The sequence below is a fragment of the Kurthia zopfii genome (assembly GCF_003143955.1).
Classification (GTDB): Bacteria; Bacillota; Bacilli; order Bacillales_A; family Planococcaceae; genus Kurthia; species Kurthia zopfii.
This window is the reverse complement of sequence record NZ_QFVS01000004.1, coordinates 1-57671: the sequence shown is the minus strand read 5'-3', so window position 1 is coordinate 57671 and position 57671 is coordinate 1. Positions and strand designations below refer to the sequence as shown.

63 protein-coding genes, 1 pseudogene and 1 riboswitch (1 of these 65 running past the window's edge) are annotated in these 57671 nt (G+C 37.0%); of the genes and pseudogenes, 54 read left to right on the top strand and 10 right to left on the bottom strand.

The window, feature by feature from the left end; translation table 11 throughout:
• Nucleotides 1-1599: the 3' portion of a transketolase gene (gene tkt, locus DF281_RS02625; RefSeq protein ID WP_109348690.1), read on the top strand. The gene continues 399 nt to the left of window position 1, outside the view; the window shows 1599 of its 1998 coding nt (coding positions 400-1998); its start codon lies beyond the left edge, outside the window; it ends in the stop codon at nt 1597-1599.
• Nucleotides 1600-1770: 171 nt separating this feature from the next.
• Nucleotides 1771-2010, top strand: a complete 240-nt coding sequence (locus DF281_RS02620) for a YneF family protein (protein ID WP_109348689.1) — start codon at nt 1771-1773, stop codon at nt 2008-2010.
• Nucleotides 2011-2284: 274 nt separating this feature from the next.
• On the opposite strand, the gene DF281_RS02615 is transcribed toward DF281_RS02620, so the two are convergent.
• Complete coding sequence (locus DF281_RS02615; protein WP_109348688.1) at nt 2285-3256, bottom strand: alpha/beta hydrolase; 972 nt, start codon at nt 3254-3256, stop codon at nt 2285-2287.
• A gap of 123 nt (nt 3257-3379) precedes the next feature.
• Here DF281_RS02615 and DF281_RS02610 point away from each other — a divergent pair, with 123 nt between their 5' ends.
• Entirely contained in the window at nt 3380-3646 is a 267-nt protein-coding gene (locus DF281_RS02610; protein WP_109348687.1) for a YqkE family protein, read from the top strand.
• Between the two features lie 323 nt (nt 3647-3969).
• On the opposite strand, the gene DF281_RS02605 is transcribed toward DF281_RS02610, so the two are convergent.
• Entirely contained in the window at nt 3970-4866 is an 897-nt protein-coding gene (locus DF281_RS02605; protein WP_109348686.1) for an aldo/keto reductase, read from the bottom strand.
• 79 nt (nt 4867-4945) lie between these two features.
• Between DF281_RS02605 and DF281_RS02600 the strand changes: the two genes are divergently transcribed.
• The 7 genes from DF281_RS02600 to DF281_RS02570 all read left to right on the top strand — a co-directional run bounded on the left by DF281_RS02600 (nt 4946) and on the right by DF281_RS02570 (nt 11925).
• Nucleotides 4946-5503: an NUDIX domain-containing protein gene (locus DF281_RS02600; RefSeq protein WP_109348685.1), complete on the top strand. Its 558-nt coding sequence runs from the start codon at nt 4946-4948 to the stop codon at nt 5501-5503.
• A 194-nt stretch (nt 5504-5697) separates the two neighbouring features.
• Nucleotides 5698-6165: a ferric iron uptake transcriptional regulator gene (gene fur / locus DF281_RS02595; protein WP_109348684.1), complete on the top strand. Its 468-nt coding sequence runs from the start codon at nt 5698-5700 to the stop codon at nt 6163-6165.
• A 90-nt stretch (nt 6166-6255) separates the two neighbouring features.
• Nucleotides 6256-7161, top strand: coding sequence for a site-specific tyrosine recombinase XerD (gene xerD / locus DF281_RS02590; protein WP_109348683.1), 906 nt, complete (start codon nt 6256-6258; stop codon nt 7159-7161).
• 112 nt (nt 7162-7273) lie between these two features.
• Nucleotides 7274-8470, top strand: coding sequence for a phosphopentomutase (gene deoB / locus DF281_RS02585; RefSeq protein ID WP_109348682.1), 1197 nt, complete (start codon nt 7274-7276; stop codon nt 8468-8470).
• A gap of 80 nt (nt 8471-8550) precedes the next feature.
• Nucleotides 8551-9873: a thymidine phosphorylase gene (locus DF281_RS02580; RefSeq protein ID WP_109348681.1), complete on the top strand. Its 1323-nt coding sequence runs from the start codon at nt 8551-8553 to the stop codon at nt 9871-9873.
• Nucleotides 9874-10044: 171 nt separating this feature from the next.
• Entirely contained in the window at nt 10045-11361 is a 1317-nt protein-coding gene (lysA, locus tag DF281_RS02575; RefSeq protein WP_109348680.1) for a diaminopimelate decarboxylase, read from the top strand.
• 195 nt (nt 11362-11556) lie between these two features.
• Nucleotides 11557-11925 carry a GNAT family N-acetyltransferase gene (locus DF281_RS02570; RefSeq protein ID WP_109348679.1) on the top strand — a complete coding sequence of 123 codons (369 nt, stop codon included), beginning with the start codon at nt 11557-11559 and terminating at the stop codon, nt 11923-11925.
• Nucleotides 11926-12000: 75 nt separating this feature from the next.
• On the opposite strand, the gene DF281_RS02565 is transcribed toward DF281_RS02570, so the two are convergent.
• The gene (locus DF281_RS02565) at nt 12001-12525 is read right to left on the bottom strand and encodes a DUF309 domain-containing protein (protein ID WP_240605502.1); all 525 of its coding nucleotides are present in this window, start codon (nt 12523-12525) and stop codon (nt 12001-12003) included.
• A gap of 54 nt (nt 12526-12579) precedes the next feature.
• On the opposite strand from DF281_RS02565, the gene DF281_RS02560 reads away from it, so the two are divergent.
• From DF281_RS02560 to DF281_RS02520, 9 genes are all read left to right on the top strand, one after another.
• Nucleotides 12580-13359, top strand: coding sequence for a segregation/condensation protein A (locus tag DF281_RS02560; protein ID WP_109348678.1), 780 nt, complete (start codon nt 12580-12582; stop codon nt 13357-13359).
• Nucleotides 13331-13930: an SMC-Scp complex subunit ScpB gene (gene scpB / locus DF281_RS02555; protein WP_109348677.1), complete on the top strand. Its 600-nt coding sequence runs from the start codon at nt 13331-13333 to the stop codon at nt 13928-13930. Before DF281_RS02560 ends, scpB begins: the two co-directional genes overlap by 29 nt.
• A gap of 155 nt (nt 13931-14085) precedes the next feature.
• Nucleotides 14086-14817, top strand: a complete 732-nt coding sequence (locus DF281_RS02550; RefSeq protein ID WP_109348676.1) for a pseudouridine synthase — start codon at nt 14086-14088, stop codon at nt 14815-14817.
• A gap of 42 nt (nt 14818-14859) precedes the next feature.
• Nucleotides 14860-15393, top strand: coding sequence for a thiol-disulfide oxidoreductase ResA (gene resA, locus DF281_RS02545; RefSeq protein ID WP_109348675.1), 534 nt, complete (start codon nt 14860-14862; stop codon nt 15391-15393).
• 13 nt (nt 15394-15406) lie between these two features.
• The gene (resB, locus tag DF281_RS02540; protein ID WP_109348674.1) at nt 15407-17083 is read left to right on the top strand and encodes a cytochrome c biogenesis protein ResB; all 1677 of its coding nucleotides are present in this window, start codon (nt 15407-15409) and stop codon (nt 17081-17083) included.
• On the top strand, nt 17083-18270 hold the full coding sequence (gene ccsB, locus DF281_RS02535) for a c-type cytochrome biogenesis protein CcsB (RefSeq protein ID WP_109348673.1): 1188 nt from the start codon (nt 17083-17085) through the stop codon (nt 18268-18270). The genes resB and ccsB overlap by 1 nt, the downstream gene beginning before the upstream one ends.
• 173 nt (nt 18271-18443) lie before the next feature.
• Nucleotides 18444-19160, top strand: a complete 717-nt coding sequence (locus DF281_RS02530) for a response regulator transcription factor (protein ID WP_109348672.1) — start codon at nt 18444-18446, stop codon at nt 19158-19160.
• Nucleotides 19153-20937, top strand: a complete 1785-nt coding sequence (locus DF281_RS02525; protein ID WP_109348671.1) for an ATP-binding protein — start codon at nt 19153-19155, stop codon at nt 20935-20937. The genes DF281_RS02530 and DF281_RS02525 overlap by 8 nt, the downstream gene beginning before the upstream one ends.
• 98 nt (nt 20938-21035) lie before the next feature.
• A riboswitch (FMN riboswitch) is annotated at nt 21036-21167 on the top strand.
• A gap of 154 nt (nt 21168-21321) precedes the next feature.
• The gene (locus DF281_RS02520) at nt 21322-21903 is read left to right on the top strand and encodes an ECF transporter S component (RefSeq protein ID WP_109348670.1); all 582 of its coding nucleotides are present in this window, start codon (nt 21322-21324) and stop codon (nt 21901-21903) included.
• Between the two features lie 217 nt (nt 21904-22120).
• Here DF281_RS02520 and DF281_RS02515 read toward each other — a convergent pair whose 3' ends face one another.
• On the bottom strand, nt 22121-22675 hold the full coding sequence (locus DF281_RS02515; RefSeq protein WP_109348669.1) for a biotin transporter BioY: 555 nt from the start codon (nt 22673-22675) through the stop codon (nt 22121-22123).
• Nucleotides 22676-22999: 324 nt separating this feature from the next.
• On the opposite strand from DF281_RS02515, the gene DF281_RS02510 reads away from it, so the two are divergent.
• On the top strand, nt 23000-23407 hold the full coding sequence (locus tag DF281_RS02510) for a hypothetical protein (RefSeq protein WP_109348668.1): 408 nt from the start codon (nt 23000-23002) through the stop codon (nt 23405-23407).
• Nucleotides 23408-23656: 249 nt separating this feature from the next.
• A complete protein-coding gene (gene trhO / locus DF281_RS02505) occupies nt 23657-24622 on the top strand; it encodes an oxygen-dependent tRNA uridine(34) hydroxylase TrhO (RefSeq protein WP_109348667.1) in 966 nt (321 codons plus the stop codon).
• Nucleotides 24623-24667: 45 nt separating this feature from the next.
• Here trhO and DF281_RS02500 read toward each other — a convergent pair whose 3' ends face one another.
• Both DF281_RS02500 and DF281_RS02495 read right to left on the bottom strand, forming a co-directional pair.
• Nucleotides 24668-25558: a LysR family transcriptional regulator gene (locus DF281_RS02500; protein ID WP_109348666.1), complete on the bottom strand. Its 891-nt coding sequence runs from the start codon at nt 25556-25558 to the stop codon at nt 24668-24670.
• A 1-nt stretch (nt 25559) separates the two neighbouring features.
• A complete protein-coding gene (locus DF281_RS02495; RefSeq protein WP_109348665.1) occupies nt 25560-26141 on the bottom strand; it encodes a metallophosphoesterase family protein in 582 nt (193 codons plus the stop codon).
• A 454-nt stretch (nt 26142-26595) separates the two neighbouring features.
• Between DF281_RS02495 and DF281_RS02490 the strand changes: the two genes are divergently transcribed.
• Nucleotides 26596-27609 (top strand): NAD(P)H-dependent flavin oxidoreductase, encoded by a 1014-nt coding sequence (locus DF281_RS02490; RefSeq protein WP_109348664.1) that lies wholly within the window; start codon nt 26596-26598, stop codon nt 27607-27609.
• 82 nt (nt 27610-27691) lie between these two features.
• Here DF281_RS02490 and DF281_RS02485 read toward each other — a convergent pair whose 3' ends face one another.
• The 3 genes from DF281_RS02485 to DF281_RS02475 form a co-directional block, all read right to left on the bottom strand.
• The gene (locus tag DF281_RS02485) at nt 27692-28474 is read right to left on the bottom strand and encodes an enoyl-ACP reductase FabI (protein ID WP_109348663.1); all 783 of its coding nucleotides are present in this window, start codon (nt 28472-28474) and stop codon (nt 27692-27694) included.
• A 75-nt stretch (nt 28475-28549) separates the two neighbouring features.
• On the bottom strand, nt 28550-28753 hold the full coding sequence (locus tag DF281_RS02480) for a hypothetical protein (protein ID WP_109348662.1): 204 nt from the start codon (nt 28751-28753) through the stop codon (nt 28550-28552).
• A gap of 193 nt (nt 28754-28946) precedes the next feature.
• Nucleotides 28947-29195 carry a ferredoxin gene (locus DF281_RS02475; protein ID WP_109348661.1) on the bottom strand — a complete coding sequence of 83 codons (249 nt, stop codon included), beginning with the start codon at nt 29193-29195 and terminating at the stop codon, nt 28947-28949.
• 108 nt (nt 29196-29303) lie between these two features.
• Between DF281_RS02475 and DF281_RS02470 the strand changes: the two genes are divergently transcribed.
• The 4 genes from DF281_RS02470 to DF281_RS02455 all read left to right on the top strand — a co-directional run bounded on the left by DF281_RS02470 (nt 29304) and on the right by DF281_RS02455 (nt 33809).
• Entirely contained in the window at nt 29304-30326 is a 1023-nt protein-coding gene (locus tag DF281_RS02470) for a YpbB family protein (RefSeq protein WP_109348660.1), read from the top strand.
• Nucleotides 30319-31758, top strand: coding sequence for a RecQ family ATP-dependent DNA helicase (locus tag DF281_RS02465; protein ID WP_109348659.1), 1440 nt, complete (start codon nt 30319-30321; stop codon nt 31756-31758). Before DF281_RS02470 ends, DF281_RS02465 begins: the two co-directional genes overlap by 8 nt.
• Nucleotides 31759-31833: 75 nt before the next feature.
• Entirely contained in the window at nt 31834-32667 is an 834-nt protein-coding gene (locus DF281_RS02460; protein WP_109348658.1) for a LysM peptidoglycan-binding domain-containing protein, read from the top strand.
• 176 nt (nt 32668-32843) lie between these two features.
• Nucleotides 32844-33809 (top strand): YpdA family putative bacillithiol disulfide reductase, encoded by a 966-nt coding sequence (locus DF281_RS02455; protein ID WP_109348657.1) that lies wholly within the window; start codon nt 32844-32846, stop codon nt 33807-33809.
• 93 nt (nt 33810-33902) lie between these two features.
• On the opposite strand, the gene DF281_RS02450 is transcribed toward DF281_RS02455, so the two are convergent.
• A complete protein-coding gene (locus DF281_RS02450) occupies nt 33903-34880 on the bottom strand; it encodes an asparaginase (protein WP_109348656.1) in 978 nt (325 codons plus the stop codon).
• A gap of 65 nt (nt 34881-34945) precedes the next feature.
• Here DF281_RS02450 and prsW point away from each other — a divergent pair, with 65 nt between their 5' ends.
• From prsW to DF281_RS02315, 28 genes and pseudogenes are all read left to right on the top strand, one after another.
• Nucleotides 34946-35626, top strand: a complete 681-nt coding sequence (gene prsW, locus DF281_RS02445) for a glutamic-type intramembrane protease PrsW (RefSeq protein WP_109348655.1) — start codon at nt 34946-34948, stop codon at nt 35624-35626.
• Nucleotides 35627-35754: 128 nt separating this feature from the next.
• Nucleotides 35755-36411, top strand: coding sequence for a flagellar brake protein (locus DF281_RS02440; protein WP_109348654.1), 657 nt, complete (start codon nt 35755-35757; stop codon nt 36409-36411).
• Nucleotides 36412-36518: 107 nt separating this feature from the next.
• On the top strand, nt 36519-37193 hold the full coding sequence (cmk, locus tag DF281_RS02435; RefSeq protein WP_172461956.1) for a (d)CMP kinase: 675 nt from the start codon (nt 36519-36521) through the stop codon (nt 37191-37193).
• A 1-nt stretch (nt 37194) separates the two neighbouring features.
• Nucleotides 37195-37788: a lysophospholipid acyltransferase family protein gene (locus tag DF281_RS02430; protein ID WP_109348652.1), complete on the top strand. Its 594-nt coding sequence runs from the start codon at nt 37195-37197 to the stop codon at nt 37786-37788.
• A gap of 72 nt (nt 37789-37860) precedes the next feature.
• A complete protein-coding gene (gene rpsA, locus DF281_RS02425; protein ID WP_109348651.1) occupies nt 37861-39036 on the top strand; it encodes a 30S ribosomal protein S1 in 1176 nt (391 codons plus the stop codon).
• Nucleotides 39037-39419: 383 nt separating this feature from the next.
• Entirely contained in the window at nt 39420-40730 is a 1311-nt protein-coding gene (gene der, locus DF281_RS02420; RefSeq protein ID WP_109348650.1) for a ribosome biogenesis GTPase Der, read from the top strand.
• Between the two features lie 21 nt (nt 40731-40751).
• On the top strand, nt 40752-41765 hold the full coding sequence (locus tag DF281_RS02415; RefSeq protein WP_109348649.1) for an NAD(P)H-dependent glycerol-3-phosphate dehydrogenase: 1014 nt from the start codon (nt 40752-40754) through the stop codon (nt 41763-41765).
• Between the two features lie 348 nt (nt 41766-42113).
• Complete coding sequence (locus tag DF281_RS15040) at nt 42114-42233, top strand: transposase (RefSeq protein ID WP_109348648.1); 120 nt, start codon at nt 42114-42116, stop codon at nt 42231-42233.
• Between the two features lie 223 nt (nt 42234-42456).
• The gene (locus DF281_RS02405; RefSeq protein WP_232025795.1) at nt 42457-42672 is read left to right on the top strand and encodes a DUF2768 domain-containing protein; all 216 of its coding nucleotides are present in this window, start codon (nt 42457-42459) and stop codon (nt 42670-42672) included.
• A 25-nt stretch (nt 42673-42697) separates the two neighbouring features.
• Nucleotides 42698-43423 carry a hypothetical protein gene (locus DF281_RS02400; protein ID WP_109348647.1) on the top strand — a complete coding sequence of 242 codons (726 nt, stop codon included), beginning with the start codon at nt 42698-42700 and terminating at the stop codon, nt 43421-43423.
• An 894-nt stretch (nt 43424-44317) separates the two neighbouring features.
• Nucleotides 44318-44590 carry an HU family DNA-binding protein gene (locus DF281_RS02395; protein ID WP_109348646.1) on the top strand — a complete coding sequence of 91 codons (273 nt, stop codon included), beginning with the start codon at nt 44318-44320 and terminating at the stop codon, nt 44588-44590.
• A 172-nt stretch (nt 44591-44762) separates the two neighbouring features.
• Nucleotides 44763-45347 carry a GTP cyclohydrolase I FolE gene (gene folE / locus DF281_RS02390; protein WP_370447835.1) on the top strand — a complete coding sequence of 195 codons (585 nt, stop codon included), beginning with the start codon at nt 44763-44765 and terminating at the stop codon, nt 45345-45347.
• A gap of 61 nt (nt 45348-45408) precedes the next feature.
• Nucleotides 45409-45630: a trp RNA-binding attenuation protein MtrB gene (mtrB, locus tag DF281_RS02385; protein ID WP_109348644.1), complete on the top strand. Its 222-nt coding sequence runs from the start codon at nt 45409-45411 to the stop codon at nt 45628-45630.
• A gap of 55 nt (nt 45631-45685) precedes the next feature.
• Nucleotides 45686-46465: a heptaprenyl diphosphate synthase component 1 gene (locus DF281_RS02380; protein ID WP_109348643.1), complete on the top strand. Its 780-nt coding sequence runs from the start codon at nt 45686-45688 to the stop codon at nt 46463-46465.
• Nucleotides 46466-46469: 4 nt separating this feature from the next.
• A complete protein-coding gene (locus DF281_RS02375) occupies nt 46470-47174 on the top strand; it encodes a demethylmenaquinone methyltransferase (protein WP_109348642.1) in 705 nt (234 codons plus the stop codon).
• 20 nt (nt 47175-47194) lie between these two features.
• Complete coding sequence (gene hepT / locus DF281_RS02370) at nt 47195-48169, top strand: heptaprenyl diphosphate synthase component II (RefSeq protein ID WP_172461957.1); 975 nt, start codon at nt 47195-47197, stop codon at nt 48167-48169.
• A 97-nt stretch (nt 48170-48266) separates the two neighbouring features.
• Nucleotides 48267-48689, top strand: coding sequence for a nucleoside-diphosphate kinase (ndk, locus tag DF281_RS02365; protein ID WP_109348641.1), 423 nt, complete (start codon nt 48267-48269; stop codon nt 48687-48689).
• Between the two features lie 167 nt (nt 48690-48856).
• Complete coding sequence (locus DF281_RS02360; RefSeq protein ID WP_109348640.1) at nt 48857-49630, top strand: CheR family methyltransferase; 774 nt, start codon at nt 48857-48859, stop codon at nt 49628-49630.
• 177 nt (nt 49631-49807) lie between these two features.
• Nucleotides 49808-50989 (top strand): chorismate synthase, encoded by a 1182-nt coding sequence (gene aroC, locus DF281_RS02355; protein ID WP_109348639.1) that lies wholly within the window; start codon nt 49808-49810, stop codon nt 50987-50989.
• Nucleotides 50990-50991: 2 nt separating this feature from the next.
• Entirely contained in the window at nt 50992-52065 is a 1074-nt protein-coding gene (gene aroB, locus DF281_RS02350) for a 3-dehydroquinate synthase (RefSeq protein WP_109348638.1), read from the top strand.
• Between the two features lie 12 nt (nt 52066-52077).
• Entirely contained in the window at nt 52078-52440 is a 363-nt protein-coding gene (aroH, locus tag DF281_RS02345) for a chorismate mutase (protein ID WP_109348637.1), read from the top strand.
• A 26-nt stretch (nt 52441-52466) separates the two neighbouring features.
• Nucleotides 52467-53567, top strand: a complete 1101-nt coding sequence (hisC, locus tag DF281_RS02340) for a histidinol-phosphate transaminase (RefSeq protein WP_109348636.1) — start codon at nt 52467-52469, stop codon at nt 53565-53567.
• On the top strand, nt 53564-54661 hold the full coding sequence (locus DF281_RS02335) for a prephenate dehydrogenase (protein ID WP_109348635.1): 1098 nt from the start codon (nt 53564-53566) through the stop codon (nt 54659-54661). Before hisC ends, DF281_RS02335 begins: the two co-directional genes overlap by 4 nt.
• A 12-nt stretch (nt 54662-54673) precedes the next feature.
• Nucleotides 54674-55963, top strand: coding sequence for a 3-phosphoshikimate 1-carboxyvinyltransferase (aroA, locus tag DF281_RS02330; RefSeq protein WP_109348634.1), 1290 nt, complete (start codon nt 54674-54676; stop codon nt 55961-55963).
• A 382-nt stretch (nt 55964-56345) separates the two neighbouring features.
• A pseudogene (locus DF281_RS15035) lies at nt 56346-56484 on the top strand (transposase); the annotation flags it as partial.
• Nucleotides 56485-56582: 98 nt separating this feature from the next.
• Nucleotides 56583-56762 carry a hypothetical protein gene (locus DF281_RS02325; protein ID WP_109348633.1) on the top strand — a complete coding sequence of 60 codons (180 nt, stop codon included), beginning with the start codon at nt 56583-56585 and terminating at the stop codon, nt 56760-56762.
• 129 nt (nt 56763-56891) lie between these two features.
• A complete protein-coding gene (gene tnpA / locus DF281_RS02320; RefSeq protein ID WP_109348632.1) occupies nt 56892-57296 on the top strand; it encodes an IS200/IS605 family transposase in 405 nt (134 codons plus the stop codon).
• A gap of 16 nt (nt 57297-57312) precedes the next feature.
• Nucleotides 57313-57671, top strand: a 359-nt coding sequence (locus tag DF281_RS02315) for a helix-turn-helix domain-containing protein (protein ID WP_146191508.1), incomplete at its 3' end; no start/stop codon positions are given.

Genomic DNA, 57671 nt, shown 5'->3' with positions numbered 1-57671 from the left:
CATTTATCAGCTGTTTATAACAAACCTGGTCATAACATCGTAGATCATTACACATTCACTTTATGTGGCGATGGCGATTTAATGGAAGGCGTTTCAGCGGAAGCAGCGTCATTAGCTGGACATCTTAAACTTGAAAAACTAATCGTACTTTATGATAGTAACGACATCTCATTAGATGGTGAATTAAACAAATCATTCTCTGATGATACAGCAGCTCGTTTCAAAGCGTACGGTTGGAATTACTTAACTGTAGAAGACGGTAACGACGTTGAAGCAATCAACGCAGCAATCGAAAGTGCAAAAGCTTCTGAAGGTAAACCAACTTTAATTGAAATCAAAACAGTAATTGGTTTTGGTTCTCCAAATAAATCTGGTAAATCAGATTCTCACGGTGCCCCACTAGGTACTGATGAAGTAGCATTAACGAAAGCTAACTACGACTGGAATCATGAACCATTCTTCGTTCCTGAAGAAGTTTATGAAACATTCAAAACAGCAGCAGTTGAAAATGGCGTAAATGCTGAAGCGGCTTGGAACGAATCATTAGCAGCTTATAAAGCAGAATTCCCAGAATTAGCAGCTCAATTTGAACTAGCAATTAACGGTGAATTCCCAGAGAACTTTGATGCAGATTTCCCTGTATTTGAAACAGGTAAATCAGTGGCAACTCGTTCATCTTCTGGTGAAATGATCAATGCAATCGCTAAAGCTGTACCTTCGTTCTTCGGTGGTAGCTCAGATTTAGCAGGTTCAAACAAAACAACAATTAAAAACGCAGGCGATTTCTCAGCACAAGATCGTGCCGGCCGTAACATCTGGTTTGGTGTACGTGAATTCGCTATGGGTACTGCATTAAACGGTATGGCATTACATGGTGGTCTAAACGTATTCGGCGGAACATTCTTCGTATTCTCTGACTATGTTCGTCCAGCAGTACGTCTATCAGCATTAATGGGCTTACCTGTTACTTATGTATTCACACATGATTCAGTAGCAGTAGGTGAAGATGGTCCAACTCACGAACCAATCGAACATCTTGCAGCTTTACGTGCAATGCCAAATCTTTCTGTAATGCGTCCTGCTGATGCAAATGAATCAGTAGCAGCATGGAAAGTAGCTTTAACTTCTAAAAACCGCCCAACAGCATTAGTTTTATCTCGTCAAAACTTACCAGTTCTTGATGTAGATCAAACAGTTCTTCAAAATGGTGTTGCGAAAGGTGCTTATACAGTAGCTCCTTCTACGAAAGAAACTGCCGATGCATTATTAATTGCGACAGGTTCTGAAGTACAATTAGCAGTTGCTGCAAAAGAAGCATTAGCTAAAGAAGGTATTGATGTAGCAGTAGTATCTATGCCTGATACAGCTCGTTTTGACGAACAAGATGCAGCTTATAAAGAATCAGTACTTCCAAAAGCAGTTACAAAACGTTTAGCAATCGAAATGGCTTCATCATTCGGTTGGCATAAATATACTGGTTTCGAAGGTGATGTACTAGGAATCGATACATTCGGTGCAAGTGCTCCTGGAGATACAGTAATTGCTAAGTACGGTTTCACAGTTGAAAACGTAGTTTCTAAAGTAAAAGCTTTATTCTAAGTCATAAAATAATGACCGAAATCGTCAATTTTGGCGATTTCGGTTTTTTTGAACGGAATTTCCAATGATTTTTTTGTGAAATTTCACAAAGTGTAGATAGCGAAATGTTTTTAATGTATAATTCTACGAGGAGAGTATTATCTCGTATGTGAAAGTAGAGGAGGAACACAAGTGAGTACAGGTCTTGCAATTACTTTAATCATCGTTGCTTTAATCGTTGGTGCAGTTGGTGGATTTTTCATCTCTCGTCAATACATGATGAAATATCTTAAAGAGAACCCACCAATCAATGAAGATATGCTACGTATGATGATGACTCAAATGGGACGTAAACCATCAGAAAAACAAGTACGTCAAGTTATGAGCCAAATGAACAAAGCTACTGATAAACCAGAGAAAAAGAAAAAATAGTTTTGAACATTATAAATAGAGTGACAGGAACGAGTGATCGTTTTTGTCCTTCAGAAAAGGGAATTGCATCTGCAATTCCCTTTTCTTTATGTTCTTGGAGGATTATTTGATTGATAGTATTCACTTTCAGAAATAGTACGACACTTGTTTTTCGGCAGGAGTCCTCGTTATTTCTTTAAATATTTCAGAATTCCAATAAAAAACACATTAATGAAGTTTCAGTAGTAGAATACTGTGCGTAACCTCATCAACGTGTTTTATTGAAGAATGCTAATTATTGTGTTTGTAACATTTTTTCGGGATTTACATAATTATTTGGAACATAACTAATATTGAAATCTACTAGGAATTTCAATACTTCCTTTTCATAATCATATGGTTGTTCATTGAATGACTTCGCATGAGCGCCTTTTTCAAATAGCACTAACCGGCTATTTTCAGGATGTTTTTCATAAAGATTCTCCGTCATTTTCGGAGGAATATACGTATCTTCTAAACTTGTCACAAATAAAATCGGTTTCGTAATATTTTGAACGACATCAATAGGAGATACATCTTTTAAATTATAGCCATCACGCATTTGAACGAAATAATCGATGAATTTAATCGCATATGGAGAGCGTAGCGGTGTGTCACGAACCATTAAATGCTGTAATTGATCCTCGAATTTAGAGAATGGGCAATCTGCAATAATGAAATCGAATAACTGCTCGGAAGTACCGCCATATTGTAAAGCTGTAGCGGCACCCATCGACTCGCCTTGAATACCTAAAATTGCATCGTCGCCAATTTTTCGGCGAACTTCTTCTACAACTGCTTTTAAGTCGTTCTTCTCGTAAAAGCCGTAACTTGTCGTTTTGCCACCGGTCGCACCGTGACGTCTTTGATCATAAACGACAATATTGTACCCTAATCGGGCAAATAAAGCGGCGTATTTTAATGAGTTAATATGTGTTTCTGTTACACCATGCGCAATGATGACTGTATTTTTACTATCAACACTGTGAATCATTTGGCAAGAAACATCATATCCATTAATAGAAGAAACTAAGAAATCTTCTTTAGGGACACTTTCATACCATTCTAATTTAAAGCGGTTCGCTGCAATTTCTCGGTCGAAAATAAATTGTTGGTCTTTTCTTTTTATGTACATCACTTTATTTGAAAGTGTGTAGCCAAGCGCTGCGATTGAAGCACCTGTAACACTAGCGGCAATAGAAGCGATGACCGGCCATTTTTTCTTCATTAAATCACCTCTTATTTACTATAGTAATGAAAAATTGAAGAAATTGCTAATAGAACTGATATATCTTTACATAAAATTATTAACTTTGATAAAATAAGAAGAAATAGAGATGGAGTGAGTAATTTGGCTAAGAAAAAACAACATACACAACAACGTCAGCAACAGCAACAAAAATCTGTCAGTGCAGATGATCAATTAACTTTAAAAGATCAATTAAATGATGATGTTTTAAGTAAATTGAAAATGGCAAAACAAAGTTTAGTAACAGAGGCAAAAGAAAAAGAAGAAGAACGACAAGCGAAAGCTGCTTTTGATAAGAAGCAAAAAGAGAAGAATATGTCTTTTGAAGAACTTCTTAATCAATACGGTAATCAGGGTTCTAAATTTTAAGGATTGTGTTTAAAAATTCGGCTTTGTGTCAAATTTTAGGGTGAATGAAATTGGAAAACCAATTTCATTCACCCTTTTTTAGATAAATCATTAGTGAAAGAAAAGCATGTAAATTGTTTTATTCTTTGGTGTTGTCGAGATTAGCTAGGTTAGCGTTGACTCGAGTATTGAGTGAGAGGCTTTCTTCTCGGGTTTCGGTGTCTAGCAAATTCACGCTATATGCTATGGGATACTTCAGGTTTTCGGGAGAAAGTGGTGGAGCGTTTACTTTCTCTTCAAACCTTGAAGTACCCTCGCATATGGGCGAGCGTGATTTGCTTTTCTTATCTATGTTCCGTATATTTATTTTCCTTCGTTAGGTGTTTCCAGTGTTCCACAATTTCAGCGTCTACCTGGTGGTGATATGCATCGATTGTTTGATACAGTTGTTGGATTTTACTAGCGCCTATAATGACGCTCGCAACTGCTTCTGATTGTAAATTGAATGTCAGCGCGCCATTTAATAATGTAGGTGTAGATTGTTGCAATGAGGCGATTGTAAGTTCTAATTCTTGTTTCGAATAATCTAAAAAGCCGTCTTCATGGATTTTATTTTGCCAAGAATCTGATAATAAACCTTTCGCAATTGTTCCGCGAGATATGACGGAAGCGCCATGTTGTTGAATGAACTCAAACCATTCTTCAGGTCGGCGGTCGAGTGCGCTATATTGCATCATGACTGACGAAGGACGACCTTTGTCTAAAATTGTTTCGATGACATTCGGACGGATGGAAGAAATTCCATAAGTGCGAATGACGCCTTCTTTTTTCAGTTGTTCAAATGCATCAGTTATTTCATCAAAATTATCTTCAATCGTACCACCATGTAGTTGATAAAGGTCAATATAGTCTGTACCTAGTCTGACTAAACTTTGTTTGACGCCTTCCATAATATGTTGTTTCGAAGCATCCCAGTGCCAGCCGTCCTCTGCGGGATCCCATACATTACCGACTTTAGTTGAGATGAAAACATCCTTTCTTTTTTTCTTCAAAATATCTCCGACAATCATTTCATTTTGACCGCGGTTGTATAAATCTGCTGTATCAAAGAAATTGATTCCAGCATCAAATGCAGCATCAATCATATATTTAGCTTGTTGTAAATCCATTGGCAATGACATACAACCTAGACCTAATTCGGAGACTTTCAAATCGCTTTTACCTAGTTGTCTATATTTCATATAGAACACCTCCTGTAACTTAATGGTACAATGAATTTAGAAAAATCACCAACTTAAAATCTAGATGGGGTGGAATTAGATGAATAAGAAATTTGAAGAAAAAACAATTTCAACTGAACCAATATATAATGGAAGAATTATAAAAGTCCAAAAAGATTTAGTGACTTTACCGAACGGGAAAACAGCAAGTCGTGAACTTGTGAAACACCCTGGGGCAGTAGGGATTATTCCAATAACTGCAGGTGGTAAATTAATCGTTGTGGAACAATATCGTAAAGCATTGGAACGCAGCTTAATTGAAATTCCAGCAGGTAAGTTAGAGCCTGGCGAAAAACCGGCTACGACTGCGATTCGTGAGTTGGAAGAGGAAACGGGTATGGGCGCGAATCAATTTGATTATTTACAAACGATTGCGACTTCACCTGGTTTTGCGAATGAGGAAATTCATCTTTTCATTGCGAGAGATTTATATAAAATTGCACAGCCGGCAAGTTTAGATGAGGATGAATTTGTTGAACTAATGGAAATTGATTTAGAAGAAGCGGAAGCGATGATCGCGAATGGAGCGATTTCAGATGCGAAAACGGTAATTGCTGTCATGTGGATGCGTCTAAATATTCAATCAATCAAAAAATAGAATAATCATGAGTAAAATAGTTTTCTTTTTGAGAAAATATGTTTATGATAGGTGCTGAGAGTTACAATTGCAACATTCTCATTACTTAATAATAATTATTCTATATAAATAATTGTTCTAGATAAAAATCGAGATTTAATTGTCAATCATCTAAATCGTTTGGTATAATGGATTTAGTTTAGGAGGGCGTCACTATGGAGAGCCGAATAGATCGAATTAAAAAACAATTACATGGTGCAAGCTATAAACTGACGCCGCAACGTGAGGCGACGGTACGCGTACTATTAGAAAATGAAGAAGACCACCTTAGTGCTGAGGATGTCTATTTACTTGTAAAAGAGAAGGCACCAGAAATCGGATTAGCGACAGTGTATCGTACATTGGAGTTATTAACGGAACTGAAAATTGTCGATAAAATCAACTTTGGCGATGGCGTTTCTCGCTATGATTTACGACAAGAGGGAGCAGCTCATTTCCACCACCATTTAGTATGTATTGAATGTGGAGCGGTTGATGAGATCCAAGAAGATTTACTTGAAGACGTTGAGGCAGTTGTTGAGAAGCGATGGAATTTCCAAGTGAAAGACCACCGACTTACTTTCCACGGCATTTGCTGGCGCTGTACAAGTAAAAAAGAACAATCTACTGATGACAACAACTAAAAGAGTTGACCCGATCGTTTACTATACTAAGTGACAACAGCTTAGAAAAAGTAATTGTAGGGGCAGCTCTTTTTTTATAGGAGGATTTATATGGAAGCGATAATCCAAGATGCGCTAGAAGAATACATTCATTTTTTAAGAGTGGAGCGCCAACTTTCAGAAAACACGCTCGTGTCATATAAAAAAGATATTGAAAATTATTTACATTCCATTTTTGAAGTACAGCAATTAGAAAACTTTGATGATGTTGCACGATTTCATATATTAATCCATTTGAAAGAATTACAAGAGAGTGGCAAAAGTGCAAGAACGACTTCAAGACATATTTCATCAATTCGTTCATTCCACCAATTTTTATTACGAGAAAAGCGATGCCAAAGCGATCCGACATTACATTTGGAAATGCCAAAAATGGAGCAGAAACTACCACAAATCCTGTCGATTGAAGAAATTGATCAATTGATGCAAGTACCCAATCTTCAAAAGCCAGCAGGTATTCGTGATCGAGCGATGTTGGAACTTTTATACGCAACAGGTATGCGCATAAGTGAATGTATTAATTTGAATCGTGAAGACATCCATCTCTCAATGGGCTTTGTACGCGTTTTCGGTAAAGGTGGGAAGGAAAGGATTGTCCCACTCGGAAAAAGTGCTATAGATGCGTGTACAGTCTATATGAATCAAGCGCGAAGTCAGTTGGAAGATCAAACGAATCGAAGTGAAGCGTTATTTTTGAATCAGAGAGGGAAAAGACTAACGAGACAAGGTGTATGGAAGCTTTTAAAGGCGTATGCATTGAAAGCGAAGATCCAGCATGAACTTACACCGCATATTTTGCGTCATTCATTTGCGACACATCTAATTGAGAATGGCGCAGATTTGCGAGCTGTTCAAGAATTATTAGGTCATGCGGATATCTCAACAACACAAATTTATACGCATGTAAGTAAAACAAGATTGTCGGAAGTTTATAAGCAATTCCACCCACGCGCGTAAGAAATTAAAAAAAGTCAGAGGTCTGACGTTTATTTTTCGTGAAAATTTGTTAAAATAAAGAAGAAATATAATTTATCTAAATAGTTTTTTCTATTTTAGGAGGAAATCAACAATGAAACCATTCAAACGTATACATTTAATCGTGATGGACTCAGTAGGTATTGGTGAAGCACCAGACGCAGCAGCATTTAATGATGTTGGTTCGGATACTTTAGGTCATATTGCAGAAGAAATGAACGGCTTAACAATGCCGAACATGGAAAAAATGGGTTACTCAAATATTCGTAAATTAATCGATTTACCAGAATTAAAAGGAATTTCAACAGTTGAAAAACCTTCAGCATACTACGGTCGCATGGAAGAAGCTTCAGTAGGGAAAGATACGATGACAGGCCATTGGGAAATCATGGGACTAAATATCGATCAACCTTTCAAAGTTTACCCAGAAGGATTCCCGCAATCTCTATTAGATGAACTTGAAAAACAAACTGGTCGTAAAGTTTTATGTAATAAACCTTATAGCGGTACAGCTGTTATTGAAGACTACGGTAAGCAACATATGGAGACTGGCGCAATTATCGTCTACACTTCAGCGGATCCAGTGTTACAAATTGCAGCTCACGAAGAAATCATTCCATTAGAAGAATTATATAAAATTTGCGAAATCGCTCGTGAATTAACGAAAAAACCTGAATACCTTGTAGGACGTGTTATTGCTCGTCCATTCGTAGGCGTACCGGGAAGCTTCGCACGTACTTCAAATCGTCATGACTACGCACTAAAACCATTTGGTCGCACAGTAATGAATGAGATGAAAGATGCGGGCCTTGATGTCATCGCATTAGGTAAAATTTCTGATATCTACAATGGTGAAGGTGTGACAGAAGCGATTCGTACGAAAGACAATACGGATGGTATGGATCAATTAGTCAAAGTATTAGACAAAGACTTCCACGGACTGTCTTTCTTAAACCTTGTCGATTTTGATGCGAACTTTGGTCACCGTCGTGATCCAAAAGGTTACGGAGAAGCTTTAGAAGAATACGATCGCCGTTTACCAGAAGTATTAGCTAAATTAACGGAAGATGATTTACTATTAATTACTGCCGATCACGGTAATGACCCAACTTTCCCAGGAACGGATCATACACGTGAATATGTGCCAATGATTGCTTATTCTCCACGTTTCAAAGAAGGTCAAGCATTAGAGCCAATCAACACTTTCGCAAGCCTAGGAGCGACAGTTGCTGAAAACTTTGATGTGAAATTACCTGAGTTCGGTGAAAGTTTCTTAAATCAACTAAAATAATAGAGAGCAATGAATTGAGACTGTATGAAGCAAAAACTTTATACAGTCCAATTGCTTTTACAATAGAGGAGTTTTTTAATATGCATATTTTAGACGTAATCGAAAAAAAGAAAAACAATTTACCACTTACTGCAGAAGATCTTCAATTTTTCATTGATGGCTATGTAGATGGTTCAATCGAGGATTACCAAGCATCGGCTTTATTAATGGCGATTCGTATTAACGGTCTATCTTTTGAAGAAACATTAGCATTGACTAAATCAATGTTATATTCAGGCGATATTATCGATTTAAGTACTGTAAAAGGTTATAAAGTAGATAAGCACTCAACAGGTGGCGTTGGCGATAAAGTAACATTAATTGTTGCACCAATCGTTGCAGCATTAGATGTGAAAGTAGCGAAATTATCAGGTCGTGGTTTAGGTATTACAGGTGGTACGCTTGATAAACTTGAAGCAATCGAAGGCGTGAGCATTGATTTAACGGAAGAACAATTCTTAAATCAAGTGAATGACATCGGCTTTGCTTTAGCGGGTCAAACTCAAAACCTAGTTCCAGCAGATAAGAAATTATATGCATTACGTGATGTTACAGGTACTGTTGATGCACTTCCACTAATCGCAAGCTCAATTATGAGTAAGAAATTAGCAAGTGGCGCAGACGGCATGGTATTAGATGTGAAATACGGTTCTGGCGCATTTTGTAAAACGATTGAAGTCGCACAACAACTAGCAGAAATCATGATTCAAATTGCTGAAGGCTTCGATAAATCAATCGTCACTGTATTATCATCAATGGATAACCCACTTGGCCGTACAGTTGGTAATAAAAATGAAGTAAAAGAAGCATATGACCTTTTGAAAAATCCAGATGAAGCAGATGCCAATCTTTTAAATACGATTACGGAAGTTTCTACATATATGTATGAAATTTCTTCTAAAAAATCTCATGAAGAAGCGAAAAAAGCGGTGCTTGACGTGCTTCATTCAGATATTCCAGTTCAAAAATTCGAAGCGATGGTTCATGCACAACGTCTTTCAGATGACATCAAACCAATCGAATTAGAATTCACACCGGACTACTCAGTAGATGTCATCTCAACAGATGCTATGACTGGCTATATTAAAAACATCGATGCACAAACAATTGGTCAAATTTCACTTGATTTAGGTGCAGGTCGTCATACGAAAGCGGATGTTCTTGATTACTTTGCGGGCATCGAGTTACTAAAAGTAAAAGGTGACGAAGTGAAAGCTGGCGATGTATTAATGAAATTATATGCATCTAAACCAGTACCAACTGAATTTGTTACTGCAGCTCAAAATGCCATTACTTTCTCAGCTGAAAAAGTAAATCCAATTGACGATAAAATCGTTTTAAAAAGTAAAGATCTACAAAACTAAATGAAATTCGAAAGTCTACTTGCTTATACAGTGAGTAGACTTTTTTCATTGTATAAAAATAAAAGCGGTTACATAATAAAACAATTATTGGCACAATTGGTGGGGTATGATACAGTTTGGAATATAGAAAATTCCGACCATTCAAAAAATGGGGGATTAGGGGGAAATGATATGCATTTATATGGAACGCAGTCAATTAATGAACTAGGACATTTAACAATCGGTGGGGTCGATACAGTTGAACTTGGTAAACAGTATGGCACACCATTATTCGTATATGATTTAGCATTATTTAGAGAGCGCGCGAGAGGGTTCGTCGATACATTCAAAAAAGAAGGTGTGAAAGCACAAGTAGCCTATGCTTCAAAAGCCTTTTCATCTGTGGCGATTTATCAAGCTGCTGCACAGGAAGGTCTATCGGTGGATGTAGTATCTGGTGGTGAATTGTACACGGCATTAAAAGCGGGATTCCCAAGTGCGAAAATTCATTTCCACGGTAATAACAAATCAATTGAAGAAATCGAACAAGCTTTTGATTCGAAAATTGGTTGCATCGTCATCGATAATTTTTATGAAATTGAATTATTGAAAGAAATTTCGGCGAAAAGAAAACAGAAGATGGATGTTCTGTTCCGTGTTACACCGGGTGTAGAAGCACATACACATGATTTTATTACGACTGGTCAAGCGGATTCGAAATTCGGTTTTGATTTAAGTAATGGTCAAGCGGATGAGGCTTTCCGACTGCTTTTTGAAGATGAGTATCTTCAATTGAAAGGGATGCACTGTCATATCGGATCGCAAATTTTCGAAACAGAGGCATTCAGTTTAGCGGCGAAGAAAGTTGTCGACAAAATGGCGGAATGGCAGCAATCTACAGGCTTTAAAGCAACTGTTTTAAACCTTGGTGGAGGATTTGGCATTCGCTATACAGCGGAAGATACGCCACTAGCGCCTGCTGTGTATGTTGATGATATGATCAAAGCCGTGAAAAAAGAAGCGGAGCAGTTTGGTATTGAACTTCCAGAAGTATGGATTGAGCCAGGGCGTTCATTAGTAGGGGATGCAGGGACAACGCTTTACACAGTAGGTTCTAGTAAAGTCGTACCAGACGTGCGCAACTATATCGCGATTGACGGTGGTATGAGCGACAATATCCGCCCAGCATTGTATGAAGCGAAATATGAAGGAGCATTGGCGAACAAGATGAATGCACCTTTAGAGGAGACCTATACGGTAGCGGGAAAACTTTGCGAATCAGGGGATAAAATCATCGAGGATCTTCAATTGCCGAAAGCGGAAGTTGGCGATCTATTAGCAACTTTCTGCACAGGTGCATATGGCTATTCAATGGCGAGCAATTATAACCGAATTGCGCGTCCAGCAGTTGTATTCGTAGAAGATGGCAAACATCAATTAGTCGTGAAAAGAGAAACGCTAGAAGATCTTGTAAAACTAGATTTACCTTTAACTTTAGGGGAGGGGTAGACGTCGATTGAAGAAAAATAACCGTCTTTTATTACTGTTTATTTTAGTGATTGGTATAGCATGGGGCGTAATTTATTGGGTGTTTGTTGCAAATGGTCAATCGCCTAATTAATGTAAAATTAGTTGCGTTAAATTATGATTTCGTGTAGTATATCCAAGTATAGTTTAAGGTAAAAAAAAGAGGGATCATAATTCATGTTAAATCGATATCGAAAGGCATACGAGAAAATCGCTATGGGGCTACTGTCTTTCATGCCAAATGAAAAAGACTTAAAAGTACTGCAACAAACGATTCAAACGTATGAATCTGAGCCAGAATGGGAACTTTATCTCTACAAAAAAGATGAAGATTACATCGGACTCGTTGGAGTTGAAAAGCAAGAGTGCGAATTAATTGTTCACCATATTTCTGTGGACCCATCGCACCGAGGTGAAGGGTTAGGTAAACTAATGGTACAAGAATTAGCTACGCTTAATACAGACTGTCAGGTAAAAGCCTGCCAACTAACAGAACCCTTTGTCGAAAAATGTCTGAATAATAATGAACAAGAGGCTCTTTCGTAAGCTTTTTTTAAGAGCAATCCTACAAATCATATATTGAGGATCAAAAAAACGATGAATGGTGCTTGTAATGCCCATTCATCGTTTTTCTACATTTGAAGTGATCTGTCTACGGCTAATTGCTTCCGCACGTTCTTGCAATACTTCTGACCGATCACGAAGTTTATGCTTGTTTATTAGAAATGTAGCATCTAAAACTACTAAATGATCAATGCTCGACAAGACGATCTTATTGAGAGCGGAATCAGTAATTGCAATTGGAAACGGGCTAAAATCTTGTTTAGCAAAAATGGATTTTTCCGCAGCTTCAATCTGTTCTACTAATTGCGCAACATCTATTTTTTCTAAAAATGGTGATGACGTATGTTCAATGATTGAGTGACGACTTTTTTGAAGAATTGTCGAAGCTCCTTTAAAATTACCTCTACGCCAATGATACATACCTGTAGCAAGCTGAATCAGTCCTACGAGTACATGTTTTCTTTGGCGAGGTGCTATTTCTTTCCAATATTCTTCTAATACTTCATGGCATTCGAAATAATCTTTATTACCATTGAAATAAGTAAGGAATTGGACAAAAGAAGGGTTATACATGGGGTGCATTTTGCTCACCTTTCCTCTATACTAAATTTGATAAGAATGTTAGGTGGTTATCAGATGTCTTATGAAGTAAAAGTGGAGGCCTTTGAAGGACCTCTCGATTTATTATTACATTTAATACATCGTTTGGAAATCGATATTTATGATATTCCAATGAAAGAGATTACTGCACAGTATATGGAACATATTCGTGCGATGCAAGTACTTGAATTAAATGAAGCAAGTGAATATCTCGTAATGGCTGCGACGCTATTAGAAATTAAAAGTAAAATGCTACTACCAATCCATGAAGGCGAAATGGAAGACTTCGATTTAGAAGATGATCCAGATGACCCTCGTGATGCGCTAGTATCAAAATTAATCGAGTATCGTAAATTTAAAGACGCGGCGCTTAAGCTAAAAGAAAAAGAAGAAGAACGCGTTCAATTTTATACAAGACCTCCTGGCGATCTTTCGGATTATATGCAAGATGAACAAATCCAACTGTTCGACACATCGGTTAATGTATATGATATGGTCGCTGCATTCCAAAAAATGTTACGTAGAAAAAGACTAAAAGCCCCATTGCGCACAAGAGTGACGAAGCAAGGCGTGACGATGAAACAACAGATGAAGCGTGTTATTCATATTTTACAAGATCATGATGGCGCTGTTGATTTCTTTGATTTATTTGAAGATGATGATCGCCCGGCACTTGTATTAACGTTTTTATCATTATTAGAAATGATGAAACGCCAAATGATTACTGTTGAGCAAAAAGGGAATTTTGATCTACTATTTGTATCATTAAAAGAAGGAGATGTCGACGATGAGCAATTCGAATCCATTGATGAGTAAAATCGAAAGTTTACTTTTTGTCATTGGCGAAGATGGATTGACTGTTGAGCAATTGACGCAGTTCACTGAGTCGACGGAACAAGAAGTCGTTGAAGCGATTCAACAGCTTGTGAATCATTATGAGTTGGATGTGACGAGAGGAATTACTTTGAAGGAAATCGCTGGCACATATCAGTTAATTTCAAAACCTGAGAATGCCCCTTTCATTGAGAAGTTAGTCGAAAATCCACCGCCACAAACATTATCACAAGCAGCACTTGAAGTATTGGCGATCGTTGCATACAAGCAACCAATACCGAGAGTTGAAATTGAAGATTTACGTGGAGTGAAGTGTGAGCGAGCATTACACACACTTGGCCAAAAAGCGTTAATCCAAGAAGTTGGCCGAGTAGAAGGTTCTGGCCGTGCGATTTTATATGGCACGACGAAGGAATTTTTAAATTACTTTGGCTTAAAAGATTTAGAAGAACTACCACCACTTGAATCAAGTGATGAAGTGATGATCGAGGATGGGCAGGATTTATTCATGTCGAAATTCCAAGAAGCTTTCAGTGGGGATTCTAATTCGTAAAGAGTAGTACTTGGAAGGCTGCACTTATGTAGCAGTCTTTTTATCATTCAAAAAAAATAAAAATAGAAATAAATGGATGCGCATGAAATACTTTTCAATAAATGGAAAGTATGACATAATTTTAGAAAGGCGCAGAAATTATGAGGTGACCTTAAATGGAAAGATTACAAAAAGTTATTGCACACGCAGGAATTGCATCAAGAAGAAAAGCAGAAGAATTAATTTTAGAAGGTAAAGTAAAAGTGAACGGTGAAGTAGTTCGTGAATTAGGAACTAAAGTGACGAGTTCAGACCAAGTGGAAGTTAACAATGTGAAGATTGAATCTGAGAAAAAAGTATACTATCTACTATACAAACCTCGTTCAGTAATTTCAGCTGTATCAGATGACCGCGGTCGTAAAACAGTTGTAGATTTATTCCCAGAAGTTGAAGAAAGAATTTTCCCAGTTGGTCGTTTGGATTACGATACTTCAGGTGTATTACTTTTAACAAATGATGGTGATTTCGCAAACAAAATGACGCACCCTCGTTACAACATTGATAAAACATATGTTGCAAAAATCAAAGGTGTTTTAAAACGCGAACATATTCGTCAATTAGAAAAAGGTGTTATGTTAGAAGATGGAAAAACTGCACCAGCAAAAGTTCATGTTATTTCATCTGACGTAAAACAAGATAAATCAATTGTCGCTTTAACAATTCACGAAGGACGTAACCGCCAAGTTCGACGTATGTTTGAAGCAATTGGACATCCGGTTTCAAAATTAAAACGTGAAAACTTCGCATTTTTAACAACTTTCGGGTTAAATGCTGGTGAATCACGCAAACTAACTGCTCATGAAGTGAAGCAATTACGCGTATTATCAGAAACTGGTAAAATCGGATAAGCTTTCACTAATTTAGACTGTTCGAGGAGGCTAAAGGCAACGATGGTTCAAAAGAAAAAGAGATTAGTCATTCGTTCAATTATTTTAGCAATCCTCGTAGCAGCTATTGCATATACTGTGTATGTAACTGCTACGAAGGATCCTAATAAAGTGATCAAAGCAGGCGATTCTGCTCCAAACTTTGTTTTAACAGATTTAGATGGGAAGAAACATCAGCTTTCGGATTATAAAGGACAAGGTGTGTTATTGAATTTCTGGGGAACTTGGTGTCCGCCATGTAAGGAAGAAATGCCTGCATTAAACAACGCATATGCGAAATATAAAGATCAAAATGTCCAAGTGATTTCAATCAATATTGCACAATCGAATTTTGAAGTACAAAATTTTGTTGATGAATATAAGTTAAATTTCCCTATGACGATTGATCGTTCTAAATCCGTAATGCGCGCTTATAATGTAGATCAATTACCAGCCACTTTTTTAATCAATAAAGAAGGCAAAATTACAGAGATTATTACACACGGAATTACAGAAACACAGTTTGAGCAATATATGGAGAGCATAAAACCTCAATAAGGAGTTCTTGAATATGGCGAAAATTATTTGTGAGTGCGGTCACTCCAATCCTACGGGAACGCTTCTTTGTGGGAAATGTGGTAGACCATTAACAGAAGAAGAATCAAATAAAAAAGTTGTTGATATGCGTTATGAGGGGACAGCAATTCGTTCGAAAACATATAAAACAACATTTATTGATCGTATTTGGAATTTCTTTTCAAGTGTGAAGATTGGTGTCACATTAATTGTGATTACATTAGTTCTTGCGGCAATCGGTACATTTTTGCCACAACTTATGTATGTTTCAGTACCTCCAGGTGTAAGTCCTGTTGATGTGTATGCTGAAAAATATGGCTTTTTCGGTAGAATTTATTATAATTTAGGCTTTTCGGATATTTATAGTTCATGGTGGTTCCAAATTGTTGTGGGAATGTTAGCTGCTTCAATTATTATTGCGAGTTTAGATCGCGGAATCCCGTTGTATAAATCTTTGAAAAATCAAAGAGTTTTACGACATGAATCATTTATGAAACGCCAAAGAGTAATCGGCGAAAAGTCAGTAGACGAAGCAGAAGCACAAAAAACTTTAGACTCGGTAGAACAAGAAATGAAAGCACTTCGTTACAAAGTGAGCCGAGAGAACAATGCATTATTGGCTGAAAAAGGTCGTTTCGCTCGATGGGGTCCATATATTAATCACGTAGGGCTAATCATCTTTATAATCGGCGTAATGTTAAGGCTCATGCCAGGATTTTACTTAGATAAATCACTTTGGGTTCGTGAAGGTGAGACAGCAGCAATTCCAGGAATTGAAGGCTACTATGTACATAATAACCAATTCATTTTCGAAACATATGGTGACAGTCAAGAAGCCGTTTCTGAATCTCAAACCGCTGCAGACGCAATCAATGCAAGGGCGAAAAACTATCAAACGGACGTCACTTTGTATAAAGAGGACGGTAAGGGCGAGGTATTAGCGGGCAATACAGAACATCTTGAAAAGATTAAAGACTATAGTATTCAAGTAAATAAACCGTTGAAATACGACGGTTTTGCTTTGTATCAAATGGACTTTAGACAAAATGAGTTGAAGACGATGAACTTCGAACTCGTAAACAAAAAGTCTGGCAAATCGTTCGGAAAAGTATCGATCGATTTAACGAATCCTAAAAAAGAATATGTCATTAACAAAGATACGAAAATTCAGTTGAAGCAGTACTATGCTGATTTCTCTGGATTTAAAGACGGTGAACCGCAATCTGCTTCAGGAATACCGAATAACCCTGCGTTCATCTTTAATATGATTACACCCGAAGTACCAAAAGGGGAAATGAGCTTTGTTGCGATCAAACAGACGCTTGAACCTCTCGGTGAAACAAAAAATCAAATGAAATTTAGTTCTGTTGAAACACGAAATGCATCGAATTTCACTGTAAGACAAGACAAAACATTGCCGATTTTATTAGTCGGCGGCGTAATATTTATGTTTGGTGTAACGATTGGTTCATATTGGAGTCACAGAAGATTGTGGGTGCAATATACGAAGGATGGAAGAATATTAATGTCTGCACATACGAATAAAAATTGGTTCAGCATGAAAAAAGATTTAGATCAAGTCGTTTCAAAAACCAATTTACCAACGTATATTGATCAACTAGATCAAGATAAGAAGCAAGATGCAGAACAGGGGAAAGGTGACGAAGCATAATGAATTTACTCGACTTAAGTAGTACTTTGCTATTCATTGCTTTTATTGCATATTTAGTCGCAACATTGTTTTTTGGAGGAGCGATTCACCATAAACAAAAGGAAGTATCCGATTCCAACAAAAAATGGGGTACAATCGCGATTGTTATTACGATTTTAGGTTTTATAAGTAACCTAGGTTATTTCATTACGAGATGGATTTCTTCAGGACATGCACCTGTAAGTAATATGTTCGAGTTTTCTACAGCATTCGGTATGTTCATCGTCGGTGCATTTATCTTAATTTACTTTATTTATCGTGTTCCTTCACTTGGTGTATTTTCCTTGCCAGTAGCAATTATTATTATTGCATTCGCAAGCATGTTCCCACGTGAAGTATCGCCATTAATTCCGGCGCTTAAATCCTATTGGTTAACGATTCATGTCATTACGACTGTAATCGGTGAAGCGATCTTAGCCATCAGTGCATTTGCTGGATTAATCTACTTATTGAAACACGTGAATATGAAAGTGAAAAGTAAGGAACGTTTTTGGTTAGAAGCAGTCTTATACTCTTTAGTTGTCGTATTAGGTTTTGTTGTCGTAACGTCGGTATTCAGTTCGATGGGTTATGAAGCGAAATTCTCTTATGTCGATAAGAATAATGAAGCAAAAGAGATTGTCTATAATACACCTGCTTTATTTGGTATGAATGAACATAAGTCATTAACAGAAGATCGCATGGAACCTCTAGTTGATATGCCAGCTCTTATTAATGGTAAAAAACTTACAACAGTCGTATGGTCATTTATCGTCGGAACGATTTTATATTTACTTTTAAGAATTATTTTGAGAAAAACAATTGCCGAAAAACTGCAACCACTTGTGAAAAATGCAAATTCACAATTGATGGATGAAATTGGTTATCGTGCTGTCTTAATCGGATTCCCTGTTTTCACACTAGGTGCGCTAATCTTTGCGATGATTTGGGCGCAGGAAGCATGGTCTAGATTCTGGGGTTGGGATCCGAAAGAAGTATGGGCGCTCATCACTTGGCTATTTTATGCAGCATTTCTACACTTACGTTTATCGAAAGGGTGGGAAGGTAAGAAGTCGGCATGGCTAGCTGTTATAGGCTTTGCAATTATCATGTTCAACTTTGTCGCAGTTAATTTAATTATTGCTGGACTGCATTCTTATGCTGGATAAGCCAAAATGCCGCTATTTCTGCACTTACCCTTGATTGGGTAGGTGCTTTTTACTAAAATAGAAGGGATAGATTACCAAATTAATGGCTATCATGTGTAGATATTTGCCTTTGCTTTTCATTTAATGCATGGGGTTGTACAATAGGTATATTAGTATCGGGGGAGGAATTATTTGTGAGTGAACAAATTTCAATATTAATTGTAGATGACGAGGATCGTATTCGTCGATTACTTAGAATGTATTTAGAGCGTGAAGGATACTTAGTAGAAGAAGCAGAGAATGGTATGGAAGCTGTTGAGAAAGCTTTAGAGACAGATTACCACTGCATCATGCTGGATATTATGATGCCAGAAATGGATGGACTTCAAGCAGCAGAATTAATCCGCGAAAAGAAAACAACACCAATCGTTCTATTAACTGCTAAAGGTGAAGAAGCGAACCGTGTACAAGGATTTGAAACAGGTGCAGATGATTATATCGTTAAACCATTTAGCCCACGTGAAGTGGTACTTCGTATCAAAGCAATTTTACGTCGTTCAGCAGCGTTTTCACCAATTTCAGCTACGTCAGCTTCAAAAGATTTAGTCGTATTCCCGCATTTAACAATTGATCATGATGCACATAGAGTTTCTGCAGATGGTGAAGAAGTTAATTTAACACCGAAAGAATACGAATTACTTTATTTCTTAGCGAAATCACCAGATAAAGTATTTGATCGTGAACAATTATTAAAAGAAGTATGGCATTATGACTTCTTTGGTGATTTAAGAACGGTCGATACGCATGTAAAACGTTTGCGTGAAAAACTGAATAGAGTTTCAGAGGACGCAGCGAAGATGATTGTTACTGTTTGGGGCGTAGGGTATAAATTCGAGGTCGTAAATGACTAGAATTTGGAACAGCATTGTCGGGAAGCTATGGGTAACCATTTTGCTTCTCGTTTCTTTTGTCCTGTTTATTTGTACGGTATTAATGTTAGAGTTTTTATCCAACTTTAATACGCAACAAGCTGAAAAATCTTTACGACAAGAAGCGAACACGATCGCTCGAATTGTCAACGAACATGAGACTTTAGCTTCCACTGAATCCATCATTTCAGACATCCTTGGGGAAGAAACGAACGCCCTCGTTTCAGCAAAGAAAAATGATGTGAAATATTCATTACAACAAGGCATGAATCAACAGGAAATCCGTAAAAAAATCATTTCGGATCCTGCGTTTGATAAAGTTTATACATCCAATAAACCAATCGTCAAAGAGATGCTACTACCTTCTACAGTTGAAGAAGACCATATGGAGACGTATATCGTATTAGCTTCACCGATTAATGTGGATGATGAAATGCACGGCGCGGTATTTATTTATAAGAGTCCGGATGCGATTCATAGAACGACGAAGGAAACGACGAAAATTGTATTTTTATCAGCAGCCATTGCACTTGTATTAACAACATTTTTTGCCTTCTTCCTTTCTAGCCGAATTACATCACCACTTAGAAAAATGCGAGAAGCGGCTTTCGAAGTGGCAAAAGGGAAGTTCGATTCTAAAGTACCTGTATTGGGACGAGATGAAATTGGGCAACTTGCGACAGCTTTCAACCAGATGGGTCGGCAATTAAAGCATCACGTAGAAGTAATTAATCAGGAGAAAGAACAACTCTCAAGTATTTTAACTTCTATGACGGATGCGGTTATTACATTTAACCGAGATCGGACAATTTTATTAAGTAATCCACCTGCTGAATTACTTTTACAAAAATGGTTCATAAATAAAGGTCTGGATAGCTCAAAACCATTACCTGCTGAAATCTACCACATACTTGAACATGTATTAGATTTAGAGGAAGAATTGGAAGAAGAACTTGAAATCGATGGCGCATACTATGTCATTTCCATTAGTCCATTGTATAGTGGAGACGCAGTTCGAGGAGCGGTAGCGGTCTTACGTGATAAGACGGAAGAACATCGCCTAGATAAGCTTCGTTCGGACTTCATTGCCAATGTGTCACATGAACTTAGAACGCCGATTTCAATGCTACAAGGTTATAGTGAAGCGATTCTGGACGATGTTGTATCTTCGGACGAAGAAAGAAATGAAATGATCCGCATTATTTATGATGAGTCACAGCGAATGGGTCGACTTGTGACGGATTTACTTGATTTAGCGAGTATGGAATCTGGCAAAATGAGATTGTATCTTGATGAACAAGGAATCAACCATATTTTTGAACGAATGACGCAAAAATTCGTTCAACGTGGGAAAGAAAAAGATATAGAAGTATTATATGAATCTGAATTCGATGATACGGAGACAGTTCTTGTCGATGAAGACCGCATTGAACAAGTCGTGACGAATTTAGTCGACAACGCGATTCGTCATACAGAACCGGGTGGTCACGTACGTGTCATTGCAGATCGCTATGCTTCTACATTAAGAATACGTATTCAAGATGATGGTGCTGGGATTCCACAAGAAGACCTCACATATGTCTTTGAACGCTTCTATAAGGCTGATAAAGCACGAACGAGAGCTAAAGGCGGTACAGGTCTAGGGTTAGCAATTGCTAGTAATATCGTGAATGCACATAAAGGTAGAATTACGGTCGATAGTGAAGTCGACGTAGGAACGACATTCACATTCTACTTACCTTTGAAAGATTCATTATAGTATTTCTGGAAAAATGAAAAAGCCTTGAATTCGAGAGATTATTCTCTTTACAATTCAAGGCTTTTTTTGTATGATTGAGGTGTACAAAATTTAATACGGTTCATCTTCGGGGCAGGGTGCAATTCCCGACCGGCGGTAATAGAATTTATTTCTTTAGCCCGCGAGCCTTAATTGGTTGATTTGGTGTAACTCCAAAGCCGACAGTATAGTCTGGATGGGAGAAGGTGAAGGTACGGCGATTTATTAAATTTTTCTATTTAATAAACGTTTATTTAATGATGCCTATTCTCCCACATGATCTTTTTCATGTGGGTTTTATTTTTAAATAGACACGCTTAATCCTAACCTCTTTTTGAAGTGATCCGCAAAAGGAGAAAACAGCATATGAAGAACAAAAAGCTTTTACGAATGATTGCGATTGGGATGATGAGTGCAATAGCGTTCCTATTACACTTAGTAAACTTTCCGATTCCGCCATTCCCAAACTTCCTTGAAGTCGATTTCGGGGATATTCCGGCATTAATTGCCGTAATCATCATGGGACCAGTGGCAGGTATTCTTGTCGAATTACTGAAAAATGTAATCGATTGGGTGTATATTGGTAGCCCAACAGGAGTACCGGTAGGACATATGGCAAACTTCGTGACAGGTCTACTCTTTATTTTACCGACTTACTTTGTTTATACGAAACTTAAAACAAAGAAAGGATTAACGATCGGTTTAATTTTAGGGACGGCTACAATGGCAATCGGAATGAGTGTATTGAATTATTTCGTCTTCATGCCAATGTATAATTACTTTTTAAATATGCCTGTAGAAACAGGTGCAGCGCTTAGAAATACGATCGTCATCGGTGTTCTACCATTCAATATTATTAAAGGTGTACTAGTTACAATCGTATTCCTTCTATTATATAGAGTGATGAATAATTGGATGATTAAACAACAAAAAGTTTTCAATAGTTAAGTGAGAAAGGCTTCTACATAGCGATATGTGGAAGCCTTTTTGAATTTTCTACTTAGGATGAAAGTGAAAAATACGTAGAATCACCAATACATTAAACATGTCCATCTTGCCAGTCCATGATCGTTGGAAGTCAATTCTTTAAAAAATGTATTCATAATGTGTACTGATAAATTGAAAAAAGGAATCGTATCAAAACGATTCCTTTCACACTGATTGATTAATTTGATATAGCAGGTAATAATCGAGCATTTAGTAAACGATCGCGCACAAGCACCCCAGCAAGTGCAGCTGCTACTGCTTTAATAACACCGACAATTAGGAATGGATATGTTCCCGCCATGAATGCAGCGTTCCAAGTAAGACCAGTACCGTATTTTAGCCAAATTGTACCGAATAATAGCGTTACAGCCATACCTAGTAAGTTTGACACAATAGCTTGACCTTTTGTGAAGCCAAATTTATTTAAGTAGATGCCCATCACGATTGCTGCAGGTAGGAAACCGACGATATAGCCGCCAGTCGGACCAGCCACAATCCCTAAGCCACCAGACATGCCGCTAAATACAGGTACGCCGATTGCGCCTAGTAATATGTAGATGAATACTGAAAGTGTACCGTAGCGTAAGCCTAGAATAGTTACGGCTAAGCCAATTGCAAAAGTTTGACCTGTAATTGGAATAAGTGGTAGTGGAATAGTGATTTGCGCGAAAATCCCGATGATTGCGGCAAATAATGCAGAAAGAATCCACATTTTTAATTTAGTGTTCGACATAATAAATCCCCTTTGAGTAAACTTGTAATAAGAAAAGGTTAACTAAAAAATATGAGATAGTCAACGATTATTTTTATGTTCTCAAATAATTATCACTAATAAATGGTATTAAATGTAAAATAATTTGCAATAATATGAGAATACTGTATAATTGCTATATTAAATAAAACGATTAAGAACATAATTATAATTATTAATACAGCAAAAAATGTAATATAAATATTAGTAGAATAGAATGGGCTATTTTAAAGGAATTTTAAATGTTTTTTTAATTGATAAAATTCTATTATGATGTTTTTTTGTTAGTTTGGGAGGAACAATAATTTGGGTGAGAGAAAGTTAATCAGTGCATTCATTACTTCACTTGCTGCATTTTTTATCTTACCGTTTTTATATTTGAACGGGGATGAACAGTTTATTGAAACGGCACTACGAATTAGTGTTTATGCGTTTCCGATTATTTTTACATATGGATTAATTATTTCTTATGTGTCAGAAAAAATTGCGAATACAAAACTAAATTCAACAGGAGTTTCTTTTATATTACATACAGCATTCGGTTCTTTATTTGCTGTTCCTGTCTTTATAGTAGAAAACTTAAGGTCGCCGGGTTTTGCCGAATTACAAATTGAATTTGTGATGGCTGGATTTACATTAGGTGCTATATTCTTTTTTGTAGATTTGATTTTAATAAGGTTTGGAAAATATCTACAACTTAAAAGTACGAATTGATTTACGACTAGAATGATCATTCAGTCGTTTTTTTTATTGTCGCTAAATCACTCAAATCGATCATGCTCCATTTTTTGTGCGAGTGGGATAATAAACCTAGAAGATTTTATTTTAATCTCTTTCATTTCGGGGGAATTCCTTATATAATAAGTCTATTGTTCATTTTTGAAGAATGAACTATGCAATGATACAGTTGTTATTGACTATCTGTGAATATCTTGCAAATATTACGTGATAGGTGGAAACCAAATGGATTACAGAGTATTACTTTATTATTTTTACACGAAAATTGAAGACCCAGCCGCTTTCTCTAAAGAGCATTTAGCTTTTTGTAAAGACTTAGAGTTAAAAGGGCGTATTCTTGTTGCTTATGAAGGCATCAACGGTACGTTATCGGGAACGGTTGAGCAAACAAATAAATATATGGAAGCAATGAAAGCTGACCCATTATTTGAAGGTATTGTTTTCAAAATTGATGAATCAGAAGGTCATTCTTTCAAAAAAATGCATGTTCGTCCTAAAAACGAACTTGTTAACTTAGGATTAGAAGAAGATGTCAATCCGCATGAATTAACAGGTCGTCATTTAGCACCTGAAGATTTCTTAGAAGAGATGAAGCGTGAAGATACAGTCGTTTTAGACGTGCGTAATACGTATGAATTCGACGTTGGTCATTTCCGTGGAGCAATTCGCCCAGAAGTGAAGAACTTCCGCGATACGCCACAGTGGGTACGTGATAACCGTGAATTATTCGAAGGTAAAAACGTCTTAACTTACTGTACTGGTGGAATTCGTTGTGAGAAATTCTCTGGTTGGATGAAGCGTGAAGGTTTTGGCGATGTTGGTCAATTACACGGTGGTGTCGCTACTTATGGTAAAGACGATACAACGAAAGGTGAACTTTGGGATGGTCAAATGTACGTATTTGATGAACGCCTAACTGTTCCAATTAACCGAATTGAGCATGTCATTGTTGGTGTGGATCATTTCGATGGTACACCATGTGAACGCTATATTAATTGTGCAGATCCTGATTGTAACGAACAAATTCTTGCTTCTGAAGAAAATGAATACAAGCATTTAGCAGGTTGTACGCATGAATGTCGCGTATCTCCACGTAACCGCTATGTAATTAAAAATGGTTTAACAGAAGAGCAAGTAAAAGAACGTTTAGCTGCAATTGGTGAAGAATACGACTTCGTAGCTGCAAAATAAATAAAAAAGACGATTTACACTTAAAAGTGTGAGTCGTCTTTTGCGTTATTCAGCATTTTTTTCATCGAAATAATCGAAAATAAATTGTTGGAAATTTTGAGCAGCGGGCGATAGATAGCGACCATCTGACCAAGCCATACCGATAATTCGCTCGACGTTGACATCGGTAATTGGAAGTTTCGTAATTCGTTTCTGATCTAAGTCATCGCCATCAGGTAAGATGGATACGCCGAGTCCAGCAGCGACGAACCCCGCAACTGTCGCAACTTCATCACCTTCAAATGTGATTTTCGGCTCGATGGTTTTTTCATTGAATAACTCATCAATTTGAATTCGTAGCGCATAACCTTTTTTCAAAAGAACGAATGATTCATTTTCTAATTCTCGAATTGTTATGGATTCTTTTTCTGCGAGTGGATGGCTACTTGGGACGATAGCTATTAGTTTTTCACGCCATAATTCACGCCATTGAATTGGTTTTTCAACATCCATATCCGCGAGTAAACATAAATCAAGATCACCTGATTTTAATTCAAGTAATTGCAGATGGGTATGATTTTGTTTAAGGGAGAAGTGAATATTTTGATTTTCTTTTCGGAAATGACGGATTAAATCTGGCACGACATTTGTTCCAAGCGTATGCAGGAATCCGAGTGACACTTCACCGTGATTTGGATCGATCACTTGCTGGATTTCAGATAAACCATCTTGATATTCACGCATAATATTATGAACGCGTTTTACGAACATTTCGCCATAACGGTTAAGATGGATTGAGCGACCTTGACGTTCGAAAAGTGGAACACCTAATTCATCTTCTAATCGTGCAATGGAGCGGCTTAATGCAGGTTGTGAAATCGATAGTATTTGGGCTGATTTGGTCATATGTTGAATTTTCGCTAAAACTTGAAAATATTCGAGTTGTTGCCATTCCATACTAATTTTCCTCCGTTTTCATAAACATAATTGTCTTTTTCGAAGAATCATATAAACACCATTCTGAATGGTCAACTATTGATCCTACATTAATTGAATACTGTGCGTTTTGTAGTTGAATTTTTTTATTAAATGAAAAAGGCTTCTTCTCACCGTTAACAAATAGGCCGGAATAGTGGCTATGGCCGAAAAATAGTAGATTGGGGAGTGAAGAATCATAGATTTGAGAAAAATCATCGGCCCATTCAAATTGATGACCATGTATTAAAGTAGCGCCATCAATCTCCATTTTTTCAGGTAGTTTTTCGAAAAGAGAGCGTCCAGTAACTTGTTGTATTCGTAATTCTTGATTGCCGAAAATCGAAGGGAAATCTATGAGTTTGTTGAACTGGTCAGTCATAATCGCAGCTTCATCAAGCGTTGCATTAGAAACTTTTTTCGCTTTTTTCTTGCCGATTTTACATTCATATAAATCACCAAGTCCCACGGTTTTTGCAAGTGGATAATTTTTCTTTATAAATTTTTTTACATACTTTGTTCGTTTATAGTCCGAGTGTAAATCACCGATTATTGCGTAAATCATTTTTTACCCCCAAAGTAATTATTGATTACATATACAAACAGTTTACCATAGTTTTAATTACAAAGACAAAAGGGTTTGGATTTTGCATTATGAAGTAAAATGGCGTTATTTTAGGTAAAAACACACAAAATAAAATTGAAATGTTATGATATAAGTAATGGTTATACCAGACGGAAATAATTTCGGGGATCATAATGAAGCAAGTTCTCGAAGTTAAGTGTTTCATATTTTTTAGGAATCTTCGTATAATACCGATGGAGCAGTTATGTCATTGGACTGGTAGAGGGAGGATTAAGTAGGCTTTGGGAAATATTAATGATTTAAAAGTGTATGAAAAAATCCTCTTGTTATTTTGTTTAAGATTAGGGAAAATATTTATTAAATATTCCTTAGTATTCTGGATGAGAAAATGAGCTAGAATCTATTAAGTAACTGCAAATATAGGGGGAGAAAAATGAATGTAATAAATGAATTCTCAATGAAGTACCCAATAATTCAAGCACCTATGGCTGGGGTGACGACTGCCGAAATGGTCGTTGCGAGTTTAGAAGCCGGTGTACTTGGGGCAATTGGTGCCGGATATATGAGTGCAAACCAAACGAGAGAAATCATAAGACAAGTGAAAAAGGAATCTACAAAGCCGTTTATGGTGAATTTATTTGCACACGAAGTACCTCCAATTGTGCAACATCAAATTTCAATTGCTAAACAAGGGTTAATCGATGCTCTAAATGATCCATTCATTAAAAAAGAAGAAATAAATTTATCAGCTTCGAAATATGATGAGCAGTTGGAAGTTGTACTAGAAGAAGGCGTGGCAATTTGTTCATTCACGTTTGGCCTTCCAACGAAAAGACAGGTCCGATTATTAAAAGACCAAGGCATGATTGTTTTTGCGACAGCGACATCAGTAGCTGAAATTAATGCAATCATCGAACTTGAATTAGATGGAATCATCTTGCAAGGAGAAGAAGCGGGTGGTCATCGCGGTTCATTTATCGATCCAATTGAATATAATCCTTTATCAACTATTTTCAAAGAAGCCAAAAAAAGAACAGAGCTGCCTTTAATCGTAGCAGGCGGTATTTCTACAAAGGCGCAAATGGATTATTTTATGAATGAAGGCGCGAGTGCAATAATGATGGGTACATTATTTTTAGTGAGTGATGAAAGTGGGGCTCCATCTGCACATAAGCAAGCGATTCTCAATGCGGAATCCAATACGACTGTAGTGACGACTTCTTTTTCAGGAAAGCCTGCAAGAGGTGTCGCAAATGAATTTATTGAGAAGATGTTAATGATGCCGGTCGCACCGTTTCCATATCAAAATGATTTAACGCAAGGTATTCGTTCTCGTGCGAAACTGAATAATGATGGGGAATATATGTCACTTTGGGCGGGAACTTCTTTATATAACGCAAAAAGTGGAACAATTAATGAAATTGTCGAAAAATTCATGCAAGAGTAAATAATTAAGTGCTATTTAAAGGGTAAAAAATAGCTCGTACCGGAAATCGCAATTGGCGACAAGTCGATACGAGCTAAAATTATTAAATTCCTAGAATATTGTAACCAGAGTCAACATAAGTTACTTCACCAGTCACACCACTAGATAGTTGGCTTAACATAACGATTGTCATATTCGCAACTTCTTCTTGTGTAATGTTTCTGCGAAGTGGAGATGCTTCTTCGATTTTATTTAAAATCTGATTGAAAGAAGGAACAGCTTTTGCTGAAATTGTTTTGATCGGTCCAGCAGAAATAGCGTTTACTCGGATATTATCTTTTCCGATGTCAGCTGCTAAATAGCGAACAGATGCTTCAAGTGCTGCTTTTGCAATTCCCATCACATTGTATCCTTCAAGAACGCGATCAGCACCTAAGTAACTCATCGTTACGATCGAACCGTTATCCGTCATATAAGGATGAGCGGCTTTCGCAACTGCGATTAATGAATAAGCACTTGTATCTTGTGCGAATGCATAACCTTCTCTAGAAGTTTCTAAAAAGCGGTTTTTTAAATCTTCTGTTAGTGAAGATGCAACAGAGTGAACAATTCCGTGGATGACTTTGCGGTTTCCACCGATTTCATCAAATGCAGTTTTAATGCTTTCATCACTATTAACATCACATTGAACAACATCATAAGTTGAAGAATCCACGTCTGCTAATAATTTCTCAAGTTTTGCTAATGAACGATCTTTACGATATGTAAAAGTAATATGTGCACCAGTTGAAAATAGTGTTTTTGCGATTCCCCAAGCGATACTTCGGTCGTTCGCTACACCCATAACAACGATATTTTTTTGATTAAAGTTTAATAAATTTTCCATAATAGCCCCCTGCGTATAGTTACTATTAGTACCTGATACTAAAATAGTAACGTACAAAGGTAATTTATGCAACTATTATTTTACGGCAAGGCCGAATACACTTTTAATCAACTGCACGGAGAAGAAGCTTGAAACAGCCGCAATCGCTAAGAATAAAGTATCCCGTAAATCAGAGCTTAATGAATAAGCTGGGAAGTATTGAGCTACTAATTCCGCGTAGGCTGCGCCAATTATAATAAATAAGACAATTTGCACTGAATAATTAAATAATAGCTTCATCTTAATCCCTCCAATGAATGTATGTATAGTAGGAATATATTCCGATTCCCCAATTAATCTCATTATAAACTGAATTGATAGAAAATTAGGAAGATTATTGCTTGTTGCGTCAGAAATTTTTTTCATGCAAAAAGGGATTCTACTTTTTATAAGTAAAATCCCTCAAAATTACATTGTAATTCACTAAAAAATACTAGTCGTATTTTAAAGCGTCCCCGTCGAATTTTTCATCGTGAACTTTGATTGAATCAGTTGGGCAACCTTCGAAAGCGTCTTCCATATCTTCCATCAAGTCTTCTGGAACTTCTGTATTTCCTGTGTTATCATCTAAAATAACGAAGGCAATACCTTCATCATCGTAATCGTAAATATCAGGTGCAGCAGCGCCACAAGCGCCACAAGCGATACATGTATCTTGGTCTACAATAGTAAACTTAGCCATATTCTATTACCTCTCCTTTTGTGTCGTTCCCAAATAGCTTCAACTATTATTCTAAAGTGCTTTTCATTTCTTTTCAAGCCAAATAACCAAATCGAGGAGGAATTTGTCGTGTTTTTTGAACAACTTCTTCAATATATCATTCAAAAGTATGAGGGACAGCGAACCCTGTTTTCTGCATACCATCTTTTAAAAGGGAAAAAGTCAGGACAAACAATTCAAGATGTTGGTTTATTTCGATTACAGCCTTATTTTCAATTGATGCCTAAATTAAAAAAAGAAATTTATTTAGAGGCGATCCAATCACTTGAATCGAAAAAAATAATCATTGTTGATAAGCATCAAAAAATAGAAGTTACTGAGCGAATCGATTTAGAAATCAACTTTGACGGATGGCATTTAAGAGGGAAGGAACATCTGTTTTTCGAGAGAATTCAACTCGCAGTTCAATCAATGTCAAATACGTTGAATCAACAAACTAAATTTCTTCCTATTGTACGAACGGATGAAGTGCATTTTTTTATCCGCCAATACTTGCTTCATATTCAATTTAAAGAGGAAACGGTTCAACAACAGTTTATTCAACAGTTCACGCAATTAGTAGAAGAAGTGGATCTTTCTGATTTAGAAAAAAATATTTTCGTCTATCGTCTAACGGGAGCATATCAAATTGGTTGGACATGGCGACAGCTGAGTGAGAAATTACACATTAGTGAAATAGACGTTCAACTACATTTCATTCATTCATTACATAAAATAGTACATTTTTTAAAAAATGTTCATTTAGACCTCTTAAATCCATTATTGCATAGTATTTTTTCGGAAAACGTATTAACGGAATCTACCCAAAAAACAATTGAATTACTTCAAAATGGATATTCAATGGAACAAATTAGTCAATACAGACGTTTGAAGCTAGGGACAATCGAAGATCATATTGCCGAGTATGCTATGTATGATCGCAGATTCGACATCTCAAATTTTGTGAATGATGAAACTGTATCGAAAATTAAAAATGTAGTTCTGCACGTTGGAAATAAGAAGTTAAAACCAATAAAAGAGAAAGTGGACGAAGCGAGTTATTTTCAAATTCGTCTAGTTTTAGCATGGATGGAAGGTGATAGTCATGCTTGAATCGTTTTTGAAAAAGCATTTTGGTTATGAATCGTTCCGAACGGGTCAAAAGGAAGTAATCGAAGCGGTGATCGACAAGCAAGATGTAGTGGCGCTACTGCCAACGGGAAGCGGGAAATCAATTTGCTATCAACTGCCCGCGTATATTTTAGATGGCGCAGTACTTGTCATTTCGCCCCTTTTATCTTTAATGCAAGACCAAGTTGAACAATTAAAGAAAAATGGTGAGAAAAGAGTTATTGCGATCAACTCTTTTTTAACGAGGGATCAGCGTCAACAAGTTTTCTCAAATTTATCAAATTATCGCTTTATTTTTGTATCGCCAGAAATGTTTAGTTCAAATATGTTCCAAAATGCTATTCGAGATGTGAAATTATCATTAATAGCAGTTGATGAGGCGCATTGTATATCTCAATGGGGATTCGATTTTCGACCTGAGTATTTACAAATTGGAGAATTTTTAAATAGAGGTAATCGTCCGCCAATTTTAGCTTTAACTGCAACAGCTACAGAACAAGTTATTTTAGATATACAAAATTATTTAGGAATGAAAGAAGCGACAAAATGGATTTCTTCAGTTGATCGACTGAATATTGCTTACCAAGTTATTCGAACATCCAATCATTCGGAAAAAAATAATTGGATTATACAGCATGTGGCGGAAACGGTTGGACCAGGAATCGTGTATACGCAATCTCGTAAAAAAACATTAGAAATAACAAATTTACTAAAAGAGAAAAATGTTCGTGTTGAAGCGTATCACGCAGGAATGGATGCACAAGATCGCCAATTGATTCAACATCAATATATCGCGGGTGATTTAGATTGGATTATCTCGACTAATGCTTTTGGAATGGGTGTTCATAAGCCGGATATCCGCCAAATTATTCATGATCATATGCCGAGTAATACTGCGAGTTATGTACAGGAAGTTGGTCGTGCTGGGCGAGATGGTGAACAATCCTACGCGACATTACTCTACAGTAATGAAGATGAGAAATTTACAAAGTCAGTTGCGACAATGGATTATCCGAATGAATATCAAATGGAGCAGTATGACAGCTATCGTTTACAAGGAATCAATCCTACTGCTATGGTGACAGATCATGTAATAGCCGAAACGAGTTTTAGAATATTGCATTATTGGATGAGCCGTTTTTCACTTGATGAAGTAAAGGTTCAAATTCAAAAAATGCAAATTGAAAAAATAAATGAAGTAGAATTGCTTAAAAATAGTTTATTAGGGGAACAGTGTATAAGAAAAGGGTTAAACCGGTATTTTGGTCAAAATTTGGAAAGTAAACCAACACTTTGTTGTTCGAATTGTGGACTTCCCGATTCTTTTATTCCAATTAATCCAAAAGAATTAGTGAAAGCTGCCGATGAACTATCATGGAAGGACCGAATTACTCAATTATTTATGGTGAAATAGAGAGATTCATTTACTTTTATAGATAAAATAGTCATAATATAATTATCATTACTTATAGAAAGAGAGGGGATACCCATGTCTCAGAATGATTATAAAGAAAGTGTTGAGGAACATCGTCAATCAATTGATGTTGATGGCAATGGGGCGGGTGGTAAACCTACACGAGTATCTCGCAAGCAAGCAGAAGCTGCGCGTAAAGGAAGTAGACCATCTAAAAAGAATAAAAACAATTCATTACTAACGGTTTTGGCAGTTATATTTGTCATGATTCCCGTGTCAATTCTTGTTTTTAAATTCGTCATTAGTCCATCGGTAGATGATGCATCAAAAGCACCTAAAGAAACTCCAAGTGAAAATGTTCAGATTGAAACAAATAAAGACCCAAAAGAGCCTAGTGATTCAGGTCAAACAAAGGATCCAAATGCTAGTGCTTCAAAAAATGATTCTTCTAAAGAAGATCAAGCGAAAGAAAAAGCAGCGAAAGAGAAAGCTGCAAAAGAAAAAGCAGCAAAAGAGAAAGCAGCGAAAGAAAAAGCTGACAAAGAAAAATTAGCAAAAGATAAGGCAGACAAAGAACAAGCTAAAAAAGATAAACTTGCACAAGAAAAAGCCGAAAAAGAACGTCTTGCAAAAGCAAAGGCTGACAAAGAAAAGTTAGCGAAAGAAAAAGCTGATAAAGCAAAAGCTGACAAAGAAAAAGGTAAAACTGAGCAAGTTGTGAAATCAAACGCGTACTTACAAGCAATTCAAGGCGGTTATCTTCACAATGCAGTTGCTGGCGATACAATTCAAAGTATTTCAATTAAGTATTACGGCAGTGAAGCATATGTTGGGAAGATTAAACAACTAAACGGCATCAGTTCTGATAAAGTACCACCTGGCACAAAAGTAGCGCTTATTAAACCATAGTGAATGAAAAGTTATTTCAAGTAATAGGAGTGAGATTGTAAGTTTCCATGTTGAAACTGCAGTCTCACTCTTTCTTTTTAAATGAAAAATGATTATCCGAGTAATTTACTATGAAATCTAGTTTGGAAAAGAGTATAATCAATGAATGAAATGTTTTTATTGAGGGAGTGACCGTTATGCGTCAAGAAGATGCCATTGTTGTTGGCGGAGGACCATGTGGACTATCTGCAGCAATTGCTTTAAAAGAGATTGGTTTGAACCCAATCATTATCGAAAAAGGAAATATCGTGAATGCGATTTATAATTATCCGACACACCAAACATTTTTCAGTTCGAGTGAGAAATTAGCAATCGGGAATGTGCCGTTCATTATTGAACAGCAAAAACCGAAAAGAAATCAAGCGCTCGTCTATTATAGAGAAGTTGTAAAACTAAAAGAATTAACAATTAATCGTTTTGAAACAGTGGAATTTGTCCATAAAGTAAATGAACAATTCATTGTCAAAACTGATAAAGACGAGTATCAAACGCCATATGTTGTCATTGCGACTGGTTATTATGATCACCCGAACTACATGGGGATCCCGGGAGAAAATCTTGAAAAAGTAAAACATTATTTTAAAGAAGGTCATCCGTACTTTGATACAGATGTATTAATTGTTGGCGGGAAAAACTCAGCAATCGATGCAGGTCTTGCGCTACATAAAGCGGGCGCTCGTGTAACCGTTGTATACAGAGGAGAGGTTTATTCACCAAGTATTAAGCCTTGGGTACTACCGGACTTTGCAGCACTTGCTCGCAATGGCGAAATTAATATGATGTTCAATACTTCTGTGAAAGAGATTTCTGATTTGGACGTAACAATCATTGAGAATGGCGTCGAAAAAACAGTGAAAAATGATTTCGTATTTGCGATGACTGGTTATCATCCTGATCACGACTTTATTCGTGAAATGGGTGTACTTGTTGATGAAGAAACGGGTAGACCGTATTGTGATGAAGAAACGATGGAGACGAATGTCGAAGGGTTGTTCATTGCGGGAGTTATTGCAGCAGGGAATAATGCCAATGAAATATTTATTGAAAATGGTCGATTCCACGGTGATCAAATTGCCAAATGTATTCAATCAAAAACGAAATAAATAATGAACCATTGCCGGTGAAAAGTACCGGTTTTATGTGACCGATAGATAAAAAGAGTAAGTTTGGATTTTGAACCCCAAACTTACTCTTTTTTAGTTATTATGGAAAAATTCGGCGATGTTCAATGAACAATCATTTTGATTCAATGCGACTAACAGTTTCAAACGAGCCTTTTGGCCATTAATTCCGTTCGTATAAATAGCACCTAAATCTTCTAACATTTTACCGCCACCAACATAGCCGTAAACGCCTTGTGCAATCCCATTGAAACAACGCGACACGACAACGACAGGAACATCATCTTGGATTAGATTTTCGACACTTTCCACGATTGAAGGGGGAACATTCCCTTGCCCTAATCCTTCAATTACGACGCCATCATATTTTGCTAAACGTACGGCATCAAAAATATCCGCTTCCATACCAGCATATGTTTTTAACATCGCAACGCGCTTCGTTAAATGGTCGATTTCTACAAATTCACGCATGACAGGCGAGTGGTGAAAGTGGATGTTCTTGTTCGTAATTAAGCCAATCGGTCCGTATTGAGGAGATTGGAACGTTGCAACATTACTCGTAGATGTTTTCGTCACATTGGCAGCAGCATGAATTTCATCATTCATGACAACTAGTACACCTTGACCATGTGCGTGATCTTCACAAGCTACTCGAATTGCCGCTACTAAATTGTAAATACCGTCTGAACCGATCTCATTTGATGAACGCATTGCACCCGTAAGTATGATTGGCACACTCGTACTAATTGTTAAATCTAAAAAATAGGCAGTTTCTTCTAAAGTATCCGTACCATGTGTGATGACAACGCCGTCATATTCATGAACGACCAATTCCGCTTGAATAATATTTCGAAGTTGAAGCATATGTTCCGGCGTCATATGAGGAGAGGGAAGGTTGAATGCATCAATTTCACTAATATGCGCAAATTTCTCTAACTTTTTACTCTCTTTCGTTAAAGGGTTTACGACGTCTGGGACGACAGCACCGCTTTCTTCGTTTACGTGCATCGAGATCGTGCCACCTGTATGAATTAGTAAAATTTGTTTTTTCATTATGAACCTCCTAGTTATGACTCCGTTTCAAATGATATAATAGTAACCTGGAAAGGAGTTTTGTCATGCTAATTTTAATATCTGTTGCAATTGCACCTGGTTTAGCGTTGTTTTGTTTCTTCTATTTACGAAATCAAATGGCAACCGAGCCACGAAAAACATTGCTTCAAACATTTATCTATGGCGCCATTCTAACATTTCCAATCATGTTTTTACAGTATGTATTTAAAGAAGAACAAGTTTTTTCTTCTCCTATTATACAAGATGTTTTCTTTTCCAGTGTGATTGAAGAATTTTTTAAATGGTTAATTTTAATTTTACTCATTTATCATCATGTTGAATTTGATGATCCATATGATGGCGTTTTATATGGTGTCGCGGTGTCGCTCGGCTTTGCGACCATTGAAAACATTATGTATATCATGTCCTACGGTGTGCATACAGCGTTTTTGAGAGCGATTTTACCGGTGTCCAGCCATGCGTTACTCGGCGTTTTAATGGGCTATTATCTCGGAAAAGCTAAATTTAGCAAAATGAATAATAATTATCAACTCAGGTTTATGGCATTATTTGCGCCAATGCTCCTTCATGTGTTGTACAATATGATCTTCACTTCGCAACAAAATTGGGTCTACTTTATGATTCCTTTCATGCTCTTTTTATGGTGGTTTGGATTGAGAAAAGTCAAACAAGCACATATCGCACTCGTACATTTAATAGCAGAACAAAAGAAAGAGCGTCAATAAAAAAGTTGACCTCTTTCAAAGATGGTTCTTTTGAATCATTTTTATGACTGAAGACTTAAAATATTGTAGCAAAAGTCATTTAATAATGTCATAATATACATAATAATGAAGAATGATAGGTGAATAACATGGATATTAAATTAGGTTCCAATATATTGTTATCTCCATTTGATGAAGATACGGACGAGAAATTCAAGTGCAAAGTGGTCGAGCATAAAGATCAAGTTCTATATATTGATTATCCTGTAAGTACAATTACACATCGCACCGCTTTTTTAGTAGAAGGTACGAGATTTAGAGCTACATATATTGATGAGTCAAAAATAGGTTATGCGTTTAAAACGACAGTCATCGGACGTGAAAAAGGGAATATTCCCACGATTAAACTAGCCTTACCGCCGGATCAAGAATTTGAAAAAGTGCAGCGTAGAGAGTTCGTACGTGTTGAAACGCCAGTTGATGTAGCAGTTTGTCGAGATGATACATTTAATCAATATGTTGCAGAAGACATTAGCGCAGGTGGTTTAGCGATTGTCACGAATGATGCAACGAGTTTTAAACCGTATGAGATTGTCGATTTAACGATTGTTCTACCATTTGGAAATCGAGCGGATGGCATTAAGTATGTCGAAACGTCTGCTGAAGTCATCCGTGTATTTGAACGCGATGGTGTCATGGTCGTTCCACTTAAATTCACTGAAACAGATGAAATTGATAAACAAGCAATTATTCGCTTCTGTTTTGAAAGACAGTTACTGATGCGTAAAAAGGAAACGAATATTTAAAGAGAAACGAGGCATTCTTTTCATAGAGAATGTCTTTTCTAGTGTCTAAAAAGAGTGTTAAATTCACGTTTTGTGGTACAATATTACGGAAGAAAGGGTTGAATTACGTGACGAAAAAAATTCAAATCGCAATTGACGGACCAGCAGGAGCTGGCAAAAGTACAATTGCTAAAATTGCAGCTGAAAAATTAGGTTACACATATATTGATACAGGAGCTATGTATCGCGCATTAACTTTAAAAGCATTAACTGAAAAAATTGATTTATCGAGTGAGCAAGCAGTAACTGACTTACTAAAAAACTCAACTATCGAATTAAAACCATCACCACAAGGTCAACTTGTATTTTTAGATGGAGTAGATGTGTCAAGTGAAATTCGTTCAAATGAAGTGACAAGCAATGTATCAAAAGTTGCTGCTCATGCTTCAATGCGCGCGATTATGGTTGAACTTCAATATGATATGGCAGTTAAAGGTGGCGTAATCATGGATGGCCGTGATATCGGTACAGCTGTATTACCAAAAGCAGAGTTAAAAATCTTCATGTCTGCTACTGTAGAAGAACGCGCTCGCCGTCGTTTTGAAGATAACCAACAACGTGGAATTGAATCATCATTCGAATCTCTAAAAGAAGAAATTGCGTTACGCGATAAAATGGATAGCGAACGTGAAGCTTCACCTTTAGTGCAAGCTGAAGATGCTATTTTCGTTGATACAACGCATTTGAACATCGAACAATCAGCAGAAGAAATCTTAAAGTTAGCGACTGAAAGGATGTCATAGTATGGAATTTTATCAATTTGCTCGATCAGTTGTATATGGTGCATTAAAACCCTTTTACCGCTTTGATATAATTGGTAAAGAACATTTTCCTAAAGAGGGTGGCGTATTGCTATGTTCAAATCATATTGATGCACTTGATCCACCAGTAGTAGGGATTACAGCTCCTAGACCTGTGAACTTTATGGCAAAGGAAGAATTGTTTAAGTTACCGATTCTAAAGGGTATATTACCAAAAGTACATGCATTTCCAGTGAAGCGTGGACTGAGTGACCGCCAAGCCTTAAGAACGGCAGTCAATTTATTAAAAGACGGCCAAGTAGTCGGACTTTTTCCAGAGGGAACTCGAAATCGTACAGGGCAGCTAGGCAAGGGGTTTTCAGGAGCAGGTTTCTTTGCGTTACGCGGAAATGCTGTTGTTGTGCCGTGTGCAATTATCGGACCGTATAAAATTTTCCGTAAAGTGAAAGTCGTATATGGTGAAGCAATTGATATGGAACCATATAGAGAAAGCCGTGCCAAACCGGAAGAAGTGACGGAAGTAATCATGGCACATATCCAAAAATTATTAGATGAACATCACCCTCAAAATAAATAATAACGGGTAATTTTTGTTTTTATGAAGGAAATCTACTAAAATAAAGGTAACTGAAGCGAAGGAGGATTACATATGTCTGAAGAGATGAATGTGAATGAATTACCAGAAGTTCAAGAAGGTACAATTGTAAAAGTAACGGTTGAGTCAGTTGAGGATAACCGTGTGATTGTTTCAATCCCAAATGCAAAGTACGATGGTATTATCCCAATTAGCGAGCTATCAAGTTTACATGTTGAAAAAGCATCTGATGTTGTTTCAATCGGTGATGAATTTGAGGCGATGGTTACAAAGGTAGAAGAATCATCTGTAGAATCAGAAGAAAAAACGGGCAATTACGTACTTTCAAAACGTAAAGTCGACGCAACAATTGCTTGGAAGAAATTAGAACAACAATTTGAAGATGGCGAAGTGATTGAAGCCGAAGTGAAGGATGTCGTAAAAGGTGGACTAGTGGTCGACCTTGGCGTACGTGGTTTCGTTCCAGCTTCATTAGTGGAAGATCATTTTGTGGAATCTTTTGAAGACTATAAAGGTAAGACGATTTCATTTAAAATCGTAGAAATGGATCAAGAGAAAAATCGCCTAATTTTATCTCACCGTGCTGTTGTTCAAGATCAAAAAGAACAGCAAAAAGGTGAAGTAATTCAAACGATTAAAGTTGGTTCTGTCATGGAAGGTACTGTTCAACGTCTTGCTGCATTTGGAGCATTCGTAGACCTTGGAGGCATTGATGGTTTAGTGCATATTTCCCAAGTAGCTTACGAACATGTTGAAAAGATTGAAGATGTCCTAAAAGAAGGTCAAAAAGTGAATGTCAAAGTTCTAGCTGTTGATCCTGATGAAGGGCGTGTTTCATTATCAATCAAGGAGACACTTGGTGATCCTTGGAGTGTTGTACATGAGAAAGCACCAAAAGGTACAGTATTAACAGGTACAGTTCGACGCCTAGTAACATTTGGAGCGTTCGTTGAAATTCTACCTGGTATCGAAGGTTTAGTGCATATTTCGCAAATCGCGCATAAGCATATTAATACCCCACATGAAGTTCTTCAAGAAGGACAAGAAGTGGAAGTGAAAGTGCTTGAAGTCAACGAAAGCGACAAGCGAATTGCTTTAAGTATTAAAGCTTTAATTGCCGATGAAGGCGCTCCAGAAGAAGTGACGGATTACGAATTACCTGAGCAAGAAACAGGGTTCTCATTCGGCGACATTCTTGGTGAGAAATTAAAAGATTTCAATAAAGAATAATCATTCATCAAAAGTAGTGAGACTTGCCATGTGCAACTCACTACTTTTTTGTATTATAAAAGTTGATACGAGGCCAAATGTTCGGATGAAAGAAATCGTGCGCCATTTGTATGCGTTCTTTCTGAAAGTCTAACAAAGAAACCGATAAATAGAATAGAAGCAAAAATCTTGGTCAGCGAACTAAAAAAAGAAAAGTAGAAATTATGACGTAAATGTAATTGAAATCATGAACTTTAATGAAGCAACTGACGGTTTTTCTTTCCATAGTTCGATTTCTTTGATAAAATAGATATACTATAAACAATGAGTGGTTAGGTGATGGACCCCCATCATCTTTTTTATTGTAGAATAAGTAATTTTTGAAAGTGGAAGGATGAAGTAAAATGGCGAAACCAGTTATAGCGATCGTCGGCCGTCCTAATGTCGGAAAATCGACTATTTTTAATAGAATTGTAGGAGAACGCGTTTCAATCGTAGAAGATGTTGCAGGCGTAACTCGTGACCGTATATACAGTTCAGCGGATTGGTTAACACACGAATTTAATATTATAGATACAGGCGGTATTGATATCGGTGATGAACCTTTCTTAGATCAAATCCGTCAACAAGCTGAAATTGCAATGGACGAAGCGGATGTTATTATTTTCATGACAAACGGTCGTGAAGGTGTAACTTTAGCGGATGAGCAAGTAGCTAAAATTTTATACAGAACGAATAAACCAGTTGTTTTAGCAGTAAATAAAGTAGATAACCCTGACATGAAAGAAATGATCTATGATTTCTATTCATTAGGATTCGGCGATCCATTCCCAATCTCAGGTTCACACGGTCTTGGACTAGGTGATTTACTTGACGAAGCAGCGAAGCATTTCCCAGAAGTAGAAGATGTTGATTATGACGAGGGTGTTATTAAATTCTCACTAATCGGCCGTCCAAACGTTGGTAAATCTTCTTTAGTGAATGCTTTCTTAGGTGACGAACGTGTTATCGTAAGTAATATCGCTGGTACGACACGCGATGCAGTTGACTCACATTATGTGTTTGATGATCAAGAATATGTCATCATTGATACTGCTGGTATGCGTAAAAAAGGTAAAGTATATGAAAGTACAGAGAAATACAGTGTACTACGTGCTTTAAGAGCAATCGAACGTTCTGACGTTGTTTTAGTTGTTCTGAATGGTGAAGAAGGCATTCAAGAACAAGATAAGAAAATCGCAGGATATGCACACCAAGCTGGTAAAGGTGTCATCATTGTTTATAACAAATGGGACGCTGTCGATAAAGACGAAAAAACAATGAACGAAAAAACAAAAGAAATTCGTGAACAATTCCAGTTCTTGGATTACGCACCAATTGCTTTCACTTCAGCTACAACAGGTAAACGAGTTCATAACTTATTACCAGTCGTAAACCGTGTAAGTGAAAACCACGCAATGCGTATTCAATCAAGTATTCTGAATGAAGTTATTTCTGATGCAGTTGCACGTAATCCAGCGCCTACTGATAAAGGTCGCCGTCTACGTATTTACTACGCGACTCAAGTTGCCATTAAACCGCCAACTTTCGTTGTGTTCGTAAACGAACCAGAATTAATGCACTTCACTTATGAGCGTTTCTTAGAAAACCGTATCCGTGATACATTCGAATTCGAAGGTACGCCGATCAAGATTATTACAAGAGCGCGCGATTAGAATTTTAGGAGGAACTGAACTATGAGTAATGTTACCGTATTTGGAGCGGGCTCATGGGGAACAGCATTAGCTACTGTTCTTGCCGAGAACGATCACAATACTTTGCTATGGTCACATAGACAAGACCAAGCAGATGAAATTCATTTAAAACATACAAATGAAAAGTATTTACCTGGCACTGTATTACCGACTAATCTAAAAGCTACATCAAATATGGATGAAGCTGTTGCACACGCAGAGATCATCGTAATGGCAGTACCAACTAAAGGAATTCGTGAAACTTGCCAAAAGATCATGAAAACTTTAGATCGAAAACTTATTTTTGTCCATGTTTCAAAAGGTATTGAACCTGACACGCTAATTCGTATTTCAAACATCATGAAAGAAGAATTAGATGAATCAGTTGTTCAAGATGTTGTAGCACTTTCAGGGCCAAGTCATGCAGAAGAAGTAGTGAAGCATCATCCAACTACTGTTGCTTCAGCATGTGAGAACCTTGAATCAGCTGCAATTGTTCAAGACCTGTTTATGAATCAATATTTCCGTGTTTATACGAATGAAGATATTGTCGGTGTTGAATTAGGTGGTGCGTTGAAAAACGTTATTGCTTTAGGCGCTGGCGTTTCTGATGGTATTGGATTCGGAGATAATGCGAAAGCTGCGTTAATTACGCGTGGTTTAGCAGAAATCTCGCGTCTAGGTGTTAAGATGGGCGCAAACCCGCTAACATTTATGGGCTTAGCAGGTATGGGTGATTTAATCGTTACTTGTACATCAGTCCATTCACGTAACTGGAGAGCTGGGAACTTACTTGGTAAGGGTCTTAAGCTTGATGAAGTATTAGAGCAGATGGGTATGGTAGTAGAGGGCGTTCGTACAACGAAAGCTGCTCACCAACTTGCTGCGAAGTATGATGTATCAATGCCGATTACGGAAGGTTTATATGAAGTGTTATTTGAAGAACAATCTCCAAAAGAAATTGTTGAAAAATTAATGCTACGTATGAAAAAAACCGAAATGGATGGCAAATATTAAATATTTAAAGTTCCTAGAGTTTCACCTTAAATGGTGGAACTCTTTTTTTGGTTCTATTGTATATGTTGGATTCTTGAAACAAGTCACATTGTGGCTTTCAGAAATAACGAATGCTTCACACTTGTTTTTCGGCAGGAGTCCTCGTTATTTCTTTCAATGTTGATCTATGTGAAAAAAAAGCATTACTCCGCTAATTCCTTTATACATAATAAGCTAAAGAAGGCTTAACTGTGGTACATGAATATTCTAGGATTAAGAGATATTTTAATCACAAAAAACCGAAAAAATTGGTGGAAGTATGCACTTTATATTGAGATCCCTCATGCTTATCCATCTGCCATTTAAACAATGAAAAGCTGGCAGATAGAAATACTAAAAAGTTTTGCTTCTGGTTATTCAAATGACTTTTTTGAAGACCTTAATAACAAAATAACAGTGATGAAATGCAATACCTATGGCTATAAATGATTCGATCGATTTAGAGCAAACAAGTACAAAAAGGTTGAATGAATTTGAAAATCCAATTTCATTCACCCCAACATTTGACAAAGAGCTATTTCTTTCAATAAGGTCTATGTGATAAAAATAGTCGAGGATCCCAATTAACCATCATCATAATATTGGATTAGTACCCACCAAATTCTTTTTGTGTTATAATTTTCCTTAAATAATGAAAGGTGTTGAGTGAAAGATGGATAATCTCGCACTATCCTTAGCAATATCTCCAATGAATATGATGTGGATTTCATTTTATTCAATTGGATTTATGATGATTGCCATGTTTTTAATTCATGTAAGTCGCACAAAAATATCGAATGGCGTAGTAAGTATCGTCGTTTCACTAATGGCATACGGCTTTTTACTATTAGGCGGATTAACGATGGTATTTGTCATATTTTACTGGTAACTATACATAAAAATGAGGTTATTATATGAAGAAACTGAAATTGATTTTAACGATTCTAGTAGCTATGGCAGTATTAAGCGGCTGTCTATATCCGAAGGCGGAGAAGCGTGAATTAGAAACAGCTGACGCACTAAATCTTGAGATGATTCAAAAAGCTGTGGACCAATATAGAGAGAAAACGGGAGGGCTACTGCCGATCAAGACGCGGGATCAAAACACCGACCAATATATTCGATACCCAATCGATTTTGAGAAGTTATTAAGAGAAGGTGTTTTAGAGAAATACCCTGCGAATTCATTTGAAAAAGGTGGTCTATTTCAATATGTGATTTGGAAGGCGGAGAGCAAGCAGCCTGTTGTGAAAGTTGTCGATTTACAACAAGCGGAAGCAATCCGAGAACTATCCATTAAAAAAGGTGTAAATGGTTATGTGCCGTTAGCAGAAAATATCAGTGGAAATATTTATAAATTGGCTTATGAAAAGATGGGATTAAAAGCTGCACCAAGTGTGCCAAGTCCATATTCTTCAACAAATCTGCCTATTGTCATTAAAGGAACTGGAGAAATTGTAGTCGATTACTCGATTGAATTACAAAAAATTGTGAATGAAAAGAAGCCGAAAGTTAAAAAAAATGAAGATATTCGCTATTTATTAGAGGATCAATATCCGATTTTACCCGCATTTTCTGCAAAATATATTTTAAATAATGACGGAGAAGTAGCATTTTTTGATGATCGAAAAAATAAATAACGGGAGAAGTTCATGTTTTTTTATAAAAATATGAACTTTTTTTCGCGAAAAAAATGAGTGAAATAGCATCTATTATTGAATGATAGGAAAATATACTCATGGTTGTTTTATGGTTTTTTTACAATTAAATACGAGGATCAAGGTATGAGAAGATGGAATAGTACACTTGGTTATGAGAAAAAACAGTAGTAGAACGGACCGGAAATAGCAGATTCTGATGTGCTTAAAACTGGTAGATTCATATGTAAAATGCGATGAATATTCGCTTTTTATAGATCGGGTTTTATGCATTTTCAGTAAAAATAATGGCGCTTATTTGAAAAAATATTGCTAAATGAAAAGGAAATAGTATAATGGGAATATTAGGTAAAAAAGATTTTTAAAGGAAAAATAATATTAAAAATCGAGGAATTTAGTAAAAAAAACAGGATTATTAAAAAAAATCGCAAAAAGTGTTTAGAAATTAGAAAGAAAGGTAATCTATATGTTGTGTACGGGAATATGTGGTAAATGTTGTTATATCAATGTTTAAAATGTATGCAATCTATTAGATATACATTTGTGTGCATAAATATACGAAGTTCGTGAATTTTAGCAATTCTTTCATTTTGGTGAAGGAACCATAATTCATTTACAAACGTACTTATTTCTCAAAACAGATTTAAAAAGATCAATGATTTGAGAAGTCGCGGAATGGAATCAATCATATGTACCTGACTTTCCCATTTTGAGGAAAAGCTTTATGACTGGGTCTAACTTACTACATATCGAGTGAAAGGCTTAAAGTTGCTTAAAGTTGGTAAAAGAAGTATAAATGTTATTGCGTAGTAAATAAGGTTTGTGCTAATCTTTTTACATGATTTAACACAGAATCATTGAGAGGAGGTGAATGGTGTGAACAAAACAGAATTAGTGAACTCAGTAGCTGAAGCTGCAGAACTTTCTAAGAAAGATGCTGCTAAAGCGGTTGAATCTGTATTTGAAACAATCCAAGAGGCTCTAGCTAAAGGTGATAAAGTACAATTAATCGGTTTTGGTAACTTTGAAGTTCGTGAACGTGCTGCTCGTAAAGGCCGCAACCCACAAACAGGTAAAGAAATCCAAATCGCTGCAAGTAAAGTACCTGCTTTCAAACCAGGTAAAGCACTTAAAGACGCAGTTAAATAATTGCACTCGAGCAATACATAAGAGTAGTTGATCTTCGGATCGACTACTCTTTTTGTTTGTTTCAAAAAACAACAAAAAATTTGTGGGAATTATCGTCTTACACCTTTGCTATGCATGGGGGTATATGCTAACATCAAAAAGAGAATTTCATGTAGATAATGGGGGATTAAAATTGACGAAGCAAATAAATTCACAAGTTGACATAGATAAAATTAAAGATGCCGTAACGATGATTTTAGAAGCAGTGGGAGAAGATCCGACAAGAGAAGGATTAATCGACACGCCTAAAAGAGTTGCGAAAATGTATGCAGAAATGTTTGAAGGATTACATAAAGACCCGAAAGAATACTTTGAAACTGTATTTAACGAAGGTCACGATGAAGTAGTACTTGTGAAGGATATCCCTTTCTTCTCAATGTGTGAGCATCATCTCGTGCCTTTTTATGGCAAGGCCCATGTTGCTTACATCCCTCAAGGTGGAGTAGTAGCAGGCTTAAGTAAATTAGCACGTACAGTCGAAACGGTTGCACGTAGACCGCAGCTTCAAGAGAGAATTACAGGCACTGTAGCAGAGACATTGATGGAAATGCTTAAACCACAGGGCGTATATGTTGTTGTGGAAGCAGAGCATATGTGTATGACGATGCGCGGTATTAAGAAACCGGGAGCTAAAACGATTACATCTGTAGCAAAAGGAATCTTTGAAACGGATGATGTAAAACGAAATGAAATTCTATCGTTCATTCAAATGCCTTAATTTTGAACGTTTTTTATGATATTATGGAAGAAGCAAATTCGAATGATAGGAGAACTGTCTTATGTCTCAAAATGATTTTATCGTAATTAAAGCAGAAGAAGATGGAGTACACGTAATTGGCCTTACACGTGGAGACGATACTAAATTCCATCATTCCGAAAAACTTGATCGTGGTGAGGTTATGATTGCGCAATTCACGGAGCATACATCAGCTATGAAAATTCGTGGCAAAGCGACAATCCAATCAGCTAACGGTACTGTTGAAAGTGACTCAAAAAAATAAAGTTTGAACGAATAGAGCACTCACATCAGGAAATGAATTGAATGGAGATTTTTTTATGAATGCAGCTAAAATGAAGCAACTCGTAACCGAATTAAAAGATGAAATTAATATAAAATTGCATCATAGAACACTCCTGGAATATACAGGTCAACCACCAATATGGGAAGACCAATTGTTTTATTTATTATTGCCAAAGTTTAATGGCGAGCAGTGGACTCAAAATCATCAAGTCACAGCACAAAGCGTCGTCATGATTCAAACTGCATTGACGACACATGATTTAGTGCAGGAATTCGAGGCCACCTCTAAACAACAGCAACTCATGGTTCTTGCTGGTGATTATTATAGCGGACGTTATTACGCAACACTCGCTGAATTACCTAATATTCAATTAGTTAGTGAATTATCCGATGCGGTTGCAGAAATTAGTGAAAATAAAACAGCTTTCTATGAGCCTGTTCAAAAAGATTTACAACAATGGATTGAGATATTTGAAGTAATCGTTAGTAAGGCGATTGAAAGTTTTATGACTCATTTTGAACTTAAAGCTTACATTCCATTTATTCAAAAAGGGATGTTAGTCAATCGATTATCAACAGAATTACAGCGATTCACTGAAGGAACGAGTACAGTACGCTTTGTGAACGTTATTGCGGAGTCATTTGCGACTCATGAAGAAGCAGTAGCGAAAATTCAAATTGAATTACACGCGCAAATTGAACAATTCCAAAAGTTAATTCGTAAAACAGAATTATTAAATCCAGCAATTAAAGACGTATTACTAGGTCAAATGGACGTGCTAACCGCTGCACAACACATGACGAGAGAAGGTTGAAAAATTGGTACAATCAAAAGAAGAACGCGTACATGAAGTATTTGAGAATATATCTGGTAGTTATGACAAAATGAACTCAGTAATCAGTTTCCAACTGCATAAAAAATGGCGTAAAGACACGATGAAGCGCATGAACATTCAAAAAGGTTCAAAAGCTTTAGACGTGTGCTGCGGTACTGCAGATTGGTCAATTGCACTTGCGGAAGCTGTAGGTAAAGAAGGACATGTAACTGGTCTTGATTTTAGCCAAAATATGCTGAATGTCGGAATTGAAAAAACAAAGGATATGCCAAATGTGAAATTAATCCAAGGTAATGCGATGGAACTACCTTTTGAAGATGATTCATTTGATTACGTAACGATTGGTTTTGGACTTCGTAATGTACCTGACTATATGCAAGTTTTAAAAGAGATGCACCGCGTAGTGAAGCCAGGAGGTAAAGTCGTTTGTTTAGAAACGTCACAATCTGAGATTCCGGTATACAAACATCTTTTCAAATTTTATTTCAAATTTATTATGCCGATCTTCGGAAAACTATTTGCTAAAAGCTATAAAGAATATTCATGGCTTCAAGAATCAGCAGATGGCTTCCCAGGTCGCCGTGAGTTGAAGAAAATGTTTGAACAAGCAGGTATGAAAAATGTTACATTCAAATCATATAGTGGCGGTGCAGCTGCGACACATATTGGATTCAAAAAAGAAAACTAGGTGGGAGAAGGTTTATTCACGTGGAAAAGATGAAGCTAAAGATGCTCTATTCTGGTATGAAATCAGAAATTGACATCATCGAAAAAGAATTAGAAATAGCGCTGAATTCCTCTTCACAATTTTTGAATGAAGCTTCTTTGCATCTTCTGAAAGCTGGGGGAAAAAGAATTCGTCCAGTTTTTGTTTTACTATCTGCAAAATTCGGGCATTATGATATTCAGCAAATCAAAAATGTTGCTGTGCCATTAGAATTAATTCACATGGCTTCACTCGTGCATGATGACGTAATTGACAATGCTGAATTACGTAGAGGTAGAGAAACTGTAAAAGCTCAATTCAATAACCGTGTTGCAATGTACAATGGCGATTTCATTTTCGCCAAAGCATTAGATTATATGACGCGAATCGAAAACCCTAAAGCTCACCAAGTATTAGCGAATACGATGGTTGAGATTTGTGTAGGAGAAATTATCCAAATAGAGGATAAGATGGTTTTACAACAAAATTTACGTGATTACTTCCGTAGAATTAAGCGTAAAACAGCTATCTTAATCGCTTCTAGTTGTGAATTAGGCGCAATCGCATCAGGTGCTTCTGATGAAGTAGTGCTTAGACTAAAGCGTTTTGGCTATTATGTCGGGATGTCTTTCCAAATTATCGATGATATTTTAGACTTTACAGCTACGGATCGACAATTAGGCAAGCCAGCTGGTAGTGATTTGATGCAAGGGAATGTGACGTTACCAGCCATTTATGCACTTGAGGATGATGCGATTCGTCCACTAATCGAAAAAACTTTAGCGGGCCCAATTAGTGAAGGCGAACGAATGCAGCTATTAAAAGCAATTCGTAAATCACCTGCTATTCAAAAGGCGAATGCATTGAGTGATCTATATTTAGAGAAAGCTTTGAAAGAAGTTAGTTATTTACCAGACCACCCAGTGAACAAATCATTAATTGATATTGCCAATTTCATGGGAAAACGTAAATTTTAATAGAATATACGAGTAATTGTTGTACATTATGGGATTCAATGATAAAATTCTACGGTAGGTATTATACCTGTAGATAATTTTAAGGAGTGTTTTAAACATGGCTATCCAACAAACATTTTTAATGGTTAAACCAGACGGCGTAAACCGTCAAGTAGTAGGTGATATCGTAGATCGTTTCGAACGTCGCGGTTTCGTACTTAAAGGTGCTAAACTTATGAACATCACTGAAGAACTTGCTAAAAACCACTACGCAGAGCACGCTGAACGTCCTTTCTTCGGTGAATTAGTAGAATTCATCACTTCAGGTCCAGTATTCGCAATGGTATGGGAAGGCGAAAACGTTATCTCATTAGCACGTCTAATGATGGGCGCTACTAACCCTGCTGAATCTGCTCCAGGAACAATCCGCGGTGACTACGCTACAACAGTAGCTGAAAACATCATCCACGGTTCTGATTCTTTAGCATCAGCTGAACGTGAAATCGGTTTATTCTTCGGTCAAGACGGCCTAGTAAAATAATCAACTGATTGATTGAAGAGTACTGTGCTTTTAAGCACGGTGCTCTTTTCTTATATTTTCATATGATTATCGCTCTAAATTATTTCAAAACTGTCAATTTAAAGTATCTTCCTTCTTTTGGATGAATCCTTTATAATGGTTATAGGAAATAAGGGAGGGTATAAAGTATGAATGATTATGAAATTTTCGTTGAAAAAGTAAAAAGAAAAACGGGGATTGATCTTGCTCTTTATAAAGAAGCGCAAATGAAAAGACGACTAGCTTCCCTTTACGAGAAAAAAGGCTTTCGTTCATTTGTTGAGTTTTATAATGCCATGGAGTCGAATCGAGAATTAATGGATGAGTTTTTAGATCGAATGACGATTAACGTATCTGAATTTTATCGAAACGGCAAAAGATGGGATGTTTTAGAACAGAAAATCTTCCCTAGACTTTTGAAAGAAAGCTCACGTTTGAAAGTATGGAGCGCTGCTTGCTCGACTGGCGAAGAACCGTACTCGCTTGCGATGGTGCTATCAAAACTTCAACCGATTTCACAAGTGTCAATTCAAGCGACTGATTTGGATGAGAATGCGATTGCGAAAGCAAAAGCGGCGGTGTACCCTGAAAGATCATTAGTTGAAGTACCAGCAGATATTAAAGCAAAACATTTTGAATCAGAGGGATCTTTTTTCAAAGTATCTCAAGCGATTCAAAAAACAGTGAATTTCAAAAAACACAATCTTTTAAAAGATACATATGACAGAGGATTTGATTTAATCGTCTGCAGAAATGTTATGATTTATTTTACGGAAGAAGCAAAAGAACAGATTTATCATAACTTTAGTAAAGCATTAAAACCAGGTGGCGTATTATTTGTTGGAAGTACCGAGCAAATATTCAATCCTGCAAAATATGATTTCGAAGTAGAAGATACATTTTTCTACCGAAAGAAACGCTAAAATGAAGCGACACGCTTTTCGCATTTGTGGAAAGCGGTTTTTTATAAATAAAAATATATTCAAAAAACATAAAAATTTCAGTTTATTTAATTTTATTAGAAAATCGACTGAAATTCACGCAAATATATGTTATAGTGAAAAACATATACTTTAGCGAGTTGAAGGGAGAAAGTGCAAATGAGATACTTAACAGCGGGCGAATCACATGGCCCACAACTTACAGCAATTATTGAAGGTGTTCCTTCGTTATTACCAATTACAGCAGAACAAATTAATCATGAATTAAAAAGACGTCAAGGTGGACACGGCAGAGGTCGCAGAATGCAGATTGAGACAGATACAGTTGAAATCACTTCTGGTATTCGACACGGCAAAACACTTGGCTCACCGATCGCATTAGTCGTTACAAATGATGATTGGACACATTGGACGAAAATCATGGGTGCTGAACCATTAGCAGAAGGTGTCGATCCAAATGAAATCAAACGTCAAATTTCGCGCCCACGCCCTGGACACGCTGATTTAGTCGGTGGTATGAAGTATGGTCATAGAGACTTACGAAACGTCTTAGAACGCTCGTCAGCACGTGAAACGACAGTGCGTGTAGCGGTTGGAGCAGTTTCTAAAATCCTTTTAGAGCAATTAGGCATTAAAATCGTCGCACATGTAGTTGAAATCGGGGGCATCGCAGTAGATCGCAGCGCTACTGAAGGAATGACAGCTGATGAAATTCGCGCAATCGTGGAAGAAGATCCATGTTACTGCGTAGACCCAGAAGCTTCAGCGAAAATGGTTGAACTAATCGATGCGACGAAGAAAGCAGGCGATACGATCGGTGGCGTAGTTGAAGTCATCGTTGAAGGCATGCCAGCAGGCGTCGGTTCTTATGTCCAATACGACCGAAAATTAGACGGTAAATTAGCACAGGCGATGTTAAGCATTAACGCATTTAAAGGTGTGGAATTCGGTATTGGATTCGATGCAGCTCATGTTCCTGGTTCTCAAGTACATGACGAAATTCTTTTTGATGAAGAAAATGGTTACACACGTAAAACGAATAGACTTGGTGGTTTAGAAGGCGGAATGTCGACAGGACTGCCAATCGTTGTACGAGGTGTGATGAAGCCAATTCCAACACTATACAAACCACTTCAAAGCGTAGATATCGAGACGAAAGAGCCTTTCAAAGCTTCAGTTGAACGTTCGGATGCTTGTGCTGTACCTGCTGCTTCAGTTGTCGCAGAACACGCCATTGCATTTGAAATTGCAAAAGCATTATTAGAACAGTTCCACGCGGATCAATTACCGCAATTGAAAGAACAAATCGAACAACAAAAACAATATTCAAAGGAGTTTTAATCATGCGTATTCCAGTTCAAACACCATCTCATTTCTATGAAGTGGTCATTGGCTCGAATCATTTACAAGAAGCTGTAAAAACACTTTCCGAAAAAATTGAAGATGCTGACCAATTAATCGTTTTCACCGATGAAAATGTATGGCGACAACATCAAGCGCGATTTACAGCTGAATTTCCTTATGAATTTAAAGTTTTCGTACTTCCAGCAGGTGAAGCATGCAAAACATTCGAAAATTATTTTGCATCACAAACATTTTTACTAGAAGAAAAATGCACGAGAAAATCGATGTTATTTGCATTTGGAGGAGGGGCTGTAGGCGATTTAACAGGTTATGTCGCAGCAACCTTTATGCGAGGTATTCCGTTCGTCCAAATCCCGACAACGATTTTAGCGCATGATTCAGCAGTAGGTGGCAAAACGGCGATCAATCATCCACTCGGTAAAAATATGATTGGCGCATTTTATCAACCACAGGCCGTGCTGTATGATATTGACTTTTTGAAGACACTTCCGGAAAAAGAGGTACGTTCGGGTATGGCAGAAGCGATCAAACATGCATTGATTTCTGATGAACAATGGTATGACGACATGGTGACGAAGGATGTAACGAATCTTACGCAGACAGAATTAGCCGAATACTTGCAAAAAGGTATTCAAGTGAAGGCTGATATTGTCGCACAAGATGAGCAGGAGCATTCCGTACGTAAGTATTTGAATTTTGGTCATACTTACGGTCATGCGATTGAAGCTGCTTCTGGTTTTGGCAAGTTAGCACACGGGGAAGCAGTCATGATCGGTATGGTTTATGCGCTTTTATTAGGTGAAAAATATGGCTCAATTACGAGAAATCAGACAGTAGCATTTTTACAATTTGCGAAAAATAGTGGTTATCAATTTGAGCCGGTTCACCAATTTACATTTGATGAATTACTACCATATTTGATGAAAGATAAAAAGGCGGAGTATGGCATTTTACAATTTGTATTACTTGAAAAAATAGGTCAGCCTTTTGTGCAAAAAGTAACTGTAGAAGAATGCCGAGAGATCGACGCGATTTTACGAACAATAATTTAGAGGGGTGTTTACATGATTCGAGGCATAAGAGGAGCAACGACGATTGTTGAAAATGACGCACAATTCGTTCAGCAAGCAACAGTTGAATTATTACAACAACTAATCGAAAGAAATGCGATAGAAGCTGAAAATGTTGCTTCAGTTGTGATTACGACAACGCCAGATATTACTTCTGCTTTTCCAGCAAAATCTGTTCGAACTTATGAAGGTTGGGATTATGTACCGGTCATGTGTATGCATGAGATGAATGTGGAAGGCGCATTGCCACTATGCATTCGTATGTTAGTACATGTCGAAACGGCGGTTAATCAACGTGACATCCAACATGTTTACTTAAATGACGCGGTTAAATTAAGACCAGATTTAGTGAAATAAACGACTTAGAAAGAGGCGAAGGTAAGATGAAATGGAAAGAATCAGTTAAAGGGTTAAAAGCATACCAACCGGGGAAATCGATTGACGCAGTTAAGAGAGAATTTGGTTTGGATGAAATTGTGAAATTAGCATCTAATGAAAATCCATTAGGATGTTCACCAAAAGTGACAGCATATTTACAAGAATCTGCTCATAATTTTGCACTATATCCAGATGGTTATGGGACAGATATGAGAAATGCTGTTGCCAACCACTTAAACGTCAATCCAAATCAACTTATTTTCGGTAATGGTTCAGATGAGTTAATTAGCATCGTTACACGCGCACTTTTACAACCAGGTGTGAATACAGTAATGGCTACACCAACTTTCTCACAATATAAATTAAACGCAGTAATCGAAGGGGCAGAAGTGCGAGAAGTACCTTTGAAAAATCGATTACATGATTTAGATGCCATGTACGATGCAATCGATGCACATACGGCAGTTGTCTGGATTTGTAGCCCGAACAATCCAACAGGTGGCATTGTAGAAGACGCACCATTACAAGCCTTTTTAGCAAAAGTGCCAAGTGATGTATTAGTCGTTTTAGATGAAGCATATTTTGAATATGTGACAAGTGCTAATCTCCACGATTCAATCTCTCTATTAAATCAATATAAGAATATATTAATTTTACGTACGTTTTCAAAAGCATATGGACTTGCGGCATTCCGAGTTGGTTACGGAATTGCTCATCCAGACTTGATTGCGAAATTTGATCCTGTTCGTGGACCATTCAACAATACGGTCTTGAGCCAAGCTATTGTACCTGTAGCTGTTGCAGATCAAGCATACTTAGAACAATGTCGTGAAGTAAATGAAGCTGGCAAAAAGCAATACATTACTTTTTGTGAAGCAAATCAATTGGATTACTGCCCAACGGAGACGAACTTCATCTTATTCGAAGTGAAGATGGATAGTGATGAAGTGTTCCAAAAATTGATGGAAAAAGGCTATATTATCCGTAGCGGGAATGCATTAGGTGTTCCTCAATATATTCGTGTAACGATTGGTACGAAAGAACAGAATGAAGGTTTACTCGCACAACTTCAAACAATTTTACAACAACAAGGTGTGGTCGTTTGAGTAAAAAAATTGTCGTAATAGGACTCGGTCTAATTGGAGGTTCCATCGCATTGGCGCTCCAACGCTCTCCAGAAAATCGCGTATTTGGCTACGATGCTAGTGCAAATACACTTCAAAGTGCGAAAGTGTTAGGCGTGATTCATGAAGCGGCGCAAGATCCAGAAATTGAAGCGAAAGATGCGGATGTATTGATATTTGCGACACCTGTCAACGCGACACTTGAATGGATGAAGAAAATCCAAGCTTGGCAATTACGAGAAGATGTCATCGTTACAGATACAGGTAGTACGAAACAGATGATCATGGATGAAGCAGAGCTTTTACAAGCGCGTGGCATTACTTTTATCGGTGGGCATCCAATGGCCGGCTCGCATAAAAGTGGTGTGATGGCTGCAAAACCAATATTATTTGAAAATGCGTATTATATGCTGACACCATTAGCATCTACTTCGAAAGAACAAGTGAAGAATTTAGAAAATTTATTAAAATTAACAAGTGCGAAAATCGTCGTTGTCCCTGCAGAAGAACATGATCATATGACTTCTGTTGTGAGTCATTTCCCCCATGTTGTCGCGGCTTCACTCGTGCATCAATTATCAAAGGAAAATGAAACGAATGGTTTCACACGTCGTTTAGCAGCTGGTGGTTTCCGCGATATTACGCGAATCGCAAGTTCAAACCCTACGATGTGGCAAGATATTACGGTACAAAATAAAGAACAAATTCAACAACAATTAAGCAAATGGCAGCAAGAGATGTCGCGCGTTCAATCGATTTTAACTGAAGGAACGGATGATGATATTTTCCGCTTTTTCTCGGAGGCAAAGTCGTTCCGAGATGATTTACCTGTTTCTTCGGGTGCAATCTTTACGACGTATGATCTCTATATTGACGTACCCGATTACCCTGGTAGTATTGCCGAAATAACAGGCTATTTTGCTGAAGAAAAAATTAGTATTACAAATATACGAATTGTCGAAACACGCGAAGATGTTTTCGGAATTTTAGTTGTAAGTTTCCAAACGAATGGAGATCGTCAACGAGCGGCGGAATGTATTAGAAGTCGCAGCCCATATGAGTTTTACATTTCTTAAGGAGGCTATAATATGGCGAATAAAACGATTAATTTCGAGAATCAAAGTTTAAAAGGAACGATCAAAGTTCCAGGAGATAAGTCGATTTCTCACCGCTCGATTATGTTCGGTAGTATGGCTGAAGGAACGACAAATGTGACCGGATTCCTACCGGGTGAAGATTGCTTAAGTACGATTGCTGCATTTAAACAAATGGGCGTAAAAATTGAGCAAAACGGTACAAATGTCAAAATTGAAAGTCGTGGTATGGACGCTTGGGAAGAACCAAAGGATATTTTATATATGGGGAATTCAGGGACGACTACGCGATTATTATTAGGTTTACTAGCGGGTTCTCACATTCATGCAGTGTTAACAGGGGATGAATCGATTGCCAAACGGCCGATGAAACGTGTCATCAATCCATTAAGAGAGATGAATGCACAGTTCTCTGGGCGTGAAGATGGTCAATTCACACCGATTGCGGTCAAAGGTAGTCCATTAAATGCGATTGAATATGTGATGCCAGTAGCGAGCGCACAAGTGAAATCAGCGATCCTTCTTGCGGCATTGAATGCAAATGGAACGACAGTGATTCATGAAGTTGAGAAGACGAGAGATCATACGGAGAAAATGTTAAAACAATTTGGTGTAGACCTTAATGTTGAAGATAAAAAAATCTCTATTCAAGGTGGTCAGAAATTGAAAGCTGTTAAAGTCGATGTACCAAGTGACATTTCTTCTGCTGCATTCTTCCTTGTAGCAGGTGCGATTTCGCCAAATAGTGAAATTACACTTAAAAATGTCGGTTTAAATGAAACACGTACAGGAATTATTGATGTATTGCAACAAATGAATGCTCAATTGACGATTTCTGAAGTTGACGACAGTAATCCTGAAGCGATTGGAACGTTAACAATCAAAACTTCAGACTTGAAAGCGACAGTAATTGGTGGAGATATTATCCCAAGATTAATCGATGAAATTCCGATTATCGCCCTTTTAGCAACGCAAGCAGAAGGTACGACCATTATTAAAGATGCTGAAGAATTGAAAGTGAAGGAAACGAATCGAATAGATGCTGTTGTAGACGAGTTGAAAAAGTTAGGTGCAAATATTGAAGCGACGGATGATGGAATGAAAATTACAGGTCCTACGAAGCTATCAGGTGCATCTTTACGAACTTATGGCGATCACCGCATTGGCATGATGAATGCGATTGCTTCACTTGTAACATCAGGTGCTATTACGATAGATGATCCGGATTGTATCGCAGTATCTTATCCGACATTCTTTGAAGATCTACAAAAATTATCACAATAGTTCGATGAGCGAGCGTATGTTTCTTAAATGAAGCGTATGCCGCTCATTTTTTACGGTCCTATAATATATGTTGGGGTCTTAAAACAATTTACGTTGTAGCTTTCAGAAATAACGAATGCTTTCCGCCGACAAGTGCCGCACTATTTCTTTCCACTTTAGGTGGAAAGAAAGGCGCAAAACGCTCGTTCATATGCGAGGGTACTGCAAGGTTTGAAGAGAAAGTAAAAGCACCATTACTTTCTCCCGAAAACCTGAAGTATCCCATAGCATATAGCGTTTGAAGCTAGACAAAGAAAGGATTGCTTCACACTTGTTTTTCGGCAGGAGTCCTCGTTATTTCTTTCAATGATTGATACTAACGCTTTTCGAAAGAAAGGAATCAGGTTATTCAAATGGTTTTTTTGGAAGGTATTAATAACAAAAAAGTAATGAAACACAATGCATTTGGCTATAAACGATTCAATCGATTTATACCCAAAATACAATTAGCAATCAAGTACAAAAATGTTGGGCTGAATTAAAAAAATCAATTTCATTCACCCCAACTTTTGACGCAGAGCAAGAACTTAACATTATTTTTAGTATATAATTATTTGGATTTAGAAAGTAAGGTGGTCAAATGGCAGTAATTGCAGGTGCATTATTCATTAGTTTTTTTATGATTAATTTTATTGTCATGTTGAATCAAATACTAAAAGAGGCGAAAGAAAGTAATAAAAACGTCTTCAGAATGCTCGTCTATATACCTCTTGGGGTTATTTTTAACATCTGTTCGGTAGAATTCCCCCATCTTCTATAAGTGGGGGATGAATACCGTTCAGTTTGAGGGTTACCGTTGGTAACTCGAAAACTGATATAAAGGGTTTATTGCCTTTTTATTTTAGGTTTGATAAAATCAGTCTATAATTAGTTAGGAGTTTATATATTAATGAAATTAGACACAAATAAACATTCAGTCTTTCAACTTTATTATCACCTTATATTCGTTACGAAATATCGAAGAAAAGTAATAGATGATGAAATATCTGAATTCGCTAAATCAACTTTCGAGCGAATTGCGGAATCATATCACATCACGCTAGAAGAATGGAATCACGACCAAGACCATGTGCATATCTTATTCAAGGCTCACCCTAAAACGGAATTGAGCAAATTTATCAATTCGTATAAAAGTGCAAGTTCTCGATTGATTAAACGTGATTATCCAAGAGTGAAAGAACACCTTTGGAAAGAAATGTTTTGGTCTAAAAGTTTTTGTCTTTTGACAACAGGTGGCGCACCGATTGAAGTCATCAAAAAATACATTGAAGAACAAGGAAATAATCACAAATAAAAAGGAGGTAAACCTTATGGAACAATTGAAAGCCTACAAATTCAGAATTTACCCAACAGAAGAACAAGAAATATTCTTTGCGAAGACGTTCGGTTGTGTCCGTAAGGTCTACAACCTTATGCTGGATGAACGGATGAAAAATTATGAAGAATCCAAACTCGATGTATCCAAAAAACAAAAATTCCCGACACCTGCAAAATATAAGACGGAATTTCCCTTTTTGAAAGAAGTCGATAGTTTAGCTTTAGCTAACGCACAACGTAACTTAGAAAAAGCCTATAAAAACTTCTTCCGCGATCAATCTGTTGGATTCCCTCGTTTCAAAAGTAAGAAAAACCCGATACAAAGCTATACAACGAACAATCAAAAAGGCAC

Excerpts from the sequence above, each read along its gene's own strand:
- DF281_RS02615 (WP_109348688.1), bottom strand. The coding sequence starts at position 3,256 with ATGAAGAAAAAATGGCCGGTCATCGCTTCTATTGCCGCTAGTGTTACA.
- DF281_RS02605 (WP_109348686.1), bottom strand. The coding sequence starts at position 4,866 with ATGAAATATAGACAACTAGGTAAAAGCGATTTGAAAGTCTCCGAATTA.
- DF281_RS02600 (WP_109348685.1), top strand. The coding sequence starts at position 4,946 with ATGAATAAGAAATTTGAAGAAAAAACAATTTCAACTGAACCAATATAT.
- fur (WP_109348684.1), top strand. The coding sequence starts at position 5,698 with ATGGAGAGCCGAATAGATCGAATTAAAAAACAATTACATGGTGCAAGC.
- xerD (WP_109348683.1), top strand. The coding sequence starts at position 6,256 with ATGGAAGCGATAATCCAAGATGCGCTAGAAGAATACATTCATTTTTTA.
- deoB (WP_109348682.1), top strand. The coding sequence starts at position 7,274 with ATGAAACCATTCAAACGTATACATTTAATCGTGATGGACTCAGTAGGT.
- DF281_RS02580 (WP_109348681.1), top strand. The coding sequence starts at position 8,551 with ATGCATATTTTAGACGTAATCGAAAAAAAGAAAAACAATTTACCACTT.
- lysA (WP_109348680.1), top strand. The coding sequence starts at position 10,045 with ATGCATTTATATGGAACGCAGTCAATTAATGAACTAGGACATTTAACA.
- DF281_RS02570 (WP_109348679.1), top strand. The coding sequence starts at position 11,557 with ATGTTAAATCGATATCGAAAGGCATACGAGAAAATCGCTATGGGGCTA.
- DF281_RS02565 (WP_240605502.1), bottom strand. The coding sequence starts at position 12,525 with ATGCACCCCATGTATAACCCTTCTTTTGTCCAATTCCTTACTTATTTC.
- DF281_RS02560 (WP_109348678.1), top strand. The coding sequence starts at position 12,580 with ATGTCTTATGAAGTAAAAGTGGAGGCCTTTGAAGGACCTCTCGATTTA.
- scpB (WP_109348677.1), top strand. The coding sequence starts at position 13,331 with ATGAGCAATTCGAATCCATTGATGAGTAAAATCGAAAGTTTACTTTTT.
- DF281_RS02550 (WP_109348676.1), top strand. The coding sequence starts at position 14,086 with ATGGAAAGATTACAAAAAGTTATTGCACACGCAGGAATTGCATCAAGA.
- resA (WP_109348675.1), top strand. The coding sequence starts at position 14,860 with ATGGTTCAAAAGAAAAAGAGATTAGTCATTCGTTCAATTATTTTAGCA.
- resB (WP_109348674.1), top strand. The coding sequence starts at position 15,407 with ATGGCGAAAATTATTTGTGAGTGCGGTCACTCCAATCCTACGGGAACG.
- ccsB (WP_109348673.1), top strand. The coding sequence starts at position 17,083 with ATGAATTTACTCGACTTAAGTAGTACTTTGCTATTCATTGCTTTTATT.
- DF281_RS02525 (WP_109348671.1), top strand. The coding sequence starts at position 19,153 with ATGACTAGAATTTGGAACAGCATTGTCGGGAAGCTATGGGTAACCATT.
- DF281_RS02520 (WP_109348670.1), top strand. The coding sequence starts at position 21,322 with ATGAAGAACAAAAAGCTTTTACGAATGATTGCGATTGGGATGATGAGT.
- DF281_RS02515 (WP_109348669.1), bottom strand. The coding sequence starts at position 22,675 with ATGTCGAACACTAAATTAAAAATGTGGATTCTTTCTGCATTATTTGCC.
- trhO (WP_109348667.1), top strand. The coding sequence starts at position 23,657 with ATGGATTACAGAGTATTACTTTATTATTTTTACACGAAAATTGAAGAC.
- DF281_RS02500 (WP_109348666.1), bottom strand. The coding sequence starts at position 25,558 with ATGGAATGGCAACAACTCGAATATTTTCAAGTTTTAGCGAAAATTCAA.
- DF281_RS02495 (WP_109348665.1), bottom strand. The coding sequence starts at position 26,141 with ATGATTTACGCAATAATCGGTGATTTACACTCGGACTATAAACGAACA.
- DF281_RS02490 (WP_109348664.1), top strand. The coding sequence starts at position 26,596 with ATGAATGTAATAAATGAATTCTCAATGAAGTACCCAATAATTCAAGCA.
- DF281_RS02485 (WP_109348663.1), bottom strand. The coding sequence starts at position 28,474 with ATGGAAAATTTATTAAACTTTAATCAAAAAAATATCGTTGTTATGGGT.
- DF281_RS02480 (WP_109348662.1), bottom strand. The coding sequence starts at position 28,753 with ATGAAGCTATTATTTAATTATTCAGTGCAAATTGTCTTATTTATTATA.
- DF281_RS02475 (WP_109348661.1), bottom strand. The coding sequence starts at position 29,195 with ATGGCTAAGTTTACTATTGTAGACCAAGATACATGTATCGCTTGTGGC.
- DF281_RS02465 (WP_109348659.1), top strand. The coding sequence starts at position 30,319 with ATGCTTGAATCGTTTTTGAAAAAGCATTTTGGTTATGAATCGTTCCGA.
- DF281_RS02460 (WP_109348658.1), top strand. The coding sequence starts at position 31,834 with ATGTCTCAGAATGATTATAAAGAAAGTGTTGAGGAACATCGTCAATCA.
- DF281_RS02455 (WP_109348657.1), top strand. The coding sequence starts at position 32,844 with ATGCGTCAAGAAGATGCCATTGTTGTTGGCGGAGGACCATGTGGACTA.
- DF281_RS02450 (WP_109348656.1), bottom strand. The coding sequence starts at position 34,880 with ATGAAAAAACAAATTTTACTAATTCATACAGGTGGCACGATCTCGATG.
- prsW (WP_109348655.1), top strand. The coding sequence starts at position 34,946 with ATGCTAATTTTAATATCTGTTGCAATTGCACCTGGTTTAGCGTTGTTT.
- DF281_RS02440 (WP_109348654.1), top strand. The coding sequence starts at position 35,755 with ATGGATATTAAATTAGGTTCCAATATATTGTTATCTCCATTTGATGAA.
- DF281_RS02430 (WP_109348652.1), top strand. The coding sequence starts at position 37,195 with ATGGAATTTTATCAATTTGCTCGATCAGTTGTATATGGTGCATTAAAA.
- rpsA (WP_109348651.1), top strand. The coding sequence starts at position 37,861 with ATGTCTGAAGAGATGAATGTGAATGAATTACCAGAAGTTCAAGAAGGT.
- der (WP_109348650.1), top strand. The coding sequence starts at position 39,420 with ATGGCGAAACCAGTTATAGCGATCGTCGGCCGTCCTAATGTCGGAAAA.
- DF281_RS02415 (WP_109348649.1), top strand. The coding sequence starts at position 40,752 with ATGAGTAATGTTACCGTATTTGGAGCGGGCTCATGGGGAACAGCATTA.
- DF281_RS15040 (WP_109348648.1), top strand. The coding sequence starts at position 42,114 with ATGAAAAGCTGGCAGATAGAAATACTAAAAAGTTTTGCTTCTGGTTAT.
- DF281_RS02405 (WP_232025795.1), top strand. The coding sequence starts at position 42,457 with ATGGATAATCTCGCACTATCCTTAGCAATATCTCCAATGAATATGATG.
- DF281_RS02400 (WP_109348647.1), top strand. The coding sequence starts at position 42,698 with ATGAAGAAACTGAAATTGATTTTAACGATTCTAGTAGCTATGGCAGTA.
- mtrB (WP_109348644.1), top strand. The coding sequence starts at position 45,409 with ATGTCTCAAAATGATTTTATCGTAATTAAAGCAGAAGAAGATGGAGTA.
- DF281_RS02380 (WP_109348643.1), top strand. The coding sequence starts at position 45,686 with ATGAATGCAGCTAAAATGAAGCAACTCGTAACCGAATTAAAAGATGAA.
- ndk (WP_109348641.1), top strand. The coding sequence starts at position 48,267 with ATGGCTATCCAACAAACATTTTTAATGGTTAAACCAGACGGCGTAAAC.
- DF281_RS02360 (WP_109348640.1), top strand. The coding sequence starts at position 48,857 with ATGAATGATTATGAAATTTTCGTTGAAAAAGTAAAAAGAAAAACGGGG.
- aroC (WP_109348639.1), top strand. The coding sequence starts at position 49,808 with ATGAGATACTTAACAGCGGGCGAATCACATGGCCCACAACTTACAGCA.
- aroB (WP_109348638.1), top strand. The coding sequence starts at position 50,992 with ATGCGTATTCCAGTTCAAACACCATCTCATTTCTATGAAGTGGTCATT.
- aroH (WP_109348637.1), top strand. The coding sequence starts at position 52,078 with ATGATTCGAGGCATAAGAGGAGCAACGACGATTGTTGAAAATGACGCA.
- hisC (WP_109348636.1), top strand. The coding sequence starts at position 52,467 with ATGAAATGGAAAGAATCAGTTAAAGGGTTAAAAGCATACCAACCGGGG.
- aroA (WP_109348634.1), top strand. The coding sequence starts at position 54,674 with ATGGCGAATAAAACGATTAATTTCGAGAATCAAAGTTTAAAAGGAACG.
- DF281_RS02325 (WP_109348633.1), top strand. The coding sequence starts at position 56,583 with ATGGCAGTAATTGCAGGTGCATTATTCATTAGTTTTTTTATGATTAAT.
- tnpA (WP_109348632.1), top strand. The coding sequence starts at position 56,892 with ATGAAATTAGACACAAATAAACATTCAGTCTTTCAACTTTATTATCAC.